The organism is Roseivirga sp. UBA1976 (assembly GCF_002336325.1).
Lineage (GTDB): Bacteria > Bacteroidota > Bacteroidia > Cytophagales > Cyclobacteriaceae > Roseivirga > Roseivirga thermotolerans.
Genome location: NZ_DDDQ01000052.1, coordinates 1 through 57,671, shown reverse-complemented (window position 1 = coordinate 57,671; position 57,671 = coordinate 1). Strand labels below are relative to the sequence as shown.

The 57,671-nt window shown below is 43.0% G+C and carries 47 protein-coding genes (1 of these 47 running past the window's edge); 30 read left to right on the top strand and 17 right to left on the bottom strand.

Features of this window, described 5'->3' with window-relative positions; genetic code table 11:
* From B3763_RS05725 to B3763_RS05655, 15 genes are all read left to right on the top strand, one after another.
* Positions 1–1,147, top strand: the 3' portion of a protein-coding gene (locus tag B3763_RS05725; RefSeq protein WP_286744677.1) for a DUF4175 family protein. It extends 2,147 nt beyond the left edge of the window; the window shows 1,147 of its 3,294 coding nt (coding positions 2,148–3,294); its start codon lies off the left edge, out of view; its stop codon occupies positions 1,145–1,147.
* 9 nt (positions 1,148–1,156) lie between these two features.
* Entirely contained in the window at positions 1,157–1,558 is a 402-nt protein-coding gene (locus B3763_RS05720; protein WP_189628802.1) for an ATP-binding protein, read from the top strand.
* A 4-nt stretch (positions 1,559–1,562) separates the two neighbouring features.
* Complete coding sequence (gene ybeY / locus B3763_RS05715; RefSeq protein WP_286744674.1) at positions 1,563–1,994, top strand: rRNA maturation RNase YbeY; 432 nt, start codon at positions 1,563–1,565, stop codon at positions 1,992–1,994.
* An 80-nt stretch (positions 1,995–2,074) separates the two neighbouring features.
* Complete coding sequence (mnmG, locus tag B3763_RS05710; RefSeq protein WP_286744671.1) at positions 2,075–3,940, top strand: tRNA uridine-5-carboxymethylaminomethyl(34) synthesis enzyme MnmG; 1,866 nt, start codon at positions 2,075–2,077, stop codon at positions 3,938–3,940.
* Positions 3,941–3,946: 6 nt separating this feature from the next.
* Positions 3,947–4,810 (top strand): class I SAM-dependent methyltransferase, encoded by an 864-nt coding sequence (locus B3763_RS05705; RefSeq protein WP_286744668.1) that lies wholly within the window; start codon positions 3,947–3,949, stop codon positions 4,808–4,810.
* The gene (locus B3763_RS05700) at positions 4,807–6,417 is read left to right on the top strand and encodes an Ig-like domain-containing protein (RefSeq protein ID WP_286744662.1); all 1,611 of its coding nucleotides are present in this window, start codon (positions 4,807–4,809) and stop codon (positions 6,415–6,417) included. The genes B3763_RS05705 and B3763_RS05700 overlap by 4 nt, the downstream gene beginning before the upstream one ends.
* A 352-nt stretch (positions 6,418–6,769) precedes the next feature.
* On the top strand, positions 6,770–8,623 hold the full coding sequence (locus tag B3763_RS05695; protein WP_286744660.1) for a tetratricopeptide repeat protein: 1,854 nt from the start codon (positions 6,770–6,772) through the stop codon (positions 8,621–8,623).
* A 9-nt stretch (positions 8,624–8,632) separates the two neighbouring features.
* Positions 8,633–8,833 (top strand): hypothetical protein, encoded by a 201-nt coding sequence (locus B3763_RS05690; protein WP_189628796.1) that lies wholly within the window; start codon positions 8,633–8,635, stop codon positions 8,831–8,833.
* A gap of 121 nt (positions 8,834–8,954) precedes the next feature.
* The gene (locus B3763_RS05685; protein WP_286744656.1) at positions 8,955–11,615 is read left to right on the top strand and encodes an SLBB domain-containing protein; all 2,661 of its coding nucleotides are present in this window, start codon (positions 8,955–8,957) and stop codon (positions 11,613–11,615) included.
* Positions 11,616–11,779: 164 nt separating this feature from the next.
* Positions 11,780–12,157: a MarR family winged helix-turn-helix transcriptional regulator gene (locus B3763_RS05680; RefSeq protein ID WP_370298692.1), complete on the top strand. Its 378-nt coding sequence runs from the start codon at positions 11,780–11,782 to the stop codon at positions 12,155–12,157.
* A 69-nt stretch (positions 12,158–12,226) separates the two neighbouring features.
* Entirely contained in the window at positions 12,227–14,611 is a 2,385-nt protein-coding gene (locus B3763_RS05675) for a 3-hydroxyacyl-CoA dehydrogenase/enoyl-CoA hydratase family protein (RefSeq protein ID WP_286744652.1), read from the top strand.
* A 31-nt stretch (positions 14,612–14,642) separates the two neighbouring features.
* Entirely contained in the window at positions 14,643–14,999 is a 357-nt protein-coding gene (locus tag B3763_RS05670; protein WP_286744648.1) for a four helix bundle protein, read from the top strand.
* 38 nt (positions 15,000–15,037) lie between these two features.
* Positions 15,038–16,216, top strand: coding sequence for an acetyl-CoA C-acyltransferase (locus tag B3763_RS05665; RefSeq protein ID WP_189628791.1), 1,179 nt, complete (start codon positions 15,038–15,040; stop codon positions 16,214–16,216).
* Between the two features lie 54 nt (positions 16,217–16,270).
* Positions 16,271–16,621: a four helix bundle protein gene (locus B3763_RS05660; RefSeq protein ID WP_286744644.1), complete on the top strand. Its 351-nt coding sequence runs from the start codon at positions 16,271–16,273 to the stop codon at positions 16,619–16,621.
* A 48-nt stretch (positions 16,622–16,669) separates the two neighbouring features.
* Complete coding sequence (locus B3763_RS05655) at positions 16,670–18,478, top strand: acyl-CoA dehydrogenase family protein (protein ID WP_286744635.1); 1,809 nt, start codon at positions 16,670–16,672, stop codon at positions 18,476–18,478.
* 93 nt (positions 18,479–18,571) lie between these two features.
* Here the strand turns inward: B3763_RS05655 and B3763_RS05650 are convergent, their stop codons facing one another.
* From B3763_RS05650 to B3763_RS05630, 5 genes are all read right to left on the bottom strand, one after another.
* Positions 18,572–19,459, bottom strand: a complete 888-nt coding sequence (locus B3763_RS05650) for an Abi family protein (RefSeq protein WP_286744632.1) — start codon at positions 19,457–19,459, stop codon at positions 18,572–18,574.
* A 189-nt stretch (positions 19,460–19,648) separates the two neighbouring features.
* Entirely contained in the window at positions 19,649–19,819 is a 171-nt protein-coding gene (locus B3763_RS05645; protein ID WP_286744624.1) for a hypothetical protein, read from the bottom strand.
* 50 nt (positions 19,820–19,869) lie between these two features.
* Positions 19,870–20,235 carry a YccF domain-containing protein gene (locus tag B3763_RS05640; protein WP_286744622.1) on the bottom strand — a complete coding sequence of 122 codons (366 nt, stop codon included), beginning with the start codon at positions 20,233–20,235 and terminating at the stop codon, positions 19,870–19,872.
* Positions 20,236–20,325: 90 nt separating this feature from the next.
* Complete coding sequence (locus B3763_RS05635) at positions 20,326–20,937, bottom strand: hypothetical protein (protein ID WP_286744620.1); 612 nt, start codon at positions 20,935–20,937, stop codon at positions 20,326–20,328.
* A gap of 118 nt (positions 20,938–21,055) precedes the next feature.
* Positions 21,056–23,314: a family 20 glycosylhydrolase gene (locus tag B3763_RS05630; RefSeq protein WP_286744618.1), complete on the bottom strand. Its 2,259-nt coding sequence runs from the start codon at positions 23,312–23,314 to the stop codon at positions 21,056–21,058.
* A 94-nt stretch (positions 23,315–23,408) separates the two neighbouring features.
* Between B3763_RS05630 and B3763_RS05625 the strand changes: the two genes are divergently transcribed.
* On the top strand, positions 23,409–24,383 hold the full coding sequence (locus B3763_RS05625; protein ID WP_286744616.1) for an isoaspartyl peptidase/L-asparaginase family protein: 975 nt from the start codon (positions 23,409–23,411) through the stop codon (positions 24,381–24,383).
* Here B3763_RS05625 and B3763_RS05620 read toward each other — a convergent pair.
* Genes B3763_RS05620 through B3763_RS05610 form a run of 3 tightly spaced genes read right to left on the bottom strand, consistent with a single transcriptional unit; the run spans position 24,380 to position 29,102 of the window.
* Positions 24,380–25,615: a DUF418 domain-containing protein gene (locus B3763_RS05620; protein ID WP_286744612.1), complete on the bottom strand. Its 1,236-nt coding sequence runs from the start codon at positions 25,613–25,615 to the stop codon at positions 24,380–24,382. The two genes, B3763_RS05625 and B3763_RS05620, sit on opposite strands and share 4 nt — an antisense overlap.
* 41 nt (positions 25,616–25,656) lie before the next feature.
* Positions 25,657–25,980 (bottom strand): Rieske (2Fe-2S) protein, encoded by a 324-nt coding sequence (locus B3763_RS05615; protein WP_286744610.1) that lies wholly within the window; start codon positions 25,978–25,980, stop codon positions 25,657–25,659.
* The gene (locus B3763_RS05610) at positions 25,980–29,102 is read right to left on the bottom strand and encodes a S41 family peptidase (RefSeq protein WP_286744608.1); all 3,123 of its coding nucleotides are present in this window, start codon (positions 29,100–29,102) and stop codon (positions 25,980–25,982) included. Before B3763_RS05610 ends, B3763_RS05615 begins: the two co-directional genes overlap by 1 nt.
* 106 nt (positions 29,103–29,208) lie before the next feature.
* On the opposite strand from B3763_RS05610, the gene B3763_RS05605 reads away from it, so the two are divergent.
* Together B3763_RS05605 and B3763_RS05600 are read left to right on the top strand one after the other, a co-directional pair.
* Positions 29,209–31,473: a TonB-dependent receptor family protein gene (locus B3763_RS05605; protein WP_286744604.1), complete on the top strand. Its 2,265-nt coding sequence runs from the start codon at positions 29,209–29,211 to the stop codon at positions 31,471–31,473.
* Position 31,474: 1 nt separating this feature from the next.
* Entirely contained in the window at positions 31,475–32,068 is a 594-nt protein-coding gene (locus tag B3763_RS05600) for a nitroreductase family protein (protein ID WP_286744595.1), read from the top strand.
* 624 nt (positions 32,069–32,692) lie between these two features.
* On the opposite strand, the gene B3763_RS05595 is transcribed toward B3763_RS05600, so the two are convergent.
* Entirely contained in the window at positions 32,693–33,391 is a 699-nt protein-coding gene (locus B3763_RS05595) for a methyltransferase domain-containing protein (protein ID WP_286744587.1), read from the bottom strand.
* Positions 33,392–33,430: 39 nt separating this feature from the next.
* Between B3763_RS05595 and B3763_RS05590 the strand changes: the two genes are divergently transcribed.
* A complete protein-coding gene (locus B3763_RS05590) occupies positions 33,431–33,907 on the top strand; it encodes a hypothetical protein (RefSeq protein ID WP_286744585.1) in 477 nt (158 codons plus the stop codon).
* Here B3763_RS05590 and B3763_RS05585 read toward each other — a convergent pair.
* Complete coding sequence (locus B3763_RS05585) at positions 33,884–34,990, bottom strand: type III polyketide synthase (RefSeq protein WP_286744583.1); 1,107 nt, start codon at positions 34,988–34,990, stop codon at positions 33,884–33,886. The two genes, B3763_RS05590 and B3763_RS05585, sit on opposite strands and share 24 nt — an antisense overlap.
* Before the next feature lie 48 nt (positions 34,991–35,038).
* Between B3763_RS05585 and B3763_RS05580 the strand changes: the two genes are divergently transcribed.
* Positions 35,039–35,944, top strand: a complete 906-nt coding sequence (locus B3763_RS05580; protein WP_286744581.1) for a UbiA family prenyltransferase — start codon at positions 35,039–35,041, stop codon at positions 35,942–35,944.
* Here B3763_RS05580 and B3763_RS05575 read toward each other — a convergent pair.
* Positions 35,941–37,056 carry an NAD(P)/FAD-dependent oxidoreductase gene (locus tag B3763_RS05575; protein WP_286744579.1) on the bottom strand — a complete coding sequence of 372 codons (1,116 nt, stop codon included), beginning with the start codon at positions 37,054–37,056 and terminating at the stop codon, positions 35,941–35,943. The genes B3763_RS05580 and B3763_RS05575 overlap by 4 nt on opposite strands.
* Before the next feature lie 116 nt (positions 37,057–37,172).
* On the opposite strand from B3763_RS05575, the gene B3763_RS05570 reads away from it, so the two are divergent.
* A complete protein-coding gene (locus tag B3763_RS05570) occupies positions 37,173–39,671 on the top strand; it encodes a zinc-dependent metalloprotease (protein WP_286744577.1) in 2,499 nt (832 codons plus the stop codon).
* A 179-nt stretch (positions 39,672–39,850) separates the two neighbouring features.
* On the opposite strand, the gene B3763_RS05565 is transcribed toward B3763_RS05570, so the two are convergent.
* Both B3763_RS05565 and B3763_RS05560 read right to left on the bottom strand, forming a co-directional pair.
* Positions 39,851–41,089, bottom strand: coding sequence for an aspartyl protease family protein (locus B3763_RS05565; RefSeq protein ID WP_286744574.1), 1,239 nt, complete (start codon positions 41,087–41,089; stop codon positions 39,851–39,853).
* Positions 41,090–41,139: 50 nt separating this feature from the next.
* On the bottom strand, positions 41,140–41,580 hold the full coding sequence (locus B3763_RS05560; RefSeq protein WP_189628773.1) for an SRPBCC family protein: 441 nt from the start codon (positions 41,578–41,580) through the stop codon (positions 41,140–41,142).
* Between the two features lie 152 nt (positions 41,581–41,732).
* Between B3763_RS05560 and B3763_RS05555 the strand changes: the two genes are divergently transcribed.
* A complete protein-coding gene (locus B3763_RS05555; RefSeq protein WP_286744572.1) occupies positions 41,733–44,747 on the top strand; it encodes a CHAT domain-containing protein in 3,015 nt (1,004 codons plus the stop codon).
* Positions 44,748–44,795: 48 nt separating this feature from the next.
* On the opposite strand, the gene B3763_RS05550 is transcribed toward B3763_RS05555, so the two are convergent.
* Entirely contained in the window at positions 44,796–45,821 is a 1,026-nt protein-coding gene (locus tag B3763_RS05550; RefSeq protein WP_286744570.1) for a tetratricopeptide repeat protein, read from the bottom strand.
* 6 nt (positions 45,822–45,827) lie between these two features.
* Positions 45,828–46,367 carry an RNA polymerase sigma factor gene (locus B3763_RS05545; protein ID WP_286744567.1) on the bottom strand — a complete coding sequence of 180 codons (540 nt, stop codon included), beginning with the start codon at positions 46,365–46,367 and terminating at the stop codon, positions 45,828–45,830.
* Between the two features lie 222 nt (positions 46,368–46,589).
* Here B3763_RS05545 and B3763_RS05540 point away from each other — a divergent pair, with 222 nt between their 5' ends.
* From B3763_RS05540 to rpiB, 4 genes are all read left to right on the top strand, one after another.
* The gene (locus tag B3763_RS05540; RefSeq protein ID WP_189628769.1) at positions 46,590–47,090 is read left to right on the top strand and encodes a response regulator; all 501 of its coding nucleotides are present in this window, start codon (positions 46,590–46,592) and stop codon (positions 47,088–47,090) included.
* Between the two features lie 83 nt (positions 47,091–47,173).
* The gene (gene glyA, locus B3763_RS05535; protein WP_189629280.1) at positions 47,174–48,448 is read left to right on the top strand and encodes a serine hydroxymethyltransferase; all 1,275 of its coding nucleotides are present in this window, start codon (positions 47,174–47,176) and stop codon (positions 48,446–48,448) included.
* Positions 48,449–49,279 carry a twin-arginine translocase subunit TatC gene (gene tatC, locus B3763_RS05530; RefSeq protein ID WP_286744562.1) on the top strand — a complete coding sequence of 277 codons (831 nt, stop codon included), beginning with the start codon at positions 48,449–48,451 and terminating at the stop codon, positions 49,277–49,279.
* Complete coding sequence (gene rpiB, locus B3763_RS05525) at positions 49,279–49,710, top strand: ribose 5-phosphate isomerase B (RefSeq protein WP_286744560.1); 432 nt, start codon at positions 49,279–49,281, stop codon at positions 49,708–49,710. Before tatC ends, rpiB begins: the two co-directional genes overlap by 1 nt.
* On the opposite strand, the gene B3763_RS05520 is transcribed toward rpiB, so the two are convergent.
* Entirely contained in the window at positions 49,704–50,732 is a 1,029-nt protein-coding gene (locus B3763_RS05520; protein WP_286744556.1) for a hypothetical protein, read from the bottom strand. The genes rpiB and B3763_RS05520 overlap by 7 nt on opposite strands.
* Before the next feature lie 77 nt (positions 50,733–50,809).
* On the opposite strand from B3763_RS05520, the gene rbfA reads away from it, so the two are divergent.
* The 4 genes from rbfA (at position 50,810) to radA (ending at position 56,828) form a co-directional block, all read left to right on the top strand.
* The gene (gene rbfA, locus B3763_RS05515) at positions 50,810–51,187 is read left to right on the top strand and encodes a 30S ribosome-binding factor RbfA (protein ID WP_189628765.1); all 378 of its coding nucleotides are present in this window, start codon (positions 50,810–50,812) and stop codon (positions 51,185–51,187) included.
* Positions 51,184–52,410, top strand: coding sequence for an ABC transporter permease (locus B3763_RS05510; RefSeq protein WP_189628764.1), 1,227 nt, complete (start codon positions 51,184–51,186; stop codon positions 52,408–52,410). Before rbfA ends, B3763_RS05510 begins: the two co-directional genes overlap by 4 nt.
* A 74-nt stretch (positions 52,411–52,484) precedes the next feature.
* A complete protein-coding gene (locus B3763_RS05505; protein ID WP_189628763.1) occupies positions 52,485–55,421 on the top strand; it encodes a DEAD/DEAH box helicase in 2,937 nt (978 codons plus the stop codon).
* Between the two features lie 33 nt (positions 55,422–55,454).
* Entirely contained in the window at positions 55,455–56,828 is a 1,374-nt protein-coding gene (radA, locus tag B3763_RS05500; protein ID WP_286744528.1) for a DNA repair protein RadA, read from the top strand.
* Here the strand turns inward: radA and B3763_RS05495 are convergent.
* The coding region (locus tag B3763_RS05495; protein WP_348655139.1) for a 1-aminocyclopropane-1-carboxylate deaminase/D-cysteine desulfhydrase at positions 56,825–57,671 on the bottom strand (847 nt) is incomplete at its 5' end. The genes radA and B3763_RS05495 overlap by 4 nt on opposite strands.

The window sequence follows — 57,671 nt, the reverse complement described above, 5'->3', positions numbered from 1 at the left end:
CAAAGATGCCCGCGAGCAGTTAGAGGAAATACAGCAAGACCAGCAAGATGCGCAAGATGCCCTGGAGATGGACGAAAAGAATTCTGAAGATGGTCAGAGCCCTCAGCAACGGGCCGTAAAGTCGCAGCAACGGGCAGGCGAGAAGATGCAGCAACTCAAGCAAAGTTTGGAGTCTGTTCAAAGCAATATGCAAATGGAGCAGCAAATGGAAAATATGGACAACCTCCGCGATCTTGTAGATAATCTGGTTACCCTTTCCTTTAACCAGGAAGAGCTAATGGAATCTTTCAAAGAAATAAGAGAGGGCGACCCTCGAGTTGTTAAGCTTGGACAAGAACAACTTAAACTAAAAGATGATTCGCAAATTATTCAAGACAGTCTCGTTGCCCTTTCTCAACGCGTTTTTCAGATATCCTCCTTCATAATGAAAGAGCTTTCCGAAATGAATCGTCAAATGGATGGTGCCATAGAATCACTCAAGGAGAAACGCATCAACGAAGTAATCGGTAAACAACAGTTTACCATGACCTCCATAAACAACCTTGCCTTATTGCTCGATGATGTATTGCAGCAGATGCAACAGCAAATGGCTAGTCAAATGAGTAATGGCCAGGGCAAAGATCAAAAGAACAAACCTCAGCCAGGAGGTCTATCGGAACTTCAAAAACAGCTAAGCCAACAAATTAAAGACCTTAAAGGAAGTGGAAAAAGTGGCAGAGAGCTATCGGAAGAACTGGCTCGTATGGCTGCTCAGCAGGAACGACTAAGAAATGCGCTCGAAAACTTTGAAACAGGCATGGACGGAAATAAATTAGGCGAAAAAATTGAGAAGCTTGTTGAACAAATGGAGCAAAACGAATGGGACCTCATCAATAAAAATATCACTGATGAGACCATTGAACGTCAGCAAGAGATACTTACAAGGCTTCTGGATGCAGAAAACTCCATGCGAGAGAGGGGAGAAGATGATGAGCGTGAGGCCAAAACAGCGCGCGATTTCGAGCTATCAATTCCACCTTCACTCAACGAATATCTAAAAGCCAAAGAAAAAGAAATTGAACTATTAAGGACAATTCCGGCAAAGCTCAATCCATATTACAAGAAAGAAACCAATAAATACTTCAAACGGATCAAAGAAAAGAACTGAGTTCATTGCATGAAGCACATAAGTATCGAAATACCCTCTCTCGTTGAGAACATTCGTATTGTAGAGAGTTTTATAGACAACGCTAAGGAAAAGTACCATCTCACAGACGATGTGTATGGCAACATTATGATAGCCGTAGTAGAATCGGTAAATAATGCCATTCTCCATGGTAACAAAACCGATAAGACAAAGAATGTGCGACTTAGCGCCAATCTTCTCGAAGGACAAGTAATCTTCTCCATTACCGATGAAGGCCCTGGTTTTGATCACAAAAACCTACCAGACCCCACAGCACCTGAAAACCTCGAGAAAGTAGGAGGCCGGGGAATATTTATAATGAAAAACCTGGCTGATGAGATTCAATTCAAAGATGAGGGGCGTACAGTGGAGTTAACCTTTTATCTCGACTAACACTATGCCAGGTGAAATCAACTTCTTCACTGAAGACATTTCTTACACCCTTAAGCATAAGACCAAGTTGCGTCAGTGGATACATTCCATTGTACAATCGGAAAATCGAGCTATCGAAGAAATCAACTACATCTTTTGTTCTGATGACTATTTACTGAACATTAATAGGCAATACCTCAATCATGACTACTACACAGACATTATCACGTTTGACAACACAGACGACTATGATCCAGGGCTGTGTTCAGATATATATATATCGATCGATCGTGTAAAGGATAATGCCAGACAACACCAATCCAATTTCTCCACAGAACTACACCGTGTAATGATCCACGGTATACTCCACCTATTAGGACAAGGCGACAAAACTCCTGAGCAAAAACAGGCCATGAGAAAAAGAGAAGAAGCTTGCTTATCTTTGCTTCATATTTAAAACATTAGTGTTCCACGTGAAACTTTAAGTCTTCAAATACACTTATTGTTCCACGTGGAACAGTTGGTTATAGAAAGCATATGTATCCTAAATACGATGTCATAGTAGTTGGTGCCGGTCATGCAGGTTGTGAAGCAGCACATGCTGCCGCAACAATGGGTTCTAAGGTTCTGGTTATAACCATGAACATGAACACAATTGCCCAAATGTCTTGTAACCCGGCAATGGGGGGAGTGGCTAAAGGTCAGATTGTACGTGAAATAGATGCCCTTGGTGGCATGTCAGGAATAATCTCGGACAAGTCTATGATTCAGTTTCGAATGCTCAATAAGTCCAAAGGGCCTGCCATGTGGAGTCCTCGAACTCAAAACGACAGGATGCGATTTGCAGAGGAATGGCGACTTGCCCTTGAACGCAACCCAAACGTAGACTTTTGGCAGGAAATGGTCACCGGAATCACCACGTCTGGTGATCGTGTAACCGGAGTTACCACAGGGATGGGCATACAGTTTGAAGCCCAAGCTGTAATCCTAACCTCCGGAACATTTCTCAACGGTATCATACATATAGGAGAAAAACAGTTTGGTGGTGGCCGAACAGGTGAAGCAGCCTCTAAAGGCATAACCGAACAATTGGTAAGCCTCGGTTTTGAAGCCGGACGAATGAAAACAGGAACACCACCTCGTGTAGATGGCCGATCGCTCAATTATCAGTTGATGGAAGAACAAGCCGGAGATGAAAAGCCTGAAAAGTTCTCTTTTAGTGATGAAACCAGTCCTTTGCAACAACAAAGAAGCTGTTACATCACCTATACCAACCCTCAAGTTCATGAAATACTAGAAAAAGGTTTCGACCGATCACCAATGTTCAATGGCCGTATTCAGGGATTAGGTCCAAGATATTGTCCATCTATTGAAGACAAAATCAACCGTTTTGCCGAACGTAATCGACATCAAATATTTGTTGAGCCGGAAGGATGGAACACGGTTGAAATCTATGTCAACGGATTCTCAACCTCGCTACCCGAAGATGTGCAGTATGAGGCTATTCGCAAAATACCGGGTTTCGAGCAAGTCAAAATGTTCAGACCTGGCTATGCCATAGAATACGACTTCTTTCCACCAACCCAATTGAGCCAGACTCTTGAAACTAAACTCGTGGAAAACCTCTTCTTTGCCGGTCAGATCAACGGTACCACCGGTTACGAAGAAGCCGCATGTCAAGGACTCATTGCCGGTATAAACGCGCATCAAAAAGTCACTCAGCAGCCGGAATTTATACTTTCACGGTCTGAGGCATATATAGGTGTGCTTATAGATGACCTGATTAACAAAGGGACCAATGAACCTTACCGAATGTTTACCAGCAGGGCCGAACACCGGATTCTACTACGCCAAGACAACGCGGATCTCAGACTTACAAAAAAAGGATACGACATAGGCCTGGCTAGTGAAAAACGCTTCGAGCAAATGCGTGAAAAACAACGGCAACTCAACCTGCTCATTAATGACCTTCAACAGAAAAAAGTAGATCCAGAACTGGCCAATCCTATGCTAGAAGCACATGGTACGGCAGGGATTCAACACCGCACTACTTTGAATAAATTAGTTAAGAGACCCCAGCTTGATATTAATCACCTTAAAGAAATTGGTCCTGACTATGCCAACTACCTCAACAAGTATGATGAGAAAATAATTGAGTCGGCAGACATACACATCAAATACGAAGACTACATTGATAAGGAAATGAAACTGGCTCAAAAAATGGCTGAGCTCGAAGATTTAAAAATTTCTACGTCAATCGATTTCTCCAAGATTCCGGCACTTTCTGCAGAGGGCAGGGAAAAGCTCAATAAAATTAGACCTTCTACATTAGGTCAGGCTTCGAGAATAAGTGGAGTGTCACCAGCCGACATATCTGTACTAATGGTTTATATGGGAAGATAGCAGACGGTGGAAGAAATTAGAGATTGCCTTATTTGTGGTTCAAACTCGCTGGAAGACCACCAGTCGGTCAAAGACCATTTCGGTACCCAAGAGGTGTTCCAATTGCAGGGTTGCAGGCAGTGCCAAACTCTCTTTACCAATCCAAGACCAGAAGAGAACAAAATTATAAAATACTATAAATCAGGTAGTTATATATCTCATGGAGATAAAATCAATACTCTGTTCAATAGATTATACAATCTTATTCAGTCACAAAACTTAAAATACAAGCAACGCATAGTAGAGAAATACTCTTTTAAAGGAAAGCTACTTGACTATGGCTGTGGTGTGGGTTCATTCCTTCAACACATGAGCCAAAAGGGGTGGGAGGTAACAGGAGTAGAACCGGATGAGCAAGCCAGAAAGATTAGCACAAGCAGGGACCTGCCGGTTAAAGAGCTAAATCAAATCGAGGATTGTTTCAATTGTATTTCCCTTTTTCATGTATTAGAACATGTGCATTCACTGAATGAAACCTTGGAGCAACTATGCACTTTGCTCGATAGAAATGGTATCCTGATTCTTGCCCTCCCCAATTATAAAAGCTACGATGCCCAACACTATGAACAATTTTGGGCAGGCTATGACGTACCCAGACATTTGTATCATTTCTCCCAAAAAAGTATTACTCATCTAGCCAAAAAGTTTGGTTTAAATATTGTAGCCACCCACCCGTTGTATTTCGATAGCTACTATGTGAGCTTGTTGAGCGAAAAATATAAAGGAAGCAAGTTCCCCATAGTACCGGCCGCGGTACAAGGATTTATATCCAACCAAAAGGCCAAACGAAACAAAGAATATAGCAGTTTAATCTACATTTTGAGTAAATGAGAGGTATAGTCCTATTTATCATAGCCATTGCAGTTTTTGGATGTGCCAACGTGAGTACTCCCTCAGGAGGACCAGAAGATCACACACCACCCAAGCTCATTTCCTCCACTCCAACTACCGGGCAAACACAGTTTAAAGGACAAACCATACTTCTAACCTTTGATGAGTGGGTAACTACACAAAACATAGAATCTGATTTAATAATAACCCCCAGAATAACCGGCAGCTTCAGGGCAAGGGTAAAGAAAAACGAGGTAGAGCTTTATTTCTTTGAACCCTTTAAAGACAATACCACATACTCTATCTCTTTTGGTAAGACCATAAAAGACATTACCAACAACAACCCCGTAGACAATCTAAACATCAGTTTCAGCACCGGAGATTATATTGACTCTCTCAGCATAAGTGGAAACATTAAATACCTATACACGCAGGAACCCATGGAAAACGCTCTTGTTTCGCTTTTTCCTTCCTCAGATACCACCAATATATTGAATGGTGTGGCCTCTTATTTTGCACTCACTGATTCCACAGGCAACTACACCTTCAATAATCTGCCCTCAGGTAAATACCGTATATATGCCACCAATGATAAAAACAACAATAATAAGGCAGATTCAAAAAACGAACGATACGGTTTTTTTCCTGACACGCTAAATCTCCAAAGTCCTTTAGAAAATATAAATTTTACGGTCCAAAACCTGAATACCTCCGACCTCCGCAGACTCTCTGCCAGGCACTATGCCAGCTATTTCGATATTACTTTCAGTAAACCTATTACGGACTTCCGCATAGAGAATGACGACAACTTTTACTATCAGCCCCAAGGGCCCGAGAAAATAAGATTCTATCGGTACGAACAGAATTTTAACGATACAATACCTCTTATATATACCGCAAAAGACTCCCTCAACAATACTCTACGCGATACTGTGAAGCTATACTTCACACAGTCAAAACTCGAAAAGACAGCCTTCTCCGTTAACACTGTTCCGGAAAAACCCAATGTAGTAAAAGGCACTCAGCTAACTCTTGCGTTTAGCAAACCTATTTTGGAATTGCGTGCTGATAGTCTTATCCTTCAACTAGATTCTACTAGAACCATTCCCCTCAACAGCCAAGATTTTCAATTCAACCCGTACAAGACGGAACTGTATACCAACCTTACTCTAAGTGATTATATGAGTAACACCAACCCCGAATTAAAATTTGCAGCAGGCAAAGGGAGTTTCATATCCATAGACCAAGATACCTCCAAACAATACACTCAAACGTTCAAGTTTATACCCGAATCAGAATTGGCATCAATCTCAGGTCAGGTCCTAACAAACAAACCAAACATCATTGTACAGCTCCTGAATGCCACCACACTAAAAATACTTAAGCAGAGCTACAACAAAAATTACAGCTTCACACAATTACCTCCCGGACGATACATGATACGAGTTATTGAAGATGTGAATGGCAACGGACTTTTCGATATTGGTAATTTACTCACCAATACCCCACCTGAACCCGTTCATTTCTATTACGACAATTACTACCAAACCAAAGTAATAGAAGTCCGAAAAAACTGGGCAACAACCGATACTAACATCAACTTTTAGTTGTGAATAACTATGGATAAGTCTGTGGATTCCTCACTCACTATCCCCAACAAGTCGCCAATCAGTACCCAAAAGAGATATCAACAGTCTCCATTCACATAATATCCATAACTCATTCACATCCCTCAGAGTTAATGCTCAATATCCACAAAATGCCTACGTTATCAACAGTTAGCAATAAGATGTTATCTATCAGTAACTTAAAAAAGCTGCTTGTGTGAATAACCATGAACTCATCAACGTTTCATACACCTTTTCATTTCTTCCACATGGATAACTCACTTATCCACTTTTACACAGCCCTAATAGAAATGATAAAAAATTATTTAATATTTAATTTAATATATAAGGCATGTTGAAAGTGTTGATAAACCCCAGACGTTTCGGACTTACCACCCTAGTCGCACTTGGCTTTGCTGCAGCCCTATTTGCTCAGTCTACCAACCCCATACAATTGGCCGAAGAATATTTGCAGCAAGGCGAGGTGGAAAAAGCAAAAGCTGAATTTGAAAAGCTGGCTCGTAACCGTCAGATTTTACCGCTTATCCACGATAGCTATTTCAATCTACTCCTTTCCGAAAAGTCTTTCGATGAAGCCGAGAAATACCTCAAGTATGCCATCAGGCAACTGCCCAATGATTTTAACTATGAAGTAGACATGGCGGTACTATATCGGACCATGAAATTAGAAGATCAGGCCGACAAACACCTGGATCAACTAATAGAGGAAATTGCAAAGGACAGCGATGAACGACAAAAACGAAACAATATTCGAATACTCGCACAAATGCTTTTTCAGAAAGATTTTAGAGAAAAAGCCATTAAAACCTATGAAGTAGGCAGAAAGGTATTTGGAGATAGCGACATGTTTGCTCTTGATTTGGCAACGGTATACAGGGTGATGGGTGAGAAAGAGAAAATGATACGAGAGTACCTTCATTTTTCTAAAACTCAACCCACCAGTGTGGGATTTGTGAAAAACTCTCTTCAGCGGTATTTGGAAGAACCTGAAGACATGGATTTGTTGGAAGGAGTACTTTATGAGTTAATTCAGGAAGAAGCAGGAAACCCAGTGTACAATGAATTGTTAATCTGGACTCACCTTCAGCAAAAAAATTTTTCGGCCGCTCTGCGGCAAGCCAGGGCCTTAGACAGAAGATTGGACAATCGTGCCCATAACATTTTGAATGTGGGCATAATTGCCTATGAGAACAAAGACTATAAAAATGCTGCTAAAGCATTTGAGTATATCATTGCCGATTTCAAAGAAAGCCCGAATTTTCGGCTTGCCCAACGCTACTCATTACTTGCAGAAGAAGAAGTTATAAAACAGTCGTATCCTGTAGATACAATGAGAGTACGGCAACTTATTGGTAAGTATCAAAGCTTTAAAGAAGAATCCAAAGACCTCTTTACGGCTCTGGAAGCTCAGCGTAGAATAGCCCTTCTCCAGGCTTTTCAGCTTAATAAAATTGACACAGCAATAGCCACACTTACCGAACTGGTTCAACAACCCATTGGTAAGCATAGAATTTTGGCTGAGGCAAAAATGGATCTGGCCGATATTTATTTACTCGATCAACAGCCATGGGAGTCAATCCTCTTGTATGGTCAGGTAGAGCGAATGTTCAAAGACGAACCCCTTGGCTATATGGCGAAACTAAAAAGTGCCAAGCTATCATACTTCAAAGGGGAATTCGAACTCGCTCAAAGCCATTTAGATATACTCAAGCTAGCCACTTCCAGAGAAATTGCCAACGATGCATTAGATCTCAGCATACTTATTAAAAACAATACCGTTTTTGATTCTACCGATGTGGTGATGCAAGATTATGCCAATGTGGAACTAATGATCTTTCAAAACCAGAGAACGGAAGCTTTGGCAGCTATGGACTCCATGCTGGCTAAATATGACAGGCATTCGATAACCGATGAGGTGTTGATGCTTAAAGCTCAAACGCTTAGACAGTTAGGTGAATTTGAGCAAGCCTTAAATGCCCTCCGACTCATTAATGAAAAATACTCTTACGATATACTAGCCGATGATGCCCTATATCTTACGGGCGTGATTTTAGAAGAAGACCTGAAAAAAAGTGATGAGGCTATGAAAGTGTACAATGACTTGCTCACCAGATTCAAAGGCAGTATCTATGTGGCCGAAGCGAGGAATCGATTTAGAACGCTTCGAGGCGATTTTAACAATTAAGATACCAGAGTGGCATATTCATTCAATAACCTCAGAGTAGGCAAAAAATTCAAATTGACCAATTTTGGGGAGCAATATGAATTTGAAATACTGGAAATAATGGCAGACGGAGACTGTCTGTTGAAGGATATAAATACGCTAGAAAAATACAGGCTTTACACGTTGATAAGCTTTGGAAAAGGGGCTGACTTCAATGTAGAATCTCTCTAATCTTCAATTATTCTTTTATTAATTCTATTTTGTCGTTGGGTTGACTTAAATAAGTTTTGCTATCTTACATACCCTGATTTTTTCAGGTACCCTTCAACCAAACAGTTTATCATTCATGCCAATGAAGCGGCTACATATCGCTATCGTTATTTTTTGCCTTTTATTCTCCATCGATGCCAAGTCTCAAACCGAGCAGCAGATTAAGAATGAACTGGAAAAGCGAGGTATAAATACCTATGAAGAAGTTCAGGCTGAACTGAGAAAACGAGGAATGACCGAAGCCGATGCAAGACGACAAGCCAGACTTTACGGAATCAATTACGATGAATACCTCAAAAAATACATTCTAGCCAAAGCCAATCAGGAAGAAGCCTTAGAACCGGTGACCAGCATAACCTTGGATACGGTTGACTATACTACAGAACTTACCGATGAGGCCAATCAAATTATTCCTCAAGACACGCTTAAAATTAAAGAACCTCAAGGCTTACCCTATTTCGGCTACGATATTTTTACAAATAACCCTTATGCCAACCAGCAAGCCCTGGTGGGAAACATAGATCCTGGCTACATTATAGGTCCGGGCGATGAACTGAGAGTTTATTTATGGGGCGAGGCAGAGTTTCAATTCGAGGGGAAAGTAGATATTAATGGAAACCTGTTTATACCTAACGTGGGTCAGGTGTTCGTATCTGGAGTTACATACCAGAGTCTCCATGAACGACTAAAGCAATACCTTTCCAGGTTTTATTCCGGTCTGGTGAAATCTCCACCTGCCATATTTCTTGATGTTTCACTCACCAAACTAAGACCCATTCGGGTAATGGTAATGGGCGAATCAAAGAATCCCGGCTCATTAATGATCAACTCATTTGCCACTACACTCAACTCCATTTATGCCTCCGGTGGTATTAAAACCACCGGCTCGTTGAGAGAAGTAAAAGTTTTTAGAAACAATAGGTTCATTTCTACCATAGACCTCTATGACTACCTCATAAAAGGGACTGTTTCGGAAGATATTCGCCTAATGAGTAACGATGTTATATTCATTCAGAGTAGAATGAATGCCATTTCAATTGAGGGAGAGGTAAATCGTGAAGGAATCTATGAGCTCAAGGGCAATGAAGGACTCATAGACCTAATTGGCTTTGCCGGTGGTTTAAAACCTACAGCCCACACACAGTCCGTAACTATTAAGCGAATAAGGCCTTTGCTAGGCCGTTCAAAAGACAACTCTTTCGATCGGGAAATTATTACAATCAATTATAATGACTTGCTCTTGGAAGGTGTGAATTTCAGGTTGCAGGATGGTGACCAGATACTCTTCGATAAAGTGCTGGATAAGTTTGACAACATGGTAACCATTGCCGGATCCGTATTCAGGCCGGGAGACTATCAGTATACAGAAGGAATGTCTGTGGCAGATCTTATTGGAACGGCTGGTGGGCTAAGACCCAATACCTATTTCGAAAAAGTAGATCTCTTCAGGCGCGATCGTAGCGGAGAACTCAGGTTCCTTTCTTTAAACCTTACTGAGGTGTTAGGCGAAGGCTCACAACCCAACTTCCAGCTTCAACCCGATGACTCGCTGAAAGTATACAATACCCAGGAGCTCAAAACACTGGAAACCGTTTCTATAGAAGGCTTCTTATCCAAACCGAAAACCGTTCTATGGAGAGAGAACCTTTCACTTTATGATCTCATTTTCATGTCTGCCAATGTAGAAGACCTTGAGTATAAAAATCGAATTCTTACCAGCCGAGCAGATTTGTTGCGCTATCAGGAAGGAAAGACAGAGTATCAGGTGATACCATTTAATCTTGATGAGGTTTTAGATAAAAAATTCAATGCAGTGTTAAAGCCCAGAGATCGGGTAATTCTGTACAGTCGAGATATCAATGAGGTGCTCGACAGCTACGTTACCATTCGAGGAGCCGTTAAGAACGCAGGTCGCTATGCGCTAACAGACGATATGACGGTTGAAGATCTGATCCTTCAGGCAGGCGGTTTTGTCCGTACAGCATTTAGAGATTCGGTGACGGTGAGCCGCGAAAATTTTGATTTTTCAGGCAATATGATCGCTCAGGTGCGAAGAGTACCCACAAACATGGACTATCTGTTGGGAGCAACTACTAAACCAAACGGATCTTACATTTTACAGCACAACGATAATATTACAGTAGACCTCATTCCGGGTTCTTCGGAGTCCAGAGAAGTAAAGTTGAGCGGTGAGATAAAGTTTCCGGGAAACTACTTTCTGAGAAGTAAAGAAGAAACACTCAAGGAGGTAATCACCCGAGCCGGTGGTATATCACCAAATGCCTATTTGCCCGGTGCAAAGTTCTACAGAGATGGTAAACAACTTGCCCTTTCTATAGATGACCTGATGACCAAACAAAATGAAGCATTCAATATTGTACTTCAACCCAATGATAGTATTTATATTCCAGAGTCGTTTTATACCGTGAAAGTAGAAGGAGAAGTAGCCAACCCATCCCTTCAAAAATACCATCTCAACCAGGGAGTAAAGGCATATATCAGAAACGCAGGCGGTAGAACAAAGAATGCACACAAGATCTATATAACCTCCGCTAATGGGTTTACTAGAAAAGTGGGATGGCTGAGCAACCCTAAAGTTCTTGACGGAAGCATCATTACCGTTTCGGCCAAACCACCCAAAAAGGAGAGAGAACCGGGCAAGTTTCTCGAGAATTTCGGAACACTGGCCGCCATTATCAGCTCCACACTTACTACAATTTATCTGGTGGAGCGACTCAACTAACCCCGTCATACCCACAAGTCTGATAAAGAAAATCGGCTTCTTCAGAAAAAATAGTATGCATGCATAACAAATTTTTTCTAACTTCGTAACCCTTCAAGGAGAATATGAAGAGAGAAGAAACAGTAGATCACCATATAAAAACTTGTTGGCACGCGATTTACCGAATGTACAATCAAGAAGCCGCCAAGCATAATAGCACCACATCGCAAGCCTTTGTGGTCTTAAATATTGACCCGGTAAAAGGGACTCCCGCAACTAAAATTGCTCCTCTCATGGGTCTTGAAAGCAGAAGCTTAACGCGCATGCTTAAATCCATGGAAGAGATGGGGGTTATTTACAAGCAGAAGGATCCGGATGACGGACGCTCTGTACGAATTTTTCTTACCGATTTAGGAAAGGAAAAGCGTAGAATTTCAAAGGAAACGGTCATTTGTTTTAATGAAGCCGTAAGGCAATCGATTGCTCCAGAAAAGCTGGAGGCCTTTTTTGAGGTGATTGCCAAGATTAATCAGATAGTAGAATCAAAAAGCATATTTCAATAAAACGCATTCTCAAAAAGAAGAAATACTTTCTTTCAGGATGCTCACACTTAGAAGTAAAACTTATAACTGATGAAAAGAGCTATTAAAAAAGTTGCAGTGCTGGGTTCAGGAGTAATGGGTTCCCGAATAGCCTGTCATTTTGCCAACATTGGGGTTCAAGTGCTCTTATTAGATATCGTTCCGCGAGAATTGTCCGATCAAGAAAAGAAAGACAAAAATGCTCGCAATAAAATTGTGAACGACTCTTTGGCATTTGCCCTTAAATCCAAGCCATCGCCAATCTATGACCAGAAATTTTCGAGCCTTATTAGCACCGGAAATTTCGAAGATGACATGCCAAAGATAAAAGATGTGGATTGGATCATTGAGGTGGTCGTTGAGCGATTGGATGTAAAGCAGACAGTTTTTGAGCAAGTGGAAAAATTCAGAAAACCTGGTACGCTCATTACCTCCAATACCTCAGGAATACCCATGCACATGATGTGCGAAGGGCGAAGCGATGATTTCAAAAAACACTTTTGCGGCACACATTTCTTTAATCCCCCTAGGTATCTCCGTTTGCTCGAAATTATTCCCGGTCCGGAAACGGATAGTGAGGTAATAGACTTTCTAATGCACTATGGCGACTTATATCTGGGCAAAGAAACAGTACTCTGTAAAGACACCCCTGCATTTATAGCCAACCGTATTGGTATTTACGCCATTATGTCGGCTATGCACACTATTGAGGATATGGGCCTTACGGTTGGCGAAGTAGATCGCATGACCGGCCCTTTAATAGGCAGAGCCAAGTCTGCTACCTTCCGTACCATGGATGTTGTTGGTCTTGACACCACAGTAAAAGTAGCCAATAACCTATATAGTGGACTGCCTGCCGATGAATCTAAAGATACATTTAAGCTTCCCAACATAGTAAAAGAAGTTCACGACAGAGGTTGGTTCGGAGATAAATCGGGCCAAGGCTATTTTAAGAAAACTAAGGATAAAGACGGCAATAAAGAAATTCTGGAGCTCGACCTCAAAACTTTTGAATATGGGCCAAGAACGCGGGCGAACTTCAAGGCACTAGAGGCAGTAAAAGAAGAGGAAGATTTGAAGAAACGAATTGTTACACTGGTAAACTTTGATGATAAAGCCGGTGAGTTCTATAGACGAACCTTCTTCGATACTTTCAGATATATCACCTATCGCATTCCTGAAATTTCTGATGAACTCTACCGTATAGATCAGGCCGTATGTGCAGGCTTTGCATGGAAAATGGGTCCTTTCGATACCTGGGATCTACTCGGCACCAAAAAGGTGCTTGAGCAAATGGAGGTCATGGACATGAAACCGGCTTCTTGGGTATATGAAATGATTGAGGCAGGTAACGACTCCTTCTACAAGATTGAAAATGGGATCAAGAAGTATTATGACATTCCATCTAAGTCTTACAAAACTATTCCAGGTACAGAAGACCTCGTTATTCTCGAAAACATTAGGGAAACCCACAAGGTATGGGGCAATGCTGGTGCATCGCTATTCGATATAGGAGACGGGGTTTTATGCCTCGAATTCCACACCAAAATGAACGCCATTGGCCAAGAAGTTATAGAAGGAATCGAAACGGCAATTTCAATGGCCGAAAAAGAGTATAAAGGTCTGGTCATAGGAAATGAAGGCGATAATTTCTCTGCCGGAGCCAATCTGGCCATGCTCTTTATGTTTGCTGGCGATCAGGAGTTTGATGAAGTGAACCTGATGGTTGCTCAGTTCCAAAACACCATGAAGAGAGCTAAGTTCTCTTCTGTTCCTGTGGTTGCCGCTCCTGCCGGCCTTACCCTTGGAGGAGGCTGCGAGCTTTCTTTGCATTGTGATGCAATTCAGGCACATGCTGAAACCTATATTGGCTTGGTTGAAGTGGGAGTTGGCCTTATTCCTGGTGGTGGAGGTACAAAGGAGCTAACCCTTCGCGTGTCCGATTCGCTTAAAGACGGAGACCCCGAGCTGAATCGACTGCAAGAGGCATTCATGAACATTGCCACAGCCAAAGTAGCCACATCGGCTCACGAGGCTCTGGCCATGAATATTCTTCGTCCGCAAGATGGAATCACCATCAATCGATCGCGCTTGCTCACCGATGCAAAAGCAAAAGTGCTTGAGCTGCACGCAGCGGGCTATACCCAGCCGGTTGAGCGCAAAGACATTAAAGTACATGGAAGAGTAGGGCTGGCTCTTTTCGAAGCAGGAATCAATGGCATGTTGCTGGGAAATTATATTTCAGAACACGATGCTAAGATTGCCAAAAAACTAGCCTGGATAATGTGTGGCGGTGACCTTACCTCTCCTCAAGAAGTATCGGAACAATACCTGCTCGATTTGGAGCGGCAAATGTTTGTCGAATTGACGGCCGAGCCAAAGACCCTGGAAAGAATTCATAGTATTTTATTCAAAGGTAAACCGTTACGCAATTAGGCTTCAGTATTCAAACATCAGATAAAGAGCTATGCAAAATTTCAAAGAGTTAAGAGTTTGGCAGAGAACAAGGGTGCTTGTAAAGCAGGTGTACTTGTTGACTACTGAATGTCCTAATTCTGAGAAATACAATTTGAGTTCTCAAATGGAGTATAGTGCTGTTTCAGGGATGTCTTCAATAGCTGTAGGTTCTGGTAGAGGATCAGATATTGATTTTTCCAGATTTCTAAATATGTCATTAGGTTCAGCCCATAGGACTGAAAGTCAACAGATTGTTTTATGCGATTTGGGCAATTCGTCTGAAGATACTTTAGGTCAATTCACTTCTGAATTATCTGAGATAGTAAGAATGATTGTTCCATTAATTAAAAAACTAAGAAACAACTAGTCGAACATCTAAATGTCCGACATCTTAAATCTAAAAATATGGATGCTTATATAGTTGCAGGATATAGAACAGCAGTAGGTCGTGGTAAGCGAAGCGTTTTAAAGAGCGTTCGCCCCGATGATATGGCTGCAGATGTGATTAAGCACTTGGTCTCGCAAATTAAAGACTTCGATGCCACCCGGGTCGATGATTTAATAGTGGGTAATGCCGTGCCCGAAGCAGAACAGGGTATGCAAATGGGGAGGATGATTTCCTTACTTGCCTTACCCATTCAGGTTCCGGGTATGGTTGTAAACCGTTACTGTGGTTCAGGTTTAGAAGCTATTGCTTTGGCATCGGCCAGAATACACTCAGGTACTGCCGATTGTATTATTGCCGGAGGCACTGAGTCTATGAGTATGGTGCCAGTAATGGGTTATAAAACAGCCCTTAATTACAAGCTGGCCACCGAGTATCAAGACTACTACCTCAGTATGGGGCTTACGGCAGAGCAAGTAGCAAAAGAGTACAAGATAAGTCGCGATGAAGCCGACCAGTTTGCTCTAGAGTCACATCAAAAAGCCATTGCAGCCCAGCAGGCCGGTAAGTTTACTGATGAAATTGTACCTATTAAAGTGACCGAAAAGTTTGTAGATGGATCGGGAAAAATGGCTGAGAAAACGTACACGGTAGATGAAGATGAGGGGCCACGAGCCGATACTTCTCTGGATGTACTGGGAGGTTTAAAACCCGTTTTCGCGCAAGGAGGCCAGGTAACAGCCGGAAACTCCTCCCCGGTGTCTGATGGAGCATCGTTTGTGATGGTAATGTCTGAGCGAATGGTTAAAGAACTGAACTTGGAGCCCATAGCTCGAATGGTCAGCTACACAGCCGTAGGAGTACATCCCCGTATTATGGGAATTGGTCCTGTTGAGGCGGTGCCGAAAGCATTGAAGCAAGCAGGGTTGAAGCAGTCAGACCTTGACCTAATCGAACTAAACGAAGCTTTCGCAGCGCAGTCATTGGCAGTAATAAAAGAACTAGACCTAGACCGAAGTAAGCTAAACGTAAATGGTGGTGCAATAGCTCTGGGTCATCCGTTGGGCTGCTCTGGTGCCAAGTTGTCCGTTCAGCTCTTCAACGAAATGAGGAGAAGAGGCAATGCCAAATACGGTATGGTTACCGCTTGTGTTGGTGGTGGCCAGGGTGTGGCAGGGATTTATGAATTCTTGAATTAGTAGCTAGTACTGGGTAGCTGGTATTGAGACTAGTTCATCAAAAACAATAACACTATGCACAACTACAGAGAATTAAAGGTTTGGCAGCAGTCGGTAGACTTTGCAGTTGAAGTTTACAAACAGACAAAGGCATTGCCTCCAGAGGAAAAATACGGATTGACCTCTCAAATAAGAAGAAGCGCTGTTTCCATCGCTTCCAATATTGCAGAGGGAGCTGGGCGAAATACAGATGGGGAATTCAATCAGTTTCATGGGATAGCTTATGGCTCTTCTTGTGAACTGGATACTCAGTTAATTATCGCTAACAAGTTGAATTTTATAAAAGATCAAACATTTGAGGAATTGGAAACAGGTTATCTCGGTTTGCAGCGAATGATTTATAGTCTGAAGAAATCAATTCGGTAGTCGAATCTGTCTCAATACTCAATACTATGTACTAAAATACCTACCAAAATGTCAGTCGCAGTAGATAAGAAATCAATCAAAGGCGGTGAGTTCATCGTCAGAGAAACAGAAGCAAACGAAGTCTTTATTCCGGAAGAGTTTTCTGAGGAACAGAAGATGATGGCGCAAGCATGCCAGGACTTTATAGATACTGAAATTTCACCCAAGGCCGATGAAATAGACTCCATGAAAGACCCGGATTTGGTACCAGGCATCTTCAAAAAAGCTGGAGATCTTGGTCTTTTGGGAATTTCGGTACCAGAACAGTATAACGGCATGGGTATGAGCTTCAACACCTCCATGCTCATTGCCGATATTATTGGAGCGGCCGGTTCATTTTCCACCACATACGGGGCTCATACAGGTATAGGCACTCTGCCTATTCTTTACTATGGAAACGAAGAGCAAAAGAAGAAATATCTGCCAAAATTGGCTACCGGTGAATGGGCTGCCTGCTATTGCTTGACAGAACCCGATGCAGGTTCTGATGCGAACAGCGGTAAAACCAAAGCTGTACTTTCTGAAGACGGAAGTCACTACAACATTACCGGACAGAAGATGTGGATCTCCAATGCCGGTTTTGCAGATATTTTTATCGTGTTCGCTAAGGTTGAAGACGACAAGAATCTCACCGCATTTATTGTCGAAAAGAGTTTTGGCGGAATCACCATGAACGAAGAGGAGAAAAAGCTTGGTATCAAAGGTTCTTCCACACGCCAGGTATTTTTCAACGATTGTCCTGTTCCCGTAGAAAACATGCTCTCTGAGCGAGGCAACGGTTTCAAGATTGCTGTTAATATTTTGAACATTGGCCGTGTAAAACTAGGAGCCGGAGTATTGGGGGGTTGCCGAACGGTTATATCTCAGGCCACCAACTATGCCAATGAGCGCAAGCAATTTGGGGTTTCTATATCCAGCTTTGGCGCCATTAAAGGTAAGCTGGCCGAAATGGCTACGAAAACTTATGTAGCAGAGTCTTTGTGCTACCGTGCCGGACAAAACATTGAAGACAAAATCAACGATCTGGTTGCTGGTGGCATGGACGATGCAAAAGCCAAACTAAAAGGAGTGGAGCAGTTTGCCATTGAATGTGCAATAGCAAAAATCCATGGCTCGGAAGTGTTAGACTATGTGGTGGATCAAGGTGTGCAGATATATGGCGGAATGGGCTACTCGGCCGATGCCCCCATGGAGAGGGCTTATCGTGACGCTCGTATTGCCCGGATCTATGAAGGAACCAACGAGATCAACCGAATGCTTATGGTAGGCATGTTGTTGAAGCGCGCAATGAAGGGCGAGGTAGATATTTATGGCCCAGCCATGGAAGTTTCTAAGGAACTGACCTCTGTGCCTACATTCTCCACCATCGATAAATCAGTACTTTTTGCCGGTGAAAAAGAAGTGATTAAGAACTTGAAAAAGGTATTCTTGATGGTAGGCGGAAAAGCTGCTATGGCACTGCAAGACAAGATTGAAGACGAGCAGGAGGTAATGATGAACCTTGCCGATATTTTAATTGAGGTTTACGCTTGTGAGTCGGCTATGCTAAGAACTGAAAAGCTGGTGAGCCAAAAAGGTGAGGAAGCATGTACGGATCAGATAGCCATGACTCAGATCTATATGGCTGGTGCTGTTGATAGAGTAATAGCAGCTGCTAAAGAAGCCATAGGCTCATTCACCAAAGGCGATGAGCAAAAAGTAATGCTAATGGGTCTTAAGCGATTCACTAAAATGGACTTGGTGAACGTTAAAGAGCTCCGCAGACAAGTAGCCAATACCATGATCGCCAAAGGTAAGTATCCGTATTTCTTTGGATAAAATAGAACTAATTCCTCCCCTTGTTTAGTGGGGGGTGGCTGAAAGCCAGAGGGGTATTTAAGACTCAAGCCAACTCAGAGATGGGTTGGCTTTTTAATTCCATAGGGGTTCATCCTGCCAATTCTCTGGAAACCCCATGTCTCTTATATTGGTGTCAGGGTATTTTTCTATCAGAAGTCTAATTTTTCTGGAAAAAGACTGATTGGGGTTTACAGTTTGAAGCAGGTAGAGAATAATAGATAAGCTAAAATAAATTCTATTGTTTGGAGCTTCATTAATTAGCCATTGTAACTCTGTTGTTCTTGGCTTTATTGGTTGAATACTCAATATTTTATTCCAACAGCGACTGTGATGTGCAATCAAGTTTCTTAAGTAGACCATTACATGCAGCCATTTGCCAAAGACTTCATCACTCAGTCCATATATTGAAGCTATTTCTCTTTTTGATCTTCCAGGTTTGAGGTTTTCATAGAGTTTAGACAAAGAACCAAAGGAACAAACTTCTAAAGCCATCCAGCTAGGAGGAAATTCGTTCTTATAGTTTCTTTTAAACTTTTTTATAAAATCTTCATCACTTCTTTTAAACTCCCCCTCGATTTTTGTCAGTGTTCTAGCATGGCTTACTTTCTTGCTAAAAAGTGTCTGGTCTTCAAACCAGAAAGGATTATGATCATGGGATAAGTTGTATATTAGAGTAGCCCTGACTGCTATTTCAATCTTCTCAAGTTGCGAACCGATGAGTTGTCTAAGTTCACGATCAAAACAATAAAGATTAAACGCATCTTGAAACTTAGAACCCTCTTTGAACAAATGCTCGGTTTTGGGTTCTTCAAGCATTGGATACCAATATCCACTTAGTCGGTAGTAGCTGATAAACTTTAACAGGTGGATCGCCCTCTCTTCATTGGCAATAACTAAGCCTCTATTTTTCAATAGTGCTAATTGTTCTTGGTATGAAAGAGCTGGTTTATCGTATTGCATGTGTGTGCCTATAAACGCAAAAAGCTTACCCTGAGCGCGCTGTTCGAATGGGAAGCGGGGTAAGCATGTTAATACAAATATATACGAAAAGTCCCGAATTTTGATATAAACTGATACAAAATCTATCAATTCTCACCTTTCACAACCTTAATTTGCTCACGCAATTGTTTATTTTTCAATATGTGTTCGCTAATCGCCATAAGTGATTTCCACCCCACTCAATCCATATAACTCATAAACCATTTGGTTTATCTTCTTCTCAAAAGCACAGGTATCTGCCTGCGGATTTTCCTTTTTGCGGGAAAATATTCGATTGACTCTAAAATTCAATTCTAGAGAGTATTGACTAGACTTTTTCATGTGTGTTTCTGAGAAGTATGAATCTTAATTTAGGTAAAAAATAACTAAACCTAAATCCCCCTCCCAAACGGGGCAAAGGCTAAACCTGCGAGCTTAAAGTGCTGTAGGCCGAAGGGAATACCAATAATGGTGATGCAGAAGACAAGACCCCAAAAGAGGTGAGTGAGGAATATCCAAAAGCCTCCAAATATTATCCAGATAATGTTGAGTGGCAGAAAGAGACATCCGCCAGTAGCTGAGCCGGGCTTTACTTCCTGACCAAAAGGCGCAAAGCCGAGAATGGCCAGTTTAAAACACTGAATGCCAAAAGGAATACCCACAATGGTCATGCAAAGAGCAATACCTCCAATGATATACTCCAGTGCAATCATCCAGCCGCCAAATATTATCCAAATGATGTTAGCAAGTAAACGCATTGTATGTTAACGATGAGTTGGTTCTTAATGGTACAAGTTATCTGTTATCAGGGAATAGTCAGGGAGCTGGTAACTGATCACCAGTAGCTGTTAACTAACCTCCTTAAATGAGATTACGCGGTTATTTTCCCTATCCAACTCAAATACAGCAGACATGTCTTCTCCATTTATTCTGTATTCATGAAAGTAGATAATGGGTTGGTTTTCAAAATCAATGCTGTAGATCGAAAGGTTAAACTGGCCCAGCAGTTTTCCTAGTGTTTCAATGGCCAACTCCTCTTTGGCCAATACTAGCTGGTAAGATTCTGAATATGACTTTTGTTTCCGCCTTAATTCACCTTCGGCAGAAGCTCTAAGCTTCAGGTAGTCATCTAACCGGTCTATCTGGAAAGGCTGAGTAAAAGCGGATATACTCTCAACCTTATCAGATAAGTTGGTCAAATGCAACTGCTTTACTCTTTGACGGGTAGTATCTTGCAATACTAGCAACGCGGTTTGAACCGTTTGCTGGTTGTTTAAAAATGCTGCATCAACCTTGTAAAATCTGAGTGGCACATACGATTGGCTGTCATCTTTATATTCATAGAAAAAAGCTCTAATATGCGCTTCCCATTTTTCTTCGGCTGTTCGATTGTCGCAAGACAAAAGGGCAAAAGAGGCAATGGCGCCAAGTAGCAGGCTATTCTTAATAAGTGTTTTCATGACCTTTTTTTATGGATTGAGTTCTCTAAAATAAACCAGCCCTGGTTAGAAATCTTGTTTTTAACATTATTTGGGCAATATTGAAAATCGACTTCAGAAAACCTTTTTGGGCATGTAGTTAATGCCCCAGCAAGGTTGAGGTAATCTCTTGTTTTTGCATATCAGGTCCGGCTATAAAAGCCTTCAGGCTTTCACCACCTCCAGCTTCAAAGTATTTTATGAGTATAGGATGATATCCTGCTTTAAGCGCAATTTCGCCTGAGCGTTCTTGTGCGCCATGCAAACCATCGTTGTTCACCACCACTTGGTCGCCAATAGAAAGTATACTTCCATCGTCAGATGAAGTATAAAATGTATAAACCCCGTCTTGTGGTACATTAATGAAGCCCTGCATTATCAGCCCGAACTGCGTGGGTATTTCGGCAGGCAAACCTATGGTTTCGGCCACATAGCTTATGGTAGAGCTCCCCTTTACCTGACTAGTTCTTTGAAAGCTTCCTTCTATAAGCTCCGCTTGTAAGCCGCGGTCTACTTTTAGCGGCTTTACTGCCTCCCGGAGTTGGGCCTTTTTATAATTTCCACTAACCACGGCACTTTTTCTACCTTCTGCCGTTACCGTTACGGCTTTTACTTCTATGGCTTCATTGGTCAGATTCAACATAATGGGCTTTTTGTACTCCAATGCGTTTTCATCGGGCTCTGAGCCATCGAGAGTATAATAAATAGTGGCCTCTTCATAGGGAGCGTTTAAGCGAATTTCTAATTCATTGGAGAGTGTAAGGCCCTGTTTTAATCCCTGGGGAGCACTAATGTGATAGTTTACATTTCGGGCATCGAGCAGCTTGTATTGATGGCTCATTTTTTTCTGAAAGTGATCCCAGTCTTTATTGGAAGGGTTTGTCCAGACCACCTCTGCCAGAGCTATTGCACGCGGGTACACCATATATTCTACATGGTCAGAGGTTTTCATATACTCTGTCCACACATTGGCTTGCGCTCCCAACACATATTGATGATGCGCCTCATCTAGTGCAGCCGGAACAGGCTCATAATGATATACACTTTCCAGGGTAGTGTAACCCCCAATAGCCAAAGGCTCGGTGGAAGGGTCGGCCTGATAATGGTCGAAATACATATCCGCATTAGGGCTCATCACTACATAATGCTCTGCTTCGGCAGCTTCAATGCCTCCGGCTTCTCCTCGCCAAGACATCACTGCTGCACCAGGAGCAAGCCCACCTTCTAAAATTTCATCCCAACCAATAAGCTGCCGTCCATTGGCGTTCAGAAATTTTTCAATGCGCTGAATGAAATAGCTTTGTAACTCATACTCATCTTTCAGGCCTTCGCGCCTAATCACATTCTGAGCCACTTTACTCTTTTTCCATACGGTTTTGGGTGCTTCATCGCCCCCTACATGAATGTACTTTCCGGGGAAAAGCTCCATCACCTCGGTGAGCACATTCTCTAAAAACTCGAAAGTGAGTTCACTAGGACAGTAAATGTCGTCATAAACACCCCATTTGGTGCCCACTTCGTATGGTCCGGGTCCGCAGCCCAGTTCGGGATAGGCGGCCAGAGCGGCCAGCGAGTGCCCGGGCATTTCTATTTCAGGCACAATGGTTACTTGTCTTTCTTTGGCATAGGCCACCACCTCTTTAATCTCTTCTTGTGTGTAGAATCCCCCGTAGGGCTTACCATCTCCCACATACGGATCAAAGTTTTTTTCCAAGATGGTTTCTTTACGTTGGCTTCCTATTTCGGTGAGTTTGGGATACTTTTTTATTTCTATACGCCATCCCTGATCTTCTGTGAGGTGCCAGTGAAATGTGTTGAATTTGTATAGAGCCATCAGGTCTATATACTTTTTGATAAAATCAACCGGAAAAAAGTGGCGACCCACATCTAAATGGAGTCCTCTCCAGGCAAACCGAGGCTCATCTTTTATCTCCATATAGGGAAGCGTGGCAATTTGCTTTCCGGGAGGAAGCAACTGAATAACACTTTGTACGCCATAGAAAAACCCTTTTTCATGGCTTGCTCTTACATGAATGCCGGTGGCATTTACAGAAAGCTCGTAGGCCTCATCGGCTAAGCCATCGGTTTCTTCAAATCTAATTTCGGCCATGTCTCGCTTGGTTTCCTGACACTCCCAGTTAGCGGCTTTCATAAAATCCGAAAGAAAACGGAGTGCTCCCTGCGCTTTGGGGCTTGATGTATGCAAGTTAGGCTGGCTGTTGAGCGTAAAATGCTTGTTCATGGCCACCTCCATATGCTGAGGTTGAGGAACAATGGCAGGTTCGATAACCTGAGGTTTGGGAGTATTGCAGCTAAAAATGAGTAGGGCTAAGGCAAAAAGCGATAAAAATTTTTTCATGGCGGAATTTAGTCAGAAGCCGGAATAAATGAAACGTTTGACAATTGGTGGCCGGGAAAAGGAAGGTTTTAATAAATTGACAAAAATTTTTTCCATGACTGACAGACGCAAATTTCTAAAATCGACCATTTTTGGTGGTTTAGCCGTAAGTACCTCCAGTGTTTCAGGGTTGGCCTGTAGCACTAAACCAAGCCCCAAAAAGCCAATTGTAATTTCTACCTGGAACCACGGCAAAGAAGCCAATGCGGCTGCCTGGGAAGTATTGAGCAATAAGGGGAGGGCGCTGGATGCCGTGGAAAAAGGGGTTATGGTAACCGAGGCCGACCCGGATAATGCAACTGTAGGCATTGGTGGCTTTCCTGATAGAGACGGCAACGTGACATTAGATGCCTGCATTATGGATGAAAACGATAATTGTGGTTCGGTAGCGTTTCTGCAGAACTTTAAACACCCAATATCGGTAGCTCGAAAAGTAATGGAAGAAACGCCCCATGTTATGCTGGTGGGAGAAGGTGCCAAACGCTTTGCACTATCTCAGGGCTTTGAAGAAGAAAACCTCTTAACACCCAAAGCCGAGGCCGCCTGGAAGAAGTGGTTGGAAAACCAGGAGTATCAGCCAGAAATTAATATCGAAAACCATGATACCATTGGCATGGTAGCACTAGATGAACACGGCCATCTTTCCGGAGCTTGTACTACCAGTGGAGCCGCCTGGAAAATGCATGGCCGGGTGGGAGACTCGCCAATTATTGGAGCAGGGCTTTTTGTAGATAATGAGGTGGGCGCTGCCACTGCTACCGGACTCGGTGAGTTTGTTATAAAAATATGTGGAGCACATATGATTGTAGAGCTCATGCGGCAAGGATATTCACCACAAGAAGCCTGTGAGCAGGCGGTAAACCGAATTGTAAAAAAATACCCTAACGACTACAAAAACCTTCAGGTTGGGTTTCTAGCGCTTAATAAGAATGGAGAGTACGGTGCTTATTCAATTCACAAAGGCTTCAACTTTGCCGTTAGGGCTCATGATCAAGACGACCTCATTGATGCTGGCCATTACAGCGGCTAGGTTTTTATCATGGGTTGAACTTTGCCATATGTAAGCGAGCGCCAGAGCCATTCAAGTGGGCCAAAGCGGAAGTAACTGAGCCAAATGGCAGAGAAAAATAGAATAATTACCCATATGCCCAGAACAAGCACGGCCAGCAATGAGCGATCTATGTCTCCAAACAAAGAGAGGCCGTGCCCATAAAAGATAAATGAGCAAATGATGGACATTAATATGTAGTTGGTTAAAGACATGCGGCCAACTTCTGCGAGTCTGCGGGCTATAAAACCCCGGGTAGAAGATTTGCACAGCAGCATAATGAGCCCAATGTAACCCAATGCCATCAGTATGCTGCCCCAGTAATTGAGCTGAGAAATGAAGAAGTAGCTAAGCCTAAAATCCCAATCGAAGTTGAAGTGAAACATGGCTCCTACCACAACCAGAGGTAGACCCAGGCCAAAGCCATAACCAATAAGTTTGTAATAATAGCTGGAAGATTGCTTGGCCTTGAACACTTTTCTTCGGTAGAGGGCCATGCCCAATAGAATCATGCCGCTATATTTCCAAAAATCGCGGAACACAAACCGAGAAGTTTGCACCTTAAAAGCCTGAGGTGCACGATAAAGAATTTGGCGTTCCCAAGGGCTGGTATAATAGTCTATCTCTTCTGAAATAGTCGTGGCCGATGGCTCCCATATTTCTTCTTTGGCTGCTTCATATTCTCCGGGTTCCCACACAGGTACGGAGTAGCCAATAATTAGGCTAATAACTGAGCCAATAACCAGAAAGATAACACCTGCCCTCAATTGTGTGGCCGATTTTTTCCTTCGGAAAATAAACATGAGCAGGCCGCAAATGGCCAGTGTAAACAGAATGTCTCCATACCAGAGCAGGTAAGCATGCAATAGACCCAATACACCAAGGTAAATGAAACGCCTGTTTTGCAGATCGGTAGACCTTAAGTTTTCACGTTGAGCTTTTTGGGAAAGCATAACCATACTGGCTCCAAAAAGCATGACGAAAATGGCCTGAAACTTTTGGTTGGCAAACACATAGCTGGCAATCCACACATACAAATCGTTGTTTTGTAAGCTCTCGTAAATACTGGGGTTAATGTATGCCGCCATAGGCATAGCAAAACTCTGAATGCTCATAGTGAGCATGCCCAGTACGGCTACTCCACGAAGAATGTCGATAGAGGCATACCTGTTTTGGGGCGTTGTTGGTGATAAGATATATGCTGCGTTTGCCACGAAAACGAAAAATATACAATTGAATTGAAACGGAAAAGAACTTAATACAGGTTGATAAACACACCTTCCTGTCTTATTTCCACTTCGAAGGTTTTTAAATCTCTGCACTTTTGGTTGGCTTCACTGCCGGTTTGCAAGTGGAAGCGGTAGGCATGAAGCGGGCATACAACTTCTCCAAATGCGGTAATTTGTGCTTCTGAGAGAGGGTGCATTTGGTGCGGACACAGGTGTTCAAAGGCAAAGAAAGCCTGCCTGTGCCTGGCCAGACAAACCTTCTTTTCGCCTATGCGCAGCAACCGTATACTTTTATGTGCAAAAGCCTGATGGAGCTGAGCGGTATTTTCAAAAACCCTGATGGAAGGCATTAATTTTTAAGCTGTTTGAGTACTTCCTCAATGGCTTTTTCCAGCTGAGGGTCTCGACCTTTTACCCGATCTTCGAAAGTGGTGCGCACATAAATATCGGGCTGTACTCCAACTTGTTCTATGTTTTTGCCATCGAGAGTATAACAACCCCAGCTTGGCAGTCGATACGAAGAACCATCTACCAGACCTGCCCCGCTGGTGAAAATAATCCAACGGTAGGTTTCTGTGCCAATTATAGTGCCCAGCCCCAGTTCTTTAAACCCTGTGGCGGTCATTTCTGCATCGCTGAGACTTTGCTCATTAATGAGTAAAACCATGGGTTTTGCTCCTGCACCAAAGTTGCCTTGGGGAGTCAGCTTACCCTCTCTAAACTTCCATTGCAGATAAGGCTTTTGCGAAAGGAATTTTAGTACCTCATCGTGCACGTTTCCTCCGGTGTTGTATCGCAAATCCAGTATGAGTGCATCTCGGTTATAGGCTTCGGATGTCATTTCAATGAGAAACTCCTGCAGTGAACCTCCGCTCATATTCTTCATGTGCACATAGGCCACTTTCTTATCAGTTTTGGAGTCTACCACCTTTTGGTTACCGGCAATCCATTCATCGTATAGGTTGGTGCAAAGACTGCCCGTACTGTTGGGGTGAATTTTAACTTTAATCGTATTGCCGTTTCGGTTGAGCGTTAAATGTACCTCCTCATCTATAGAGGGTTTGGCCAGATAGTATTCTCGGTTCATGCCCGGGTCTATGGTTTCACCGTTGATGGCCGTAATGAGGTCTCCGGGTCTGATGTTTTTATCGGGAAAGTCGGCTGGCCCTTCGGCCACTATGTGGGCAACTTCATAAGGATTATCGTTCGAGAACAGCAGCCCGAGGTTCAGGCTTGAGGTTCGGTAATAAGTTCTCTCATCTCTGCCAAAAGAGTTGAAACCCATGTGCGAAGAATTAAGCTCGCCCAGCAAATCGTTGAGCAAGGTGCGCAATTCGGTACGACTATTTAGGTGCGGTAAAAACCGGGCGTACTGATCTTTTAACTTGCTCCAATCTTCTCCGTGAAAGGTTTCATTGTAAAAGTTCTGCTCAATGCCTGCCCATGTTTCGTAATACATTTGTTTGAACTCGCTTTGCAAGGATCTCCGGAAATCGAACTTTATATCGATAGGGGTGATTTTCTGGTTGCTCAGGTTCAGTTTAGCTATTTGGCCCCCATTGTTTAAATAAAGGTTCTTCTTTACCTGAATAATTCCGCCTGCGCTTGCCGAACCATTGATTTTTTCTGTGTTCGGTCGCTCAAAAGGCTCCAAGGTGGTTACCCAAAGCGCATTCCGGGCTTCATCGTGATTGGACCGGTATATAATATGCGTTTTATTGCCAGACTTAACAACATAAGGAGAGCTTTGACTTCCGAAGTAGGGGCCAATTTGCTCCATTTCTCTCAGCACATTGGCTTCGAAATCAATGGCCGTTTGGGGTTTAGAATCGACATTATCAGTGGTTTTTTCTTCTTTCTTTTCCTCAAAAACCTTGGCTAGCTCATCCGATTTAAAGTCTCTTTCATGCCTAACTAAAGGAACACGATATATACGGGCGTCTCTCATTCCAAACGGGTAGCTTGGCTCTGTGCGGTTACTCACAAAATAAATGTACTTGCCCTCAGGCCCCCAAAAAGGGCTGGTTTCGGGCACTCCTGTTTTGGTGTAATTGTGTGTGGTTTGGGTTTCGAGACTGTATATATAAATGTCTTCTTCAAAATCGTTGCGAACGGTAAAGGTGAGGTATCGGCCATCAGGAGAAAAGCGTGGCTGGGGGTTGTATAGGCCCCATAGCTCTTCGTTGGCCACCGTTTCACTTTTCAATGTCTCCAGGTCCAACAGCCTAACCTCCCGAATGCCACTGTAGTAGGCTGCTTTGGTAAGGTCGGGGTTAAGTTCCAGGTTGCGGTTAGAGCCCTTATCAAACGTAAGCTGTTTTTCACCTGTACCGGTGGCAGCATCTATGGTGAATAAGTTGGTATATCCGCCCACCGTTTGGGTATATAATAGAGTTTTGTTGTCTTTCAGCCATTTTACTTCAACCACCCGCTCTTCAGGTTTGGTCTTTAGTTGCTTCACAAACTTGCCGGAGATGTCAGAGACAAAGAGCTCTCCGCGACTCACAAAGGCCAGCTTTTTTTCGTCTTGAGAAACATCGAACTCTGAAATATTCCCATCGGTAGAAAACTCCTGCTCCTGAGCCAGCGTGTTATTCTTGAAAACAGAAATATCTACTTTTTGGCTTCTCTTTCGGGACACATCATATACATGAATCTGATAGTCTTTTTCAAAAACCACAAACCCACCGTTGGCATTTACCTGGGGGTTTTTAATGGAGGTGTTGAAGTTGGTTAGTCGGGTTTTGGTGCCATTCACAAAGCCATACAGGTTGTATTGTCCGTTCGATTCATCCGATGCAAAGTAGATGTTGCCATTTTTGTCTATAGTAGACCACATGTCCTTGCCTTCGTAGTCGGTTAGCTCCTCATAGGTCCCGGTTTTGGTGTTGTAGGTTTTAATATCCGGATTAAAGGCACCTTTGTAGCGCTTACGATGCACCTGATTGCTGCTTTCCCAACTCTCATTAAAGAAAACTCGCCCATCGGGGTGTATGGCCAAATTGTGAGGCCAGTTGAAGTAGTGTTCAAAAAGGCGTTTTGGAGTTCCGCCCTGCACACTTACTGTGTAGGCAGCCGTTCGGTTATATCGCCCCGACCGGAAATAAATGGTTTGACTATCCCACGACCAGGTTTCTACTTCATCGTTGGCAGAGTTATAAGTAAGTTGTCGGATTTCTCCTCCATCAATCGGCATCAGATAAATATCGGCATTGCCATATTGGTTAGAAGAAAAGGCAATCCATCGGCCATCCGGGCTTATTCTGGGGTATTCTTCCACACCATCCATGCCTGTGAGGCGAGTGGCTGTTCCCCCGGAGCGGCTTACTTTCCACAGGTCACTGTCGTAAGAGAAAACTATTTGGCTACCGTCTGGTGTTAAGGCAGGGGTAGAGGCAAAATAAACATCCTGTTGAGCCTGAATAGAAAAAGCAATCAGCAGGCATAAGCTGAATAGTGTTGATTTAATCATAATGTTAGCATTTACCGATTAATGAAATAGCCGTTTGTAAAGTGAGCAAAAGCCACTTGTTTAGTGCCTTAAACCTTTATTGCCGACTAGTCTGAAAAGTATGCCCATGAATTTAAGAAGATATGGCCTAATGCTCTTGGTTTATCTGATGGCTTTTACACCATCGGTAATCTGGGCACAAAGCCAGCTGCTTATTTTAACGGAAGCCCTGAAACCGGTGGAAGCAGCCATGATAAGCACTAACACCGGCCAGTTATGGCTAACCGATAAGGAGGGTAGGGCAAACATTCCGCTGGCCGAGCCTATGCGCTTGACGGTTCAGTATATTGGTTTAGAGACTAAAGAAATCTTGCTAAAGCCTAAGCAGAGTCTTACGGTGGTGCTTGAGGTGCAAACCACTCTGTTGAACGATGTGTTTGTGGAGGGCTTCACCGATAGTGAAAGGCTTTCCAAAATGGCTGGAGGCATTGCTCGGCTTGACGCTAAGGATTTGAATCGATTCGATAACTTCTCGTTAGTTTCGGCAGTGAATACGCTTCCCGGAGTGCGGTTCGAAGAAAGAGCCGGAGCCAGTTATCGGATATCCATTCGAGGAAGTTCTATTCGTTCTCCATTTGGAGTGAGGAATGTGAAAGTCTACTGGAACGGAATTCCTTTTACCGAACCAGGGGGAAACACATTTCTGAATCTGCTTGATTTGGCGAATGTGGGCAACATGGAAATCATTAAAGGGCCAGCGGCCAGTGCTTATGGTGCCGGAAATGGCGGAGTGATCAAACTGCAAAGTACCAACTTGTCTCAACTTTCCAATGCTACGGAAGTGGGGCTCACGGCTGGTTCTTTCGGAAGCTTCCGCTCCAGTGTTCAGTCAAACTGGCTGGGCGAAAAAACGAGCATCACTGGCAAGTATGCTTTTCAAACCAGCGATGGTTACCGCGACCATAATGAAATGCAAAGGCATGTGGCAGAAGTAGATTTGCTGCATTTCGCCAACGAGCGCAAGACTTATTCAGCGTCAATCCTTTATTCCGATCTATTTTATGAAATTCCCGGAGGCCTAAACCCAACTCAACTCGCTGAAAACAGAAGACAAGCCAGACCGGGCAGCGAGGCTTTCAATGCCTCAATCGATCATCAGTATTTCATTATCCGTGGAGGGCAAGAATATGAATTTTCAGAAAACTTTCGCAGCGATGTAAATGCCTACTTCTACAACCGCAACTTTGAGAATCCCTTCAACCTAGACTATAAGAGAGATCAGGAAAACAGTGTGGGCTTTCGTGTTCAGCTAGAGAATGATTTTAGCCTTTTAGGCCGAAGGTCTTCCATTACTTATGGAAATGAGTTTCAGGTGGCCTACTTCGATGGAAGTAATTTCGGGAATGTAGGGGGAGAAGCTGACACCATTCGCTTTAGAGATGAACTTACCAACAAGCTTTCTTTCTGGTTTGCCGATGTGAAGCTCAATCTGACTGAAAGCCTGAAGCTCACGGTTGGCGCAAGTTTAAACCACATTGATTATGATATCAATCGGGTGGAGGACAAAATCAATAATTCGCCCGGCCAATTCAAAAAGGAATTCGATCGGGTGTTTAGTCCAAGAGTGGCTTTGAGTAAGACTTGGGCAGAAAACTTTAGCACACACTTGTCGGTATCGCATGGCTATTCTCCACCAACTACTACGGAGGTGCGCACCAATGAAGGCAGCATTAACACAGCCTTACAGCCAGAGATTGGCATTAACTATGAGCTGAATATTCGGGGTGCTGCGGTATACAGAAGGCTTTCTTATGATGTGGCGCTGTTCATGTTCAACCTGGACGAATCCATAACGACAGGAACTGACGGCAATGGAGTGGTGCTATTTCAAAACTCAGGTCAGATAGACCAAAAAGGTTTGGAGGCTGCGTTGCAATGGAATTGGCTGACTCAGCCTTCCACCAGATTTACAAGCTTCAATAGCCGATTGGCCTATACGTATCACGATTTTGAGTTCAAAGAATATGTAGATGGTGGTGACGATCTGAGCGGAAACGCCCTGACCGGAACGGCACCGAATGTACTTTCGCTGATGACCGATTTCAGCCTGATAAGTGGTTTTTACGCCAATCTAACTTATCAGTATTCGGATGAAATTCCTTTAAATGATGAGAACACAGTTTACTCCGGTGCCTATCAGGTGTTTCATACCAGAGTGGGCTATAAAAGAGCAAACGCAAATACTGATTATGAGTTTTTTGTAGGAGTGAACAACTTGTTCAATGAGGAATACAGCTTGGGCAACGACTTGAATGCTTTTGGACAACGATATTTTCAACCTGCCCCGGAAAGAAGTTTTTATGTGGGCCTAAACCTGAAATTCAAACATTGATATGACAAAGTTCGATACCCAATCGGTTAACGATTTAATAAGAAGCAGACGTTCTATTTACCCTGAGAAATATTCTGATGAGCCGGTTGACGATGCCATCATTAAAGAGATGCTGGAGAATGCCAATTGGGCTCCAACGCACAAGCTTACCGAGCCTTGGCGGTTTGTAGTTTTTAAGGGCGAAGGATTACAAAAGCTGGCTACCTTTCAGGCCGAGCTATATGAACGCGTAAGCATGGCAAGAGGCACATTCAATGAAACTACGCGAGAGAAACTAGCTACCAAACCTCTATTGGCCTCGCATATTATTGCCATTGGCATGAGTCGCGATGCTAAAGAAGTACTGCCTTTGGAAGAAGAAATTTCTGCTGTGGCTATGGCCGTGCAGAACATGTATCTGACAGCCACCGCCCATGGTATTGGTTGTTATTGGGGCTCTGGCGGCATTACTTATTACGAGGAGGCTAAGGCATTTTTTGGGTTAGAAGCTAAAGACAGGCTTTTGGGCTTTCTCTATGTTGGAACGGTAAAAGAAGGATTCGCCCCTCAAGGCAGAAGAAACCCCATTGAAGATAAAGTGAGTTGGGTGGGATAAAGACCGTCCTTAGCAACCAAAAAAAATTGCTCAACATTTTTTGCAAGCCCTATTTTCTCCCACCATTGCTTTAGGTTTGCATTGAGTAGTTTAATTGAATAATACGCACATACTATTCGCCTCACGGAATTTAGCTGTACAGTTTTTAGTCTTTGAGTATTCAATGCTTTTCAAAAAGAGAAGTACGGTTTGCTAAACCTGTCTTCTCTTGGTCGACAATTTTATTCGTCAATAAATCTCCCGAAAAGGACATTGTTATTGACAAATTACCCAATTGAATATTAGTAGAGAATTCACGTCAAAAGACATTAGAGTTTTAGTCTAAAAATTGACAAGAAAATCTGTCCTACGGTCTATGAATTGTAACTACTAGCTTGCCAAAAAAGGCTTGTCCTTTAGTTAAAGATGTGAATTTCTGTATTTGAAATAGATTCTAAAACCGAAGTGCCCAAAAGAAAATCGACATATAAGAAAACGAAAAAGTTGATAGAAAGAGCAACAGCATTGACTGCATTATTGCTAGCCTTCCTTACTGCTCTAATTGAGCTGATCAAAACAATTTCTGGCTTATTCTAAAATTTAATCATCGACTTATTTTCCGGCTCTGAGGGTTTAGGGCTTCTCTTAAAAAACCAACTGCCACCTAAAAGCCCACATCCATTGGAGGGTGAAGCGGTCAATTTCTGCATCGTTCATTAGCTGAACCAGCTCTTTTCTTTTGAAAGCTCGAAGCACTGAGAGTGGCCCATCGTTTTTCACCATTTCTGATTTAGAAAATAGGTTCACCAGCAGCTTTATTGAATGATAGGCCAGCGGGTGTCTGTGCAAGTCGTTAATGACAACCCCAATTTTCGCTTGAGACTTAAACTGCTTGAAGATACCTGTTAGCTGATTTTCTGTAAAATGGTGTGTAAAAAGCGTGCATAGAATGATATCAAATTCCCGCTGTTTGAATTCTTCAGAGAAGATATCCTGCACTTCGAACCGAATGTTCTTAAACTCCTTACAGTTTTCTTTGGCATATTCGATAATGTGAGGGTTAGCATCAAAGCCCACCAACTCAACTTCGAGCTTCTTTTTGGAAGCCCACCTGGCCACGAGTTTGAGAATGTCTCCACCACCGCAACCTAAATCGGCAATGACTAAAGGACGAGAAGGTGATTTCTTCAGCAGTTTTACTAGGCCATCGATGGTCACAAAGTTACCTCCTAACCACCTGTTAATGGTTTCTAGTTCGCGAAGCGTTTGATCCATTGAAGGGCCTCCGGCCGTGAGGTCATCCATAAGCTCTTCATTGTAAGCGCGGTGTTTATACCTGTTCATGGGGCTTTTCGGGGCGTCTTCTTCTTTGGATTAAACATAATGATTAAATTAATGGCTATGGTTAGGGCCTTACCGATTTGTTTTGTTCTGTGGTTTTGCACCGGCTTTTTGGCCAAAGGGCAAAGCACCGAAGAGGCTACTCAGGCCTTTATACTTAAGGTAATGTCTGACTATAAAAACCCTTTGGCCTATTATCCTTTTAACAGAGACATTTTTCTGCCTTCACAGCAAGAGTTGGACTCACTCGATCGGGCTTTTCAGCGATCGCCTTATGTGAGGGGCCGTTCTCCTTTCTTGTTTGTTTATGGCGATTCGTTAAAGCGAGAAAGTTTTGTGGACGCTACGGGCAGGCCTCTGTTTCCGCAAGGGTTGTTGAACCTCAAAACCACCTTACCGAGCGGCTACGACTATGCGCTGAGGCGTCAGCGGGTTTTACTGAAAAGTAACCCTAACGCAGGTCGGTTTTTATTGTACAATCAGGAGTTCCGAAAATTAAACAAGTCGCAAAAGCATTGATTCCATGGTGAGTCCCGGGCCGAAGGCCAGAGCCAGCACCCGGTGGTCTTTGTGGTTGGAGTCGAGACTTTCCCAAAGCATTTTCAAAACAAATAGTATGGTGGGGGAAGACATGTTGCCATATTCGGCTAGCACTTTTCTACCGGCCCAGTCGGCATGCTTTTCTATGCCTAAAGCCTTTTCTATAACCTCGAGAATTTTTTTCCCACCGGGATGAAGCGCATAGTGGTCAATCCGTTGGTTAGAGGTGCTTGCCAGAAGGCGGGTTACCAGATGCCCTATTCCTTTTTCAATAAGCGTGGGCACATAGGCGCTCAACTTCATTTCGAAACCAAAATTGCCAATGCTCCAGGCCATCTCATCGGCACCTTCCGGATAAATATCGTTTAAAAATGCTTCCGGGCTCAGCACCGTAGGTTGGAGACTGTCGGCTCTTTGAGACGACATAACCAATGCGGCCGATCCATCGCCAAAAATGGCATTGGCCAAAAGGTTATCGTCATCGCCCGATTTCTGAAAATGAATGGTACACAGTTCCGTAGCTACAATAAGTACCTTGGCATTTTCATTGGCTTTGCAAATTTGGTCTCCCAGTTTAATGGCCGTGAAGGCCGCATAGCAGCCCATAAAGTTGATGCAGCTCCGTTGGATGGAGGTATTGAGTCCCAACTCGTGTATCAAGTCGATATCCAGGCCGGGAGCATACATGCCGGTGCAGCTTACTGTGATGAGATGTGTGAAGTCTGAGGCAACCAAATGCGTTTGTTGCAGGGCCTCTTGAGTGGCCCGAACCGAAAGCCGGGCAGCATTTTTCCGATAAAGGTCGGCCCTGTGACTTGTGGTAGGAAAAGGCTCCAGTTGCTCAGAGTTTGGATAAAAGTTCCACTTTCTGGAGTCGGCCTGTTGATAGTCGCCTATTACCGAGTAGCGCTGTCTTATGCCGGTGGCTCTATAGAGTGCCTGAAGCCTGTTTAATGCCGAACCGGTAAATCCATGGGCTTTCCCCATAAATTGGTATACCTGCTGTTGTTCTATGCAATGTGCCGGGTTGGCAACGCCAATGGAGATAATCTTACTGCCCACATTCTATAATAGTCGTTTTATGCTAAATTGTTCAGACAAAAGATTAATATGTTCAAAAAGGCTACCTGGCTTCATTTACGCCTTCCGTTCTCTTACTTTTTGCTGCCTATTTTCCTGTTGGCGCTTTCTATAAGCCACAACCTTTCCGAAGAAGCTATACTCTGGCTTTTTATTATCCTTCACATATTCATTTATCCGGCCAGTAATGCCTTCAATAGCTATTTCGATAAGGACGAGGGGAGTATTGGGGGGCTTAAAAACCCACCAAAGGTAGACAGGAACGTGCTGTACATGGCCAACTTGTTCGATACTCTCGGCCTGGCTCTGACGCTTTGGTTTTTTTGGGGAAATTGGGTTTTGGCGGCTATGCTTGTGGTGTACATCGGTGTCTCAAGAGCCTATAGCCACCCAATGATTAGGCTTAAAAAGTTCGCTTTTTTAAGTTGGTTCATTGCGGGGTTCTTTCAAGGGGCGTGGGTGGTGTGGACGGTTTACATAGGCCTTAACGACTTTGCTTTTTCCAGTCTGTTTAAGGCACCCGCATTAATACCGGGTTTGCTGGCATCGGCTATTCTGTGGGGTTCTTACCCCATGACACAGGTATATCAGCACCGGGAGGATAGTAAAAGAGGCGACTACACGCTTTCCATACGATTAGGCATTTTAGGTACCTTTCACTTTACGGCCATTTGCTTTGCTGTTGCCACACTGGCCTTTTGCCTGTATTTTCAGGCCTATTGGCAACTCTTCTATGCCTGGCATTTTTTGCTGGCTATGCTTCCTGTACTCCTGTTTTTTGGTTGGTGGTATTTGAAGGTGCTAAAAGATAGTTCCATGGCTAATTTTACAAATACCATGAGACTCAACTTCATAAGTGCTACCTGCCTGGGAGGCTTCTTTCTCTATTTCTTTTTACACAGCTCTCATGTTCTCAACGTAGTAGGGCTGTACTAGAAAGGCTTACCGTGGGTATTTCTCATAATCGCTTTGGCCAAAAACGGAAGGTGTTTCATTGCATTAACAGCCAACTCTGAACTCCAGGCAGAACCAAAGAGTTGCTGAGTTTTCCGGCCCACCCAAAGACGCTTGCGGAAAAGCGCACTCCACACATGGGTATATTCCCGTTCTAGCAAAGGCCGTTGTAAGGTGCTGTGTGGCCAGTGCTTTGCGACCAAATCAGACAATATTTTTCCGCTATGAATAGCCATGGCCATACCATTTCCGCAAAGTGGTGTTATAAGCCCGGCCGCATCTCCTGCCATTAGTATGTGTTTTTCTATCGGCTTTTTGGGAGCAAAGCTAAAGGCATTGATGACTTCGGGTTTTTCCAAAACAAAATCTGAATAGAGAAAAATAGAACGGAGAAAAGGGTTTTTAAAGAGAACAGCTTGCTCCATGGCCTCTATGCTCCCATACTTTTTCAGCCTGTCGCGGCTGCCCATATAACATAGATTATAGGTGCCGTTTTCTATGGCACTTATTCCACAATAGCCACCCTCAAAATTGTGTAGGCTAATCTGATCTCTGGGAAAGTCAGTTCGAATGTGATACTTCACTCCCAAAAAATCGGTTTTTTGGTGAATAAAAGATCGTTGCAGACGAGTATCGAGCAGCGATCGTTTGCCATAAGCCCCAATAACTAATGGAGCAGTGAGCTCCTGGCCATCAGAGGTCTGAAGACGGAATTGTTCTTCTTCGAATTCACAGGAAACAACACCCACCTGCTGAATAAGTTGTACGCCTTCCTCTATGGCCAAAAGAGCCAGGTGTTGATCCAACGTGTACCTGCTAAGTCCAAAACCACCTAAATCGAGAGGGAGCCTGAGGCTTTTGCCTTTAATGGAGGTAAATTCAAAACGATTGATCTGAGCAGGTTCTACAGATTTTGGAAGTAAACCCGAACGTTTCATATAAGGTAATACTTCGTTGGATATGTACTCCCCACAAACCCTGTGAAAGGGATACTTCTTTTTTTCGAATAAGCGAACTGAAAAGCCTGCTCTGTTAAGTTCAATGGCCGATATGAGCCCTGATAGACCTCCTCCTATTATGACTATTTCTTTCAATACTCTATCTGTTCCCCTGTTGTATCGACCACTTAAATAAAATGAAAAATACCTGTTGCTTTTTGGCTTAAGTTTAATGTTCGATATTGATATCAGTGAAGATAACTATTGTTAACATGAGACCTTTAAAAACAACTACAAAGAGTTTGTTCACTTTGTTGTTGGCCGCAGCGATGATATTCTCATTGAATGATGCCAATGCTCAGAGGAGGAACAAAAAGAAACAGGAGGAGCAAAAAGCCAGCACCCCTCCACCAGAGCAAAAGGCACCACCCAAAAAAGGAGGGATTCAGCCTTTTGAAAAAGTAATTACGAAAGACGCTGAGTCCGATGAAGGACTGTTCAACGTACACAAGTTAGACGATAAGTACTACTTCGAAATACCCGATGCCTTATTGGGCAGAGATATGCTCATGGTTACCCGAATTGCCAAAACAGCCTCAGGCATTGGTTTTGGTGGAGGAAAAACCAACACTCAAATGTTGCGATGGGAGAAAGTACAAGACAGAATTCAGGTAAGAATTATTTCTACTACCATTACGGCAGCAGATTCACTGCCCATTGCCGAAGCAGTTTTGAACTCCAATTTTGCCCCAATACTGGCTTCATTTCCTATTAAAGCTCATGCTAAAGACTCTGCCGGAAGTGTGATTGATGTAACCTCCCTGCTTACCGGGGATAACAAAACAATGGGCTTACCCAACTTTTACAGAACACAATACAGAGTTACCCGACTTGATAACGATCGGTCGTACGTAACTCGGGTAAGCAGCTACCCAGAAAACATTGAGTTGAGACATGTAAAAACCTATCTGGCCGGCAACTCGCCTTCGGCCGATGACGATGGTTCCATTACGGTTGAGATGAGCAACTCTATGATTCTGTTGCCTAAAGAACCAATGAAAAGAAGGCTCTATGACAGAAGAGTAGGATGGTTTGCCAGGGGTACAACCGACTATGGTTTGGACGTTCAGCAATCGAAAACTATCCGATACCTGGATCGATGGAGACTGGAAGTTAAAGAGGAAGACATAGAGAAGTTTAAAAGAGGCGAGCTGGTAGAGCCTAAGAAGCAAATAGTTTATTACATAGACAGAGCCACACCTAAAAAGTGGGTAAAGTATATAAAGCAAGGGGTGGAAGACTGGCAAGTAGCTTTTGAAGCCGCTGGTTTTAAAAATGCCATTATTGCCAAAGAGGCCCCATCTCCGGAAGAAGATCCGGATTGGAGCCCGGAAGATGTTCGTTATTCTACCGTGCGTTACCTGGCTTCACCAATTCCTAATGCCAACGGTCCGCACGTTTCTGACCCACGATCAGGCGAAATTCTGGAAAGCGATATCAACTGGTATCACAATGTAATGACCCTGCTAAGAAGGTGGTTCTTTGTGCAAACCGCAGCCATTAACCCAATGGCACAATCGCCTGAGTTCGATGATGAAGTAATGGGTAGACTCATTCGTTTTGTGTCTTCTCATGAAGTAGGGCATACCCTCGGCTTACCACACAACTTTGCCTCCAGCTATGCCTATCCGGTAGATTCGCTCAGGTCGGCTTCATTTACATCCAAAATGGGTACTGCACCATCAATTATGGATTATGCCCGCTTCAATTACATAGCTCAGCCTGAAGATAAAGGGGTGGCCTTAATGCCAAATATTGGTATTTACGATAAGTATGCCATTGCCTGGGGTTACAGGCCTATTTTAGATGCTAAAACCCCTGAAGATGAATTGCCAACCCTGAGAAGATGGATTGAAGAGAAGAACGGAGATCCGCTTTATCGCTATGGGCGTCAGGGCAATCCGAACGATTACACGGCTCAGAGTGAAGACTTGGGTGACGATGCAATGAGAGCTAGCAACTATGGTATAGAGAACCTCAAGCGTATTATGAAAAACCTCAGAGACTGGACCTATGTAGAGGGTTCGGATTACTCTGAACTAGAAGAAATGTATGGTGAGGTTAGGTCTCAGTTTAATCGCTACATGGGCCATGTGGGCCGCTATGTGGGTGGTGTAAAAGAAGATTATAAGACTGCCGATCAGGATGGAATGGTGTATACTCATGCTCCTAAAGCTAAGCAGAAGGAAGCGGTAGAGTTCTTAAACAACCAGCTGTTCAATACACCTAAGTGGATGTTGGACAATGAGATTCTGGGCAGATTGCAGGACTATGGTGCTGTAGAAAGCATGAGGTCTTTGCAGGTAAATACACTCTACAGCCTTCTTGAGTGGAGAAAGCTTGGCCGGGTAATAGAGAATGCTGCCCTCAATGGCTCTGATGCTTACACTATTACCGAGCTCTTCAGCGATGTTCGCAACGGCATTTGGTCTGAACTAAGAAGAGGTAGCGCAATAGATACTTATAGAAGAAACTTGCAGAGGGCTCACATTGAGCGTTTGGAGACATTGCTTACAGAAGAAGCACAGTCTTCGCGCTTTGCTCCAAGCATAGACGCTTCGCAGTCAGACATTAGAGCAGTGGCCAGAGGTGAATTGAAAGCACTTCAATCGGCTATTAGAGCAGCCATTCCAAGAACGTCAGACAGCATGTCTAAACTGCATCTGGAAGATGCACTGGTAAGAGTAAATAATATACTCGACCCTAAATAAAATTAGTTGGAAGACTGGTGTTCGTCTATGACGACCCGGTCTTTTATATGAAAGGCCTTTCTGATCATGGTAAAACAGTAGGCAGCGCATTCGTGCTGCTTGCTGTTTCTTTCTAATGCAAAATCAACAGCATGGAGTAGAGAAAGAATATGACCATCGGAAAGGCCTTCGTGTTTTCATTAAATGAGCTTTCTTAACCGAAGGGTCTTTTTAAACAGCTCTCCGTTTCTACGGATTATGATATCGAAGCTGGTGCCTGTATCGCCCCTTAGAAAACCATTTATTTCAGAGAAAGTATAGAAAAACACCGGTTTGTTGCCAATAGCTATGATTTCATCATTTGGTTGGAGACCAATTTTTTCTGCAGGAGAATCTGGAATTATATCGGCTATAAAATATTGATTGAGTTCTTTGCCTAAAGCGGTAAAGGTGAAGCCTGCGCGATTAAACTTAAACTCCTCCTTATACTCTTTGGTCTTTTTAAAATAGACTGCTCCGTTCAGGTAATCATAAATAACATTAAATCTGGAAAGCATATCAGAACCAAGAGTACCATGCCGAATAATGGTTCCGTCTCTATCGCTCACTTCTGTTTGTATTTTCCATTGTTGAGGGTAAGAGGTGATTACGTTTTTAAATTTGAAATGCTTGCCTAGCCAGACTTTCTTTACTCGGCCTATTTTTCCTGACAACAAGCCTGTAATTCCGCTTCCTATCGTATGATCTAAGGTTTTCTTTGGAAGATCAATTTGTTCATGTCGCTGTTCATCGAGAAAAAGAGCACTGCTAGCACCAGAATCAATCAGCAGGTTGAACTTTTGCCTTTTTCTTCCTTTTTGTTTGATGTCTACGGTTATGTAGGGTCTAAAGCTTTTAACCTCAATATCCATTCGTTTATAACCTTTTGGCGCTTTGAAATTATCGTGTTTGTACAAGCGGATTTTTTCGTTCTGATAGTCTATTTCTACCACAAAGCGATTGAAGAGCTCTGAACCCAGCACCCCGTGAGCATTTATACCCAACATACCCTTAATGTCCAGGTTGTTCTCTTTCAAAACCAACATGGTTTGCTGAGAAGCTTCTACGCCTGTCATTTGTATTTTAAGGTCGTTGGCCACTAGCAGATCTGTGACTTTGTTCCCGTTGGAAGCATAAATGGGTATTTTTCTGGCGTTCACCAGATTGTTTTCAGCGATTACCCAACGATCGAATATTAGGCCAGACTCTGAACCGGTATCGAGAATAAAGTTGTATGGGCCATTTCCGTTAACAAGAATGGGAATAACGATTAGATTGCTTTCTTCTTTAAAGCTAAGTTCAACAAAATCTTTATTGTCCGACAGATAGAAGCCAAGAGGGTTTTGGGCATTGAGGTGAATTGAAATAAAAAGAAGAAGAAACAGTATCCAACCTTTCATACCCTTTGTGTTTGAGTTACCTATTAAACAGATACGAAATATGTTCACCCTTAGTTTTTGCCGAATATATTCTTGTATATTGGTTTTCTATAAATAAACTGTATTGCCAATAGGGGATAAAGCAGAATATCCAAAAACCATAAACCGGTCGTGTAATAAACATCATCAGTGATTATGGTTCCCTCACCATTTTTCTCGAGTAAGTGTTTATGTCTCCAATGTTTTAAGGGGGCAGGAATTTTTGTGCCTTCATCAATGAAGTAAAACTGCCCACTATCTTCCTGATCTTCAGTGATTGTACTTGTCCACCACTGTTTAAAAAGCAAGAAATCTAGCCTGAGAGCTACAATATGGCCTTTGCGACAGCCATCGAACTGAATTACCTTTACTTTAGGAAACGGAGGACTGAGTCTTTTGAAAAGATCTTCGTTAAACCCTTGAACTACTTGATCAAGTGGCTTTTGTACCGGTGTAGACAAACGGATTCTCATTTAAGCTAAAACTAACATAATTGAATAATGTTGGCTTAGCATGTTTCCGTTTTGTTGATTGGTTCGAAAGTAACTATCTTCATTATAATTCACCTATTCACAACGAAATGCGCGCCAATCTTTTCATAAGATGGTTATGTCTGTTTATACCGATGCTGCTGTTAATTGTTCTTGCAGCCTCAGGCCTACATGGGCAAGACTTTAAGTTCCAGAAAAAGCATGATTACAAAAACAATGAAATAGAGCGGGTGAAGCCACTGCTTCAGCGCGCTCGCGATGTGAGTGAGTCGGAGGCAGTAAAGCTGTATAAGCAGGCGGCAGCCTCATTCGAATCTATTTATGAGAGAGCCATTGTGAATGAGGATTATGAGCTTGCGGTGGTTGCGCTAAACAATCTGGCCGACACACAAAGAAGGTATCTGGCCAAGGAAAAGTCTTTGGAAACTTTAAAGCATGCCAAACAAATTCTAATAAACCACATTCCGGTAAGTAGCATTCTATGGAGCGAAACCTACCTGAATGCCGGAGTTATTGAGCACCGCTGGAATGACTATTACAGGGCCATCGATTTTCTCGATTCTGCTCAGTTACTTTATGAAAAGGCAGCGGAATATGATAGTGCTATTTATCAGGATATTTTAGACTATAAATTCTATGCCTATTGGTACTCCAAGTCCAATGTAGATACTCTACTCAAGTATATTAAAGTAAGAATAGATTTTGAGGAAGCGGTTCAGAAAGACAATTTTAATCCAGATGAAATACTATACATACGGCAGGACTATCCTCGTATCTATCTGGCAAAAGGTGAGTATGACATGGCTTTGGCTTACGCCATAAGCAATTATAAGTACCTGGAAGAAAACAGCCGAAAAATATATGATGGCACAAAGCATAGTATTTTATACGATCTGGCCTGGGTGCTGTATCAGAAAAGGGAATTTCAAAAGGCTCTGGATATTGCCATGGAATCCTATGCCACTATTCCTAAAGATGTTAACTACACGGCTTATCTGGAGCTTACCTATCTGATGGGTTTGTTGTACAACGGCCTAGATCAGCCGGTAGAGTCTAATAAATACTTTCAAAAAGTACTCGATGCAAGCATTGATGCCCGACTAGGGGCCCAAAGAGGTATATTTAAGGCCAACGCACTGCTTTCTGTTGGCTTAAATATGATAGCCATGGGAAAAGTAGACGAGGCTCGTAAGCTCATGTTAGAGTCGCTCGAAAGGGTTAAGGCTTTGGTAAACTTTCCCAGTTCCGATATGTTTCAACACTACCGATACATTGGAGACTTTTATGCTTCTCAAAACAATTGGAACTCAGCCCTACTCAACTATGATTCGGCCTTGAGAAATACAGAGCTTAATTATCCGGACGATATTCTCTCCTTTCCTAAGACAGATTCGGCCAGTAAGTTTTCATTTCAGACCTTAACCGTACTTACCAAAAAGGCTCAGGCATTGTCTTCTATGAGTAGACAAGATTCTGTAGACTACCTTGAGGCTGCGTTAGATTATGTAGACAACACTCACTTTAAACTTCAGAAGAACCGAAATGATTTATACCAGGCCGAAGGAAAATTATACCTAAGCCAATTTTTTAAAGATTTGTACGAAGCGGGAATTAGTGCAGCCTACCAGCTATACATGGTTACGAAAGATGACCGTTATACCCACAAAGGTTTTTACTATGCACAATTGAGCAAGGCCAATCTGTTTCTCGAACAATCAAAAAACTACCAAAGCCTGGTTGGCTCCAATGTTCCTTACGAACTCAAGGAAGAGTACTTCCTTATTAGTAATGAACTTCAAGAGCTAAAGAACCAATTGTATGAGTCGCTGGATAATTCTGTAACGAGTGACTCGGTTATTAAAGTGAACGATCAGATATTAGTTCTACAAGAGCGCCTTTTGAGGATAAAAGATAGTATTGAGAACAACTATGTGAGTGGATTGCTTCAATACGAGTCTGAACCCAGCGCTCCGCCCCTTGTTAAGGGCCAGTTACTCATGGAGTACTTTGTGGGTAAAGAAAATATTTATGTTTTTGGTTTTGACGCATCGGGCAAGGTGGTCTTTAGACGAAGCCCATACGACTCAGAGCTGACTTCCCATCTTGAAACTATGATAGCCATCGTTTCGCGGCCACCTAACCTTAATGGTGGCGATATCACTGCTCAAATGAAAGACTTTGAGGCGTCTTCCTATTTTCTGTTTAAGAAGCTTGTAAGTCCTGTTCTGAACCAATTCAAAGCGGAAGAAATATTACTTATACCTGATGAGCTTCTGACAAGAATACCTTTTGAAGCTCTTATAACCCGTGCTCCGCAAAACGACAGCTATAAAACATACAGATATTTGGTAAGAGACTATAAGGTCAGGTACGCTCTGTCTTCTAACAACCTTAAGTTAGGGTCTTTTGAAAAGAAGGCTACCAAAAACATTTTGGGTATGGGTTATAGTGGTGTACAAAGTAGTAGTCAGCCCATAAGGTCACAATTCGCAGCTCTGCCAGGTACCGATACGGAGATTAAGTTTCTTCGGGCACGGTTTGATGGCACCTACTACCTTGGTATGGAAGGATCCAAGAGCAAGTTTTTAGAAGAAGCCTCAGACTATGATATAATTCACCTGGCTATTCACGGTAAGGCCGATAGTATTAGTCGGTTTCAATCCAGCTTAATTTTTAATGGTCAAGATAGCTTACTAAGTACTAGTCAGCTTTATCTGGCCAACCTGAATGCTCGTCTTGCGGTTTTAAGTGCTTGTGAAAGCGGGACAGGTACCAGCGAAGAAGGAGAAGGTACTTTTAGTATTGCAAGGGGCTTCGCAATAGTGGGAGTTGACAATATTGTAATGAGTCTGTGGGAGGTTAACGACAAAATTACCTCAGAACAAATGGTTAGTTTCTACAATGGGTTTCTTGAGCAACGCAATGACTTAAATACGAGTTTGAGAAACATGAAGCTGGGATATCTTGAGGCTAACGATTCTTACTCCTGCCACCCCTATTATTGGGCTAGCTTTATTCATCTGGGCAGTAATATGTATTTCGATGAAAGTGGCGCAAGTAAGAATCTCATGTATTGGCTTCTGGGCTTTATGCTTGTAGCCATTCTAATCTTGCTAATATGGTATAGAAATAGAAAAAGGGCTTATTAATAAGCCCTTTTCCTCGCGTGCATATGTGTGTGATTAGAGAGTATCTTATTACATTTTGTCAAGAACGAATGCCCATCCCATTTTAGAGCGGCCTTTTCCTCTTGACTTTTCGAACACCATGAAGACCGCCAAGTCACCTTCAGCAAGATCTTCAATTGGGTCATCAGTCATGAACTGAAATTCTTTGTCGCCAGCCAAATTGGTAACTACACCGAACTGATATCTTCTTTGACCTAGAGTATTGTCCAAGTCTGAGCCATCAGGCGTGTTTCTTTCTCTTGGTCTTTGCTCTAACTGAACTACCGGACCATTGTCCATTTCAGTTTCATCAAAGCTTAAGCCCATGTCTTCCAAAATAGCTTCGGCTTTTTCTTTATACTCGCTTTTGTTCACCAAAATATGAGCAAGGTTCCCTAAGGCAGCTTTCTCATCGTTGTTTTTTAGGTGAGCCAGAGCTAAGTACCATCTGGCCTGCTCTTTGAATGTTGAGAAGTTATTCACAACAGAGTTTAAGCTTTTGATAGCCTCCTCAGACTCGCCAATTTCCATTTGGCTCACACCGAGGTAGAAATAGTTCATGGCACTTGGCTGCATGGTTACAACCTGTGAGAGTGCTTCAGACGCAGCTTCAAAATTTCCTGCATCGTATGCTACCATGGCTTGCTGCTCTAACGTCAGTGCCTCGGTAGCCGCACCCCTCACTTGCCCAGCCAAGTTGTTGTAAGTTGTGTAGTGCTTGTCGTATAATTCTTGGTTGTTGAGGGAGGAACTGTTGGTTAACCCAACATAGGTGATTGCTGCTATGAGCACTATGCTCGCAGCGATTGAAATTACTTTTTTCATAACAGTCTGATCTTTGGTTGTTTCTTCTTTTTTAATGCAAATTTCAAATGAATTGAAAAGGTCTTTTACGTCCTGACGCGCTTTTTGCTTTACGCTCAGACGAATGTCTTTGAGCTCTTGAAATTCTTGATTGAAGGCGGGATCGTTGAGGAGTCTATTCCTGAAAGCCTTTTTTTCTTCCACTGAGAGTTTCCCGGATAGGTACTTCTCAATCAATTCAAAATCACTCATAAAATTTTATTCTAACAGTCTTTTAATTCTTTGAATACACTTGTACTTCAAGTTTTTCACTGTGTTGCCATTTTTATAGCCCAGTACTTCAGCTATTTCATCGTTGGATAAATTGTTGAAGTAGAACAATTTCAAAATGTCAGCACAGGGGGTTTGCAGAGTTTCGATGATGCTCCTGACTTTCTCAAGCTTACCTTCTCGGTCTTGCGTTTGATCGTCAATTTCTTCTAGCAGCAAATTGTCTTCAAGCTCTTCGTTGAAAGATAGCCGTGAGTCTCTTCTGGAATCTGACAACAACTTGTTTTTGCCGATGGAATACAGATAAGTTTTTATACCTGCATCATTGATTTCCTCAACAGTGTCTTCTAGAACGTTTTCATAGAAGGAGAGTATAGCGTATTGAAAAATGTCGACCGCCTGCTCTTTTGTACACTTGTGTGAATAGGTGATCCATTTGATGAAACTTACTCGGTACGACCGATAAATCTCTTCTAATGCGTCCCTATCACCTCTTCGAAGCCGCAAGATCAACGAGTTTTCACTCATGCTCTCATTCTTTAGTGATTAGAATTGTAAAATGTCACCCAAATCAGGGAGTTTTTTTTCATTTTTTTTTTCAGACCTGCCATTTCTCTGAAAATTCTCGATTTATAAAAACTAATTGTTATTTATATCTTATTTATAAAAAAATTTCAGAAAAACTTCTGTCTAAAGGGTGACAATTTCGGTTTTCGATCACTAATAACATACAAGGGAGATGTTATGGGAATGAGATCGTACTACTTAATTGACAACAAGATTCAATCGCTGGAAGAACCGGAGGTTGCCGCTTTGTCAAAAATGAACAAATCAAAATCAGCCACCTTATTGGCCGACCAACAAGTGCTGGTTATCGATGACAGTCCCATCAATCTAATAGTAGCTGAAAAGACTCTATCAAAATTTGGTGCCAAATGTTTCAGGGCAATTTCTGCAAAAGAAGGTCTAAAGGTTTTCCATGAGGAAAAAATAGACCTTGTGCTTATGGATTTGCACATGCCTGTTATAGATGGATTCAAAGGTACCGACCTAATAAGAGAAACAGAAAAGTTTCAAGCTCACCCTGTTCCCATTATGGCTTATACCACTTTTTCACACGATGAGGTAATGGAGGGTATAAAAAAGCACAAGCTTGATGGCTACATTGGCAAACCATTTACTCAAGCTCAGGTCATAGGTTCTATCTTTGAGGTGCTTAGCCTGAGACAGCAAAAGTATAAGCAGGCCTAGCTAATTTTTAAGCCCCTATTCTTACTGCTCTTCTAAATTGTTAATTCAATACCCATAGACTATTTTTGGCACAAAAAGAACGCATGGCCAAAGACAACATCATCTTCGATTTAATTAGCAAGGAGAAAGAACGCCAAACCAAGGGCATCGAACTTATTGCATCAGAGAATTTTGTTTCTAATCAGGTGATGGAGGCCATGGGCTCCGTGCTCACCAATAAATATGCTGAAGGGCTACCTGGTAAGCGGTACTATGGCGGTTGTGAAGTGGTAGATGAAGTTGAGAACATAGCTATCGATAGAATCAAAGAACTATTTGGTGCCACTTGGGCCAATGTGCAGCCTCACTCAGGAGCACAGGCCAATGCCGCAGTGATGCTGGCCTGTTTGAAACCGGGAGATAAGATTCTTGGGTTTGATCTTTCTCATGGCGGACACCTTACGCACGGTTCAACGGTAAATTTTTCCGGAAAGCTATATCAGCCATCGTTCTACGGTGTAGAAAAAGAAACCGGTCTAATAGACTGGAATAAAGTTGAGGATACGGCCAAAAAAGAAAGGCCCAAAATGATTATTTGTGGTGCTTCGGCCTATAGCCGCGATTGGGATTACGCTAAGCTTAGAGAAATTGCCGATGCAGTTGGAGCACTTTTATTGGCCGATATTTCCCATCCTTCCGGATTAATCGCCAGAGGTCTTTTGAATGACCCTATAGAGCATTGCCATATTGTAACCACCACTACTCATAAAACCTTGAGAGGGCCTCGTGGTGGATTGATTATGATGGGGCAGGACTTTGAGAACCCTTGGGGGCTTAAAACACCAAAAGGTGAGACCAAAATGATGTCTCAGCTTTTAGACGGAGGGGTGTTTCCCGGTACACAGGGAGGACCACTGGAGCATGTAATAGCCGCCAAAGCGGTAGCCTTTGGTGAAGCCCTTTCTGACGATTACATGAACTACATAGTTCAGGTAAAGAAGAATGCAGCAGCTATGGCTTCTGCCTTTGTGAAGAAAGGCTATAACCTTATTTCGGGTGGAACAGACAATCACCTAATGCTGATAGACCTTAGATCCAAAGGGCTAACTGGTAAGCTGGCAGAGGCAGCACTTGGTCATGCCGATATAACCATCAACAAGAATATGGTTCCGTTTGACGACCGATCGCCTTTTGTAACATCGGGAATGAGGGTTGGTACAGCGGCTATTACCAGCAGAGGCCTTGTTGAAGACGATATGCTGAGAATAGTTGAGTTGATTGATGCGGTTTTAATGAACCCCGAAAACGAAGAGAATTTATCTTCGGTGAAAAAAGAAGTTAACCACTGGATGAGTTCGTATCCGTTATTCAAAGCATAATTGGCACTAGATCAACTTCACGATGATGACAAGGAAATGGGTTTCCTTGATCACCTGGAGGAACTAAGGTGGCACCTGGTTCGTTCGGTGGTGGCCATTGTGGTTTTTTCCGTTGCTGCTTTTTTGGCGAAAGACTTTGTTTGGAAAGGAGTAATATTGGCTCCTATATATTCTGATTTCTGGACATACAAACAACTGTGCTATTTAGCAGAGCTCTTTAAAACTCCGGTGTTATGCTTGGGAGATATTCCCATCGATATCCAAAACAGAACCATTACGGGGCAGTTTACCATGCACATTAAGTCCTCGTTGGTAATAGGTCTGGTTTTAGCCTTTCCCTACGCTTTTTGGGAAATTTGGAGGTTTGTGAAGCCCGGTTTACGGCACAGCGAGCGTAGTGCTTCAAGAGGTGTGGTTTTAGCTGTTTCTTTTCTATTCATAACAGGTGTTTTGTTCGGTTACTACATTGTTACCCCACTCAGTTTAAACTTTCTGGGCAACTACTCTTTGGTAGATAGCATCGACAACAACATTGATATAACCTCAATTCTCAATACTATAACCACACTAGTATTGGCTTGTGGGGTTATGTTTCAGCTACCCATGGCTACCTATATTCTGTCTAAGGCAGGCATTGTAACGCCTGATCTAATGAAGCGCTACAGAAGGCATTCTATAGTGGTTATTCTTTTGCTTTCAGCTATTATAACCCCGCCCGATGTAATGAGCCAGATACTTATAGCTCTTCCATTGAGCCTCTTATATGAAATAAGCATTGTTATATCTAAAAGGATTAACAAAAAACGGGAACGAGAACTTTACGAATCATAATGAAAATAGGAATAGGTGGCGATCATGCCGGATTTGCTTATAAGCAGCAAGTAAAACAGATGTTAGAAGAGCAGGGCCACGAGGTGAGAGATTTCGGTCCGAATAGCGAAGAGTCTACCGACTATCCTGACTATGTGCACCCACTAGCTTCGGCCATTGAAAGTGGAGAGCTTCAGTTGGGTATTGCCATTTGCGGAAGCGGCAATGGAGTGTGCATGACTGTAAACAAACACCAAAATATTAGGGGTGCTTTAGTTTGGAACACCGAGCTTGCTGCACTGGCTCGCCAGCATAACAATGCCAATGTTGTGTGTATTCCCGCGCGTTTCATAGATCTGGATTTGGCCAAAAGTATAGTGAACACCTTTATCGAAACCAATTTTGAAGGCGGAAGGCACCAGCGTAGAGTTGATAAAATTGCCTGTCAATAAAAAGGCTGTAAAAACAGCATGATGACCGAGAGGGCTATTAGGCTCAGAAAAAAGAGTTCTGCAAGCCATTTGCGCTGAATGTGCAGCAAGAACTCCGTACAAAAATAAGCTAGAGCCAGTGTAAGGGTTACTACTCCTGCTATTTGACCTCCCGATAGAAAGCAAAAAGTAAGAATTCCGAAAATCCCTATCCAGGTAAAAACACGCTTGAGTGTTATTTGCAGGTTAGTCATACCCATACCCGCTAAGTTGCTCGTGCTCGCAACAAAACTAAAGGCCACCGGCAGGCAGAGTCCCATAAGAGCATTGAGAACAAGAGGCTGATTAAAGTCAAAGTCCACTAAGACAGGTGCATAGAGCAGCCAAAAATCAGCGCCCTCTTCCTGAAAAAGAAAAACCATCCATGTACCAATTAAGGTAAGGCTAAAGCCCCAAAAAAGAAGAAGATAGCGTCTGCCCAAAGTGCCGGAGTAGAATAGGAACAACAGTAAGGCCAGCACAACATACCAGGCAAAAGGAATGTAGAACAGACTACTTAGTCCCAGAAAAATACCGGCCGTTAGCACGGTCTCGTCACTGTTTCTATAGCGGAGGTGCCGCTGCAGATAAACAAGAGCCAGTAAGAAAAACGTGGAGGCTATTAGTTCTGCACTTAGCCAAAGCACTGATGGATGAAAGCTAAAAAGTATGGTGAAGAGGGCTGCCGGTACGTAAGTGTTTTCTTCGAAGGCCGAATTGCGGATAAGCAAAGCGTTTAGGGTAGTGGCATTTACCAATACAAATGCTGATGCCAGAAACGTATTGAGCAAAGGGCTGTTGAACACAAATGCCAACCCCCACTGCAGTAATCCATAAAGCGGCCCCGCGGCTCCTACAAACAGGTCGGAGGGGAAAGCCACCGTTAGTGCTACAGGGTCAGGAACGGCTTTTAGACCAACTAAAGCTATTGCCCGAGAGGCTAGTATAAATAATACAATACCTATAATCCTGAAAGGATCGTTCTGTCTGAAGTAGCGTAACAACCGATTCTTTTTTTGAAAAGGCTAAGGTAAAAAAAGCACTTGAAGGAAAATCAATCAATAAATCAGATATTTGCACAATGGCTACAAAAAGACAGCAGAAGTTTTCCAAATTAATCAAAGAGGAAATCAGTAAAATATTTCAGCACCAATTTTCAGGAGCCTTTTCCGGCAAGCTGGTGACCATTACCGATGTGGAAATGAGCCCCGACCTTGGCTTTGCCAAAATATTTGTGAGTGTGTTTCCTATAATTCATTCCGATCAGATTCTGGATCATATCGAAGAAAATAAAAGCAAAGTACGAGGAGCACTTGGTCGCACCATTGGTAAACAGGTTAGAGTGATTCCCGAATTAGCCTTTTTCCTTGATAGTACGGCCGAGTATGCCTCCAGAATGGATTCACTCATTGATTCGCTCGATATTCCGGAAACAGACCCTACAGACGAAGAAGATTGAATGTATCTACCTTCATAGCCAAGCGGTACTTTACCACCTCCAAAAAAAAGAACTTTATACAGGTTCTTTCCTGGATATCTATGATTGGTGTAGCCATAGGCACCATGGCTCTTATTGTGGTGCTTTCCGTTTTTAATGGATTGGGCGATGTACTTCGGTCCGTGTACCATACTTATGATGCCGACCTGAAGGTGGTGCCCAAGACCGGCAAGTCTTTTTCTTTGAGCGAGGAGCAGCTCAAACAAATCCGTGAGCTTAACGGGGTATCATCACTTTCCAGAATTATAGAAGATAATGCCGTAGCCGTTTATCGAGACAAACAAGCTGTGGTTCAGATAAGGGGTGTAGAAGAAAGTTTTATGGAAACCGGCAAGCTAGACTCCTTTCTTTGGCGGGGCAAGACAATGCTTAGAGAGCAAGATCAGGAATATGCCGTTTTAGGTGCAGGTCTTTCGGCCGAGCTGGGCATATTAATAGAAAGTGATTTTTACCGCATTGAGCTCATTTACCCCAGAAACCTAAGACCCGGAGCTTTACCTTCTACCAATTCGGTGAGAAGGTTACGCGTAAAACCCTCCGGCATAGTGAGTATCGATGCGGCCATAGATGAGCGGCTAATGGTTGTTTCCTATCCGGTGGCATCGCGATTACTCGACTACGACAACCGATACACCGCCCTTGAGCTTTACCTGAAACCGGAGGCCAATACCAGCAGAATAGAACAGCAAGTAGCGTCAATAATTGGTGAAGAGTACTCCATACTTGACAGTGATGAGCAACACGGTGATCTTATGAGAGCGGTTAAAATAGAGAAGCTTTTTGCCTACATAGCTCTTTCATTCATTACACTCATTGCCTCTTTCAATATCTTCTTCTCTCTTTCCATGTTGGCCATTGAAAAGAGACGAGACATGGCCATTCTTTTTGCCGTAGGAGCCACTCATAAAATCATTCGACAAATATTTTTAAAGCAGGGCATAATTATAGCTTTTGTAGGAGCCATTTTTGGGCTCGTGCTTGGGCTTTCGCTCTGTTATTTGCAAGACCGCTACGGGCTGGTAGGTTTAGGTATGGCCAATGCAGTGGTTTCGGCCTATCCCGTAAAAGTGGTTTGGACGGATGTTTTGCTGGTTACGTTTAGTATTACCCTAATAACTATGGCTACCGCTTACAGGCCAGCCATTTTGGCCAGTAGGCTGAACCCCATAGAGTTCCTCGATTAATTTCTACTATCGTCACAATTCGTTTTTTAAGAAAGGCCTAAAAGCATTATTTTGCGAATCGGTCTAAACAAAAAATGAAGGTATCTACAGCTCAACCTTTCCAGTTAATATACTCCCTTTATCAGCACGAGTATTTAGGGTACTTGTTCGAGTCTTTTGTTATACAGCTCGATGATAAGGGAAGGCTCACCCTGCAACATCAGAACATATCGTCCAAAAATGCACCGGAGTTTGCTTCCGGACTTGATGAGAACGATTACAAGCTCATAAAGCTAATGGATGAAATACAGCAGGAGGCCGTGGTACTTAAGTTCTATAAGAAAAAGACCAAACCGGAAGACTTCTTTCTGAAAGTATATGATAAAGAGCGCGGAGACAAAGTACTGCAGGAAACAATTGAGCAGTATCTGGAAATAAGAAGGGCCAAAATTCTGGAGTTGCTGGGAGGAAAAATGATTTTTGAAATGGGCCGTGATGGTGAGCCGGCCTGGAAGCAAATTCACTGGATAGAAGAAAAGGCCTCGGTACTTTTTCATTTTAGAAGAAACGAAGACAATACCCATTATTTTCCGACCATTAAGCTGTATGGCGAAAAACTGGACTGGCAATATAAAGGAGCCTATCTGGTTTGTTCAGAACCGGGCTGGATGGTGGTAGAGGACAAACTCATTAGCTTCGAAAAAAACATTGATGGCAACAAACTCAAGCCATTTCTCAACAAGAAATTCATTGTAATTCCTCAAAAGGTAGAAGAAACCTATTATCAAAAATTCGTGACCCAATTAGTGGCTAGCTTCGATGTGTATGCCAAAGGTTTTGAGATCAACTCAGTAAAGTATGAGACTCAGCCGGTCATTAATTTTTCAGAACTTGTTCAGGCAAGTAATGGAACTCTTTTCGATAAACCCTCGGGCCATTCGGCTGTTCAAGACCAGGAAGACTCAAAGATCCTATTCAAACTGGGATTCAACTACGGGCCATACCAATTCTCTTACGAGAAGCAACCAACGGCTTCAGTAAAACTGGAAAAGCAAAACGGTTCTTACATTTTCCACAAAGTGAGTCGCAATGCAGCCCTGGAGACTGAAACCGTTAACGAACTACAAAAGAGAGGTCTTAAAATTCAGAACGGAAGGGCAACAATGTCGAGATCTCAGGCCTTTAACTGGCTCAATGAGCATAGCGAGTTTTTGAGTGAGCGCGGAATTTTGCTCAAACAAACCGATACCGAGCGAAAGAAATACTTTGTTGGAGAATCGGTATTGGAAATTAAGGTAGAAGAGGGAATCGACTGGTTCGATATTAAGGCCATTGTGCGCTTTGGCCAGTTCGAAATCTCCTTTCAGGAACTGCGCAAACTCATTAACCGGCAAAAAAGAGAGATAAAGCTCCCCAATGGTGAAGTTGCTGTAATTCCGGAAGCATGGATTAAAGACTATGCAGAACTGTTTGCCTTTATGGAAGAAACAGGAGACAGCAAGGTGCTAAAGCTCAGAAAACACCACCTCTCATTGGTTCAAGACCTGCACAATGGCAACTTAGCTCAAGTGAGCATGAATAGAAAGCTTCATAAGCTGCAAGGGTTTGAAGAAATAGAAGATTATGAAGTGCCAAAGGGTTTTGCCGGTACGTTAAGGCCCTACCAGAAGGCGGGTTATAACTGGATGCGCTTTCTTTCAGAGTATAACTTTGGAGGTTGCCTTGCCGATGATATGGGTTTGGGTAAAACCGTTCAGACACTGGCTCTATTGCAAGCTCAAAAAGAGCTAATCTCGCAGCAGGCATCGCTGCTAATCATGCCAACATCACTTATTTACAACTGGCAAATTGAAGCATCTAAGTTTACCCCCGAACTCAAAGTGTTGGTGTATACCGGTACCGGAAGAGACAAAAATGCCGAACAATTTGCCAATTACGACTTGGTGGTTACCTCTTACGGCATCACCCGTATCGATATAGACATTCTTTCCAGTTATTACTTCAACTACGTTATTCTCGATGAGTCGCAGGCCATAAAAAACCCCGATTCGCTTATTGCCAAATCAGTAAACAAACTCAAGTCCAGACACAGGCTTATTCTTACCGGTACACCTTTAGAAAATAGCACCTTTGATCTGTGGTCTCAGATGAGCTTCATCAACCCAGGCCTGCTCGGTACGGCCAAATATTTTAAAAACGAGTTTCAACTACCCATTGAGAAGAAGGCCGATGTGGAAAAAACGCGCAAACTCAATGTCATTATTAAGCCCTTTATACTCCGCAGACAAAAGTCGCAGGTAGCCAAAGATTTGCCTGAAAAGTTTGAGAGTGTGAAGTATAGTCAAATGACCCCGGAGCAGGAAGAAAGATACGAGGAGGTAAAATCGCACTATCGCAACCAAATACTCGATACTATTGAAAAAAGTGGTATCAAAAAGTCCCAATTGCTTTTGCTACAGGGACTTACCAAACTCAGGCAAATTGCCAATCACCCTAAAATGGTAGAGCCGGACTATACCGGAGACTCTGGCAAGCTGGAAGACATTACTTATATGATTGAGTCGGCTATTAGCGAAGGCCACAAGATTCTCATATTTAGTCAGTTTGTTAAGCACCTGGGACTTATACGCGAGTATCTTGAGGACAAGCAGATAGAATTTGCTTATTTGGATGGGTCAACCAAGGACAGGCAGGGGCAGGTAGAAAAGTTTCAGGAGAATGACCATATAAAGGTTTTTCTTATTTCACTAAAGGCCGGAGGGTTGGGTCTTAATTTGACCAAGGCCGACTATGTGTTTTTACTAGACCCCTGGTGGAATCCAGCCATTGAAGAGCAGGCGGTTGACAGAGCTCATCGAATTGGACAAAAGAAAACGGTATTTACCTATAAGTTCATAACCCGCAATTCGGTAGAAGAAAAAATTCTGGCTTTGCAGAAAAACAAACTCAAGCTTGCCAACGAGTTGATAACCACCGAAGAGAGCTTTATTAAGAAGTTGACAGCCGAAGACATTTCCGAGCTATTGCAGTAATGCTCCAGTTCAGATGCACTATATTGAATACTTATGGCTAAAGCAAAGTCGGTATACATCTGCCAAAATTGTGGTGCCTCTTCCGCCAAGTGGATAGGCAAATGTCCCTCTTGCAACGAGTGGAACACCTACTCCGAAGAAGTTATTTCCAAAACCAAAACAGCTGAAACCTCGTGGCGCGAAGATTCGGGCGCACGCGTGCATCAAAAACCAGTGAATATTCGGGAAGTAGAAAAAAGCTCGGAAGAGCGACTCATTACCTACGACAACGAGCTGAACAGGGCGTTGGGAGGAGGTATTGTGGCCGGCTCATTGGTGCTCATTGGTGGCGAACCGGGCATTGGTAAATCTACACTCATGCTTCAGTTGGCCTTGGCCGCGCGCAAGAAGAAAGTACTCTATGTGAGTGGAGAAGAAAGCCAGCAACAGATTAAGATGAGGGCAGAACGCATAGGCATTCAAACCGACCAGTGTTTTGTACTTTCCGAAACTAATACACAAAACATCTTCTATCAGATCAAAAATGTAAAGCCTGATTTACTTATTATAGACTCTATCCAGACTTTACATACTGAAAGAATAGAAAGTGCAGCCGGCTCTGTGTCGCAAGTCAGGGAGTGTACCGGAGAGTTAATGAAGTTTGCCAAGGAAACCCAAACACCTGTTTTTCTAATAGGTCACATCACAAAAGAAGGAAGCATAGCCGGGCCAAAGGTGTTGGAGCACATGGTAGATACGGTGTTGCAATTCGAAGGAGACAGGCACCTCTCGTACCGCATTTTGCGGACCGTCAAGAATCGGTTCGGCTCTACATCTGAGTTGGGTATTTACGAAATGCAAACCAATGGATTGCGTCAGGTTTCCAATCCATCGGAAATTCTTATTTCTCAGAAGGCTGATGACCTGACCGGCATAGCTATTGGTGCCACCATTGAAGGAAACAGGCCATTGCTTATAGAAATACAATCGTTGGTAAGCTCAGCTACATACGGCACGCCACAACGCAGTTCAACGGGCTTTGATGCCAAGAGGCTCAACATGCTATTGGCTGTGCTTGAAAAACGTGGAGGCCTTCGGTTTGGTGCACAGGATGTATTTCTGAACGTTGCCGGGGGTATACGTATAGATGAGCCTGCCCTCGACCTGGCCGTTTGTGCTTCTCTGGTAAGCGCATATCACGACATAGCCATCTCCGATAAAGTGGCCTTTGCCGCAGAAGTTGGCCTGGGAGGGGAGATTAGAGCCGTGAATCGTATTGAGAGTAGAATTGCCGAGGCAGAAAAGCTGGGTTTTGAAGAAATCTATATTTCAAAGTTCAACACCAAAGGGCTAGACCTAAAGGGCAAAAAGGTAAACATAAAGCCGTTTTCGAAACTGAAGGAGGTATTTGAAGACCTAATGGGTTAGAGTCCAAAACCAGCTCTACCCTGAAGCCCCCCGGTGTGGATGGCCAGCACCTTAGAGCCCTTCTTAATTTCTCCTTTGTGAATCATATCCAGCATACCATAAAGCATTTTTCCGGTATACACAGGGTCGAGCAAAAGGTCAAATTCGTCTTCCATGGTTTTTATAAACTGCATCAACTCTGGCTTTACTTTGGCATAGCCTCCAAAATGGTAATTGTTCTGTACAAACCAATTGTGGTGGTGCTTAGCTCCACAGTATTCTAACAGGCGATTGACTTCACCGGCCAAAAAAGAACCTTTCAAGGCACTGAAACCTACAATCTGCCCCCTATTTTGCAAGCCGGTTATTAAGCCCGCCATAGTGCCTCCGGTACCAACAGGCAAGCAATAATAGTCGAAGCTTTCGGGAATGTGTTCGGCTATCTCTTGTGAGCCTCTGATGGCCTGCGCATTGGTTCCCCCTTCAGGAATAAGGTAGAAATAGCCAAACTCATCTCTGAGCCTCTCTAGAAACTCAGGCGTGTCCTTAGCCCTGTAGCTGGTTCTATCTACATACCTCAGTTGCATACCCTGTTCTTGGGCAAATTGTAAGGTAGGGTTGAGAGACTGCTGAGCTTCTCCGCGAATTAGGCCAATGCTCCTAAACCCGAAGAGGTTAGCTGCTGCAGCAACGGCATAAATATGATTCGAATAAGCTCCTCCAAAAGTTAGAAGGGAGGTGAAGCCCTCTTTATTGGCCTGCATTAAATTATGCTTCAGCTTAAACCACTTGTTCCCCGAAATTTTGGGGTGGGTTTTATCCAATCGTAGAATTCGCAGGTCTACCTGGTTCTCTTCAGCAATC

Coding starts and splice junctions, on each gene's coding strand:
- B3763_RS05720 (WP_189628802.1), top strand. CDS start 1,157: ATGAAGCACATAAGTATCGAAATACCCTCTCTCGTTGAGAACATTCGT.
- ybeY (WP_286744674.1), top strand. CDS start 1,563: ATGCCAGGTGAAATCAACTTCTTCACTGAAGACATTTCTTACACCCTT.
- mnmG (WP_286744671.1), top strand. CDS start 2,075: ATGTATCCTAAATACGATGTCATAGTAGTTGGTGCCGGTCATGCAGGT.
- B3763_RS05700 (WP_286744662.1), top strand. CDS start 4,807: ATGAGAGGTATAGTCCTATTTATCATAGCCATTGCAGTTTTTGGATGT.
- B3763_RS05695 (WP_286744660.1), top strand. CDS start 6,770: ATGTTGAAAGTGTTGATAAACCCCAGACGTTTCGGACTTACCACCCTA.
- B3763_RS05685 (WP_286744656.1), top strand. CDS start 8,955: ATGAAGCGGCTACATATCGCTATCGTTATTTTTTGCCTTTTATTCTCC.
- B3763_RS05680 (WP_370298692.1), top strand. CDS start 11,780: ATGTACAATCAAGAAGCCGCCAAGCATAATAGCACCACATCGCAAGCC.
- B3763_RS05675 (WP_286744652.1), top strand. CDS start 12,227: ATGAAAAGAGCTATTAAAAAAGTTGCAGTGCTGGGTTCAGGAGTAATG.
- B3763_RS05670 (WP_286744648.1), top strand. CDS start 14,643: ATGCAAAATTTCAAAGAGTTAAGAGTTTGGCAGAGAACAAGGGTGCTT.
- B3763_RS05665 (WP_189628791.1), top strand. CDS start 15,038: ATGGATGCTTATATAGTTGCAGGATATAGAACAGCAGTAGGTCGTGGT.
- B3763_RS05660 (WP_286744644.1), top strand. CDS start 16,271: ATGCACAACTACAGAGAATTAAAGGTTTGGCAGCAGTCGGTAGACTTT.
- B3763_RS05655 (WP_286744635.1), top strand. CDS start 16,670: ATGTCAGTCGCAGTAGATAAGAAATCAATCAAAGGCGGTGAGTTCATC.
- B3763_RS05650 (WP_286744632.1), bottom strand. CDS start 19,459: ATGCAATACGATAAACCAGCTCTTTCATACCAAGAACAATTAGCACTA.
- B3763_RS05645 (WP_286744624.1), bottom strand. CDS start 19,819: ATGAAAAAGTCTAGTCAATACTCTCTAGAATTGAATTTTAGAGTCAAT.
- B3763_RS05640 (WP_286744622.1), bottom strand. CDS start 20,235: ATGCGTTTACTTGCTAACATCATTTGGATAATATTTGGCGGCTGGATG.
- B3763_RS05635 (WP_286744620.1), bottom strand. CDS start 20,937: ATGAAAACACTTATTAAGAATAGCCTGCTACTTGGCGCCATTGCCTCT.
- B3763_RS05630 (WP_286744618.1), bottom strand. CDS start 23,314: ATGAAAAAATTTTTATCGCTTTTTGCCTTAGCCCTACTCATTTTTAGC.
- B3763_RS05625 (WP_286744616.1), top strand. CDS start 23,409: ATGACTGACAGACGCAAATTTCTAAAATCGACCATTTTTGGTGGTTTA.
- B3763_RS05615 (WP_286744610.1), bottom strand. CDS start 25,980: ATGCCTTCCATCAGGGTTTTTGAAAATACCGCTCAGCTCCATCAGGCT.
- B3763_RS05610 (WP_286744608.1), bottom strand. CDS start 29,102: ATGATTAAATCAACACTATTCAGCTTATGCCTGCTGATTGCTTTTTCT.
- B3763_RS05605 (WP_286744604.1), top strand. CDS start 29,209: ATGAATTTAAGAAGATATGGCCTAATGCTCTTGGTTTATCTGATGGCT.
- B3763_RS05600 (WP_286744595.1), top strand. CDS start 31,475: ATGACAAAGTTCGATACCCAATCGGTTAACGATTTAATAAGAAGCAGA.
- B3763_RS05595 (WP_286744587.1), bottom strand. CDS start 33,391: ATGAACAGGTATAAACACCGCGCTTACAATGAAGAGCTTATGGATGAC.
- B3763_RS05590 (WP_286744585.1), top strand. CDS start 33,431: ATGATTAAATTAATGGCTATGGTTAGGGCCTTACCGATTTGTTTTGTT.
- B3763_RS05580 (WP_286744581.1), top strand. CDS start 35,039: ATGTTCAAAAAGGCTACCTGGCTTCATTTACGCCTTCCGTTCTCTTAC.
- B3763_RS05570 (WP_286744577.1), top strand. CDS start 37,173: ATGAGACCTTTAAAAACAACTACAAAGAGTTTGTTCACTTTGTTGTTG.
- B3763_RS05565 (WP_286744574.1), bottom strand. CDS start 41,089: ATGAAAGGTTGGATACTGTTTCTTCTTCTTTTTATTTCAATTCACCTC.
- B3763_RS05560 (WP_189628773.1), bottom strand. CDS start 41,580: ATGAGAATCCGTTTGTCTACACCGGTACAAAAGCCACTTGATCAAGTA.
- B3763_RS05555 (WP_286744572.1), top strand. CDS start 41,733: ATGCTGCTGTTAATTGTTCTTGCAGCCTCAGGCCTACATGGGCAAGAC.
- B3763_RS05550 (WP_286744570.1), bottom strand. CDS start 45,821: ATGAGTGATTTTGAATTGATTGAGAAGTACCTATCCGGGAAACTCTCA.
- B3763_RS05545 (WP_286744567.1), bottom strand. CDS start 46,367: ATGAGTGAAAACTCGTTGATCTTGCGGCTTCGAAGAGGTGATAGGGAC.
- B3763_RS05540 (WP_189628769.1), top strand. CDS start 46,590: ATGAGATCGTACTACTTAATTGACAACAAGATTCAATCGCTGGAAGAA.
- glyA (WP_189629280.1), top strand. CDS start 47,174: ATGGCCAAAGACAACATCATCTTCGATTTAATTAGCAAGGAGAAAGAA.
- rpiB (WP_286744560.1), top strand. CDS start 49,279: ATGAAAATAGGAATAGGTGGCGATCATGCCGGATTTGCTTATAAGCAG.
- rbfA (WP_189628765.1), top strand. CDS start 50,810: ATGGCTACAAAAAGACAGCAGAAGTTTTCCAAATTAATCAAAGAGGAA.
- B3763_RS05505 (WP_189628763.1), top strand. CDS start 52,485: ATGAAGGTATCTACAGCTCAACCTTTCCAGTTAATATACTCCCTTTAT.
- radA (WP_286744528.1), top strand. CDS start 55,455: ATGGCTAAAGCAAAGTCGGTATACATCTGCCAAAATTGTGGTGCCTCT.